Origin of the sequence: Pseudooceanicola atlanticus (assembly GCF_000768315.1) — a bacterium.
GTDB classification, from domain to species: domain Bacteria; phylum Pseudomonadota; class Alphaproteobacteria; order Rhodobacterales; family Rhodobacteraceae; genus Pseudooceanicola; species Pseudooceanicola atlanticus.
Map to the genome: position 1 here is coordinate 1 of NZ_AQQX01000019.1, position 48,112 is coordinate 48,112.

Annotated in this window: 36 protein-coding genes, 2 pseudogenes and 1 riboswitch; of the genes and pseudogenes, 24 read left to right on the top strand and 14 right to left on the bottom strand. The window is 61.4% G+C overall.

The features are described 5' to 3' along the window. Nucleotides 1-207: 207 nt before the first annotated feature. Nucleotides 208-399 (top strand): annotated as a pseudogene (locus ATO9_RS25085) (IS3 family transposase); the annotation flags it as partial. A 212-nt stretch (nucleotides 400-611) separates the two neighbouring features. Beyond that, nucleotides 612-1,499 (top strand): sulfotransferase domain-containing protein, encoded by an 888-nt coding sequence (locus ATO9_RS21135; protein WP_043754191.1) that lies wholly within the window; start codon nucleotides 612-614, stop codon nucleotides 1,497-1,499. Between the two features lie 48 nt (nucleotides 1,500-1,547). Here ATO9_RS21135 and ATO9_RS21140 read toward each other — a convergent pair whose 3' ends face one another. Continuing rightward, entirely contained in the window at nucleotides 1,548-3,071 is a 1,524-nt protein-coding gene (locus ATO9_RS21140) for a hypothetical protein (protein WP_043754195.1), read from the bottom strand. 345 nt (nucleotides 3,072-3,416) lie between these two features. Then, nucleotides 3,417-3,809, bottom strand: coding sequence for a hypothetical protein (locus tag ATO9_RS24515; RefSeq protein WP_162183088.1), 393 nt, complete (start codon nucleotides 3,807-3,809; stop codon nucleotides 3,417-3,419). A 124-nt stretch (nucleotides 3,810-3,933) separates the two neighbouring features. Between ATO9_RS24515 and ATO9_RS21150 the strand changes: the two genes are divergently transcribed. The 10 genes from ATO9_RS21150 (at nucleotide 3,934) to ATO9_RS21200 (ending at nucleotide 14,791) form a co-directional block, all read left to right on the top strand. Then, on the top strand, nucleotides 3,934-8,034 hold the full coding sequence (locus ATO9_RS21150) for a caspase family protein (protein ID WP_081979704.1): 4,101 nt from the start codon (nucleotides 3,934-3,936) through the stop codon (nucleotides 8,032-8,034). Continuing rightward, on the top strand, nucleotides 8,021-8,446 hold the full coding sequence (locus ATO9_RS21155; RefSeq protein ID WP_043754201.1) for a hypothetical protein: 426 nt from the start codon (nucleotides 8,021-8,023) through the stop codon (nucleotides 8,444-8,446). The genes ATO9_RS21150 and ATO9_RS21155 overlap by 14 nt, the downstream gene beginning before the upstream one ends. Further along, nucleotides 8,443-8,997, top strand: a complete 555-nt coding sequence (locus ATO9_RS21160; RefSeq protein ID WP_043754207.1) for a hypothetical protein — start codon at nucleotides 8,443-8,445, stop codon at nucleotides 8,995-8,997. Before ATO9_RS21155 ends, ATO9_RS21160 begins: the two co-directional genes overlap by 4 nt. 300 nt (nucleotides 8,998-9,297) lie before the next feature. Beyond that, nucleotides 9,298-9,419, top strand: a riboswitch (guanidine-I (ykkC/yxkD leader). A 93-nt stretch (nucleotides 9,420-9,512) separates the two neighbouring features. Then, nucleotides 9,513-10,580: a putative urea ABC transporter substrate-binding protein gene (locus ATO9_RS21170; RefSeq protein ID WP_043754214.1), complete on the top strand. Its 1,068-nt coding sequence runs from the start codon at nucleotides 9,513-9,515 to the stop codon at nucleotides 10,578-10,580. Between the two features lie 75 nt (nucleotides 10,581-10,655). Next, complete coding sequence (locus tag ATO9_RS21175) at nucleotides 10,656-11,468, top strand: ABC transporter permease (protein ID WP_043754217.1); 813 nt, start codon at nucleotides 10,656-10,658, stop codon at nucleotides 11,466-11,468. After that, nucleotides 11,465-12,256, top strand: a complete 792-nt coding sequence (locus ATO9_RS21180) for an ATP-binding cassette domain-containing protein (protein WP_043754220.1) — start codon at nucleotides 11,465-11,467, stop codon at nucleotides 12,254-12,256. Before ATO9_RS21175 ends, ATO9_RS21180 begins: the two co-directional genes overlap by 4 nt. Before the next feature lie 94 nt (nucleotides 12,257-12,350). Further along, entirely contained in the window at nucleotides 12,351-13,625 is a 1,275-nt protein-coding gene (locus ATO9_RS21185) for an agmatinase family protein (protein WP_052418508.1), read from the top strand. Nucleotides 13,626-13,628: 3 nt separating this feature from the next. Next, nucleotides 13,629-14,096 (top strand): hypothetical protein, encoded by a 468-nt coding sequence (locus ATO9_RS21190; protein WP_043754222.1) that lies wholly within the window; start codon nucleotides 13,629-13,631, stop codon nucleotides 14,094-14,096. Beyond that, entirely contained in the window at nucleotides 14,093-14,284 is a 192-nt protein-coding gene (locus tag ATO9_RS21195; RefSeq protein ID WP_043754225.1) for a hypothetical protein, read from the top strand. The genes ATO9_RS21190 and ATO9_RS21195 overlap by 4 nt, the downstream gene beginning before the upstream one ends. A gap of 150 nt (nucleotides 14,285-14,434) precedes the next feature. Continuing rightward, nucleotides 14,435-14,791, top strand: coding sequence for a YigZ family protein (locus ATO9_RS21200; RefSeq protein ID WP_043754228.1), 357 nt, complete (start codon nucleotides 14,435-14,437; stop codon nucleotides 14,789-14,791). Nucleotides 14,792-14,898: 107 nt separating this feature from the next. On the opposite strand, the gene ATO9_RS21205 is transcribed toward ATO9_RS21200, so the two are convergent. The 3 genes from ATO9_RS21205 to ATO9_RS21215 all read right to left on the bottom strand — a co-directional run bounded on the left by ATO9_RS21205 (nucleotide 14,899) and on the right by ATO9_RS21215 (nucleotide 17,563). Then, entirely contained in the window at nucleotides 14,899-16,116 is a 1,218-nt protein-coding gene (locus ATO9_RS21205; protein ID WP_052418509.1) for a class I SAM-dependent methyltransferase, read from the bottom strand. Between the two features lie 134 nt (nucleotides 16,117-16,250). Next, complete coding sequence (locus ATO9_RS21210; RefSeq protein ID WP_043754231.1) at nucleotides 16,251-17,117, bottom strand: VOC family protein; 867 nt, start codon at nucleotides 17,115-17,117, stop codon at nucleotides 16,251-16,253. After that, complete coding sequence (locus ATO9_RS21215; RefSeq protein WP_238318835.1) at nucleotides 17,117-17,563, bottom strand: DoxX family protein; 447 nt, start codon at nucleotides 17,561-17,563, stop codon at nucleotides 17,117-17,119. The genes ATO9_RS21210 and ATO9_RS21215 overlap by 1 nt, the downstream gene beginning before the upstream one ends. A gap of 622 nt (nucleotides 17,564-18,185) precedes the next feature. Here ATO9_RS21215 and ATO9_RS23685 point away from each other — a divergent pair. After that, entirely contained in the window at nucleotides 18,186-20,642 is a 2,457-nt protein-coding gene (locus ATO9_RS23685) for a calcium-binding protein (RefSeq protein ID WP_052418511.1), read from the top strand. A gap of 26 nt (nucleotides 20,643-20,668) precedes the next feature. Here the strand turns inward: ATO9_RS23685 and ATO9_RS21230 are convergent, their stop codons facing one another. The 6 genes from ATO9_RS21230 to ATO9_RS21255 all read right to left on the bottom strand — a co-directional run bounded on the left by ATO9_RS21230 (nucleotide 20,669) and on the right by ATO9_RS21255 (nucleotide 27,463). Then, nucleotides 20,669-21,583, bottom strand: a complete 915-nt coding sequence (locus tag ATO9_RS21230) for a 2-hydroxyacid dehydrogenase (protein WP_043754236.1) — start codon at nucleotides 21,581-21,583, stop codon at nucleotides 20,669-20,671. Further along, entirely contained in the window at nucleotides 21,580-23,187 is a 1,608-nt protein-coding gene (locus tag ATO9_RS21235; RefSeq protein ID WP_043754238.1) for an ABC transporter ATP-binding protein, read from the bottom strand. The genes ATO9_RS21230 and ATO9_RS21235 overlap by 4 nt, the downstream gene beginning before the upstream one ends. Beyond that, a complete protein-coding gene (locus ATO9_RS21240; RefSeq protein WP_043754241.1) occupies nucleotides 23,184-24,023 on the bottom strand; it encodes an ABC transporter permease in 840 nt (279 codons plus the stop codon). Before ATO9_RS21240 ends, ATO9_RS21235 begins: the two co-directional genes overlap by 4 nt. 10 nt (nucleotides 24,024-24,033) lie before the next feature. Continuing rightward, nucleotides 24,034-25,011, bottom strand: coding sequence for an ABC transporter permease (locus tag ATO9_RS21245; protein WP_043754244.1), 978 nt, complete (start codon nucleotides 25,009-25,011; stop codon nucleotides 24,034-24,036). 57 nt (nucleotides 25,012-25,068) lie between these two features. Continuing rightward, entirely contained in the window at nucleotides 25,069-26,613 is a 1,545-nt protein-coding gene (locus tag ATO9_RS21250) for an ABC transporter substrate-binding protein (protein ID WP_043754247.1), read from the bottom strand. A gap of 61 nt (nucleotides 26,614-26,674) precedes the next feature. Then, nucleotides 26,675-27,463 carry a class II aldolase/adducin family protein gene (locus tag ATO9_RS21255; protein ID WP_043754294.1) on the bottom strand — a complete coding sequence of 263 codons (789 nt, stop codon included), beginning with the start codon at nucleotides 27,461-27,463 and terminating at the stop codon, nucleotides 26,675-26,677. A 202-nt stretch (nucleotides 27,464-27,665) separates the two neighbouring features. Here ATO9_RS21255 and ATO9_RS21260 point away from each other — a divergent pair, with 202 nt between their 5' ends. Genes ATO9_RS21260 through ATO9_RS21270 form a run of 3 tightly spaced genes read left to right on the top strand, consistent with a single transcriptional unit; the run spans nucleotide 27,666 to nucleotide 30,811 of the window. Further along, nucleotides 27,666-28,355 carry a GntR family transcriptional regulator gene (locus ATO9_RS21260; protein WP_238318837.1) on the top strand — a complete coding sequence of 230 codons (690 nt, stop codon included), beginning with the start codon at nucleotides 27,666-27,668 and terminating at the stop codon, nucleotides 28,353-28,355. Continuing rightward, nucleotides 28,352-29,386: a histone deacetylase family protein gene (locus ATO9_RS21265; RefSeq protein WP_043754254.1), complete on the top strand. Its 1,035-nt coding sequence runs from the start codon at nucleotides 28,352-28,354 to the stop codon at nucleotides 29,384-29,386. Before ATO9_RS21260 ends, ATO9_RS21265 begins: the two co-directional genes overlap by 4 nt. A gap of 42 nt (nucleotides 29,387-29,428) precedes the next feature. Next, entirely contained in the window at nucleotides 29,429-30,811 is a 1,383-nt protein-coding gene (locus ATO9_RS21270) for an aspartate aminotransferase family protein (RefSeq protein WP_043754256.1), read from the top strand. Nucleotides 30,812-31,672: 861 nt separating this feature from the next. On the opposite strand, the gene ATO9_RS23690 is transcribed toward ATO9_RS21270, so the two are convergent. Further along, entirely contained in the window at nucleotides 31,673-33,037 is a 1,365-nt protein-coding gene (locus tag ATO9_RS23690; protein WP_052418512.1) for an ATP-binding protein, read from the bottom strand. Between the two features lie 427 nt (nucleotides 33,038-33,464). Between ATO9_RS23690 and ATO9_RS21280 the strand changes: the two genes are divergently transcribed. The 3 genes from ATO9_RS21280 (at nucleotide 33,465) to ATO9_RS21290 (ending at nucleotide 37,183) form a co-directional block, all read left to right on the top strand. Continuing rightward, nucleotides 33,465-33,725: a DUF3892 domain-containing protein gene (locus ATO9_RS21280; RefSeq protein WP_043754258.1), complete on the top strand. Its 261-nt coding sequence runs from the start codon at nucleotides 33,465-33,467 to the stop codon at nucleotides 33,723-33,725. A gap of 213 nt (nucleotides 33,726-33,938) precedes the next feature. After that, the gene (locus tag ATO9_RS21285) at nucleotides 33,939-35,165 is read left to right on the top strand and encodes an ATP-grasp domain-containing protein (protein ID WP_043754261.1); all 1,227 of its coding nucleotides are present in this window, start codon (nucleotides 33,939-33,941) and stop codon (nucleotides 35,163-35,165) included. Nucleotides 35,166-35,179: 14 nt separating this feature from the next. Then, nucleotides 35,180-37,183, top strand: coding sequence for a hypothetical protein (locus ATO9_RS21290; protein ID WP_238318838.1), 2,004 nt, complete (start codon nucleotides 35,180-35,182; stop codon nucleotides 37,181-37,183). Between the two features lie 23 nt (nucleotides 37,184-37,206). Here the strand turns inward: ATO9_RS21290 and ATO9_RS21295 are convergent, their stop codons facing one another. Continuing rightward, the gene (locus tag ATO9_RS21295) at nucleotides 37,207-38,133 is read right to left on the bottom strand and encodes a helix-turn-helix domain-containing protein (RefSeq protein WP_043754266.1); all 927 of its coding nucleotides are present in this window, start codon (nucleotides 38,131-38,133) and stop codon (nucleotides 37,207-37,209) included. A gap of 167 nt (nucleotides 38,134-38,300) precedes the next feature. Here ATO9_RS21295 and ATO9_RS21300 point away from each other — a divergent pair, with 167 nt between their 5' ends. From ATO9_RS21300 to ATO9_RS23695, 5 genes are all read left to right on the top strand, one after another. Further along, nucleotides 38,301-39,323, top strand: coding sequence for an NAD(P)H-dependent flavin oxidoreductase (locus tag ATO9_RS21300; RefSeq protein ID WP_043754270.1), 1,023 nt, complete (start codon nucleotides 38,301-38,303; stop codon nucleotides 39,321-39,323). A gap of 15 nt (nucleotides 39,324-39,338) precedes the next feature. Then, nucleotides 39,339-40,667 (top strand): amidase family protein, encoded by a 1,329-nt coding sequence (locus tag ATO9_RS21305; protein ID WP_052418513.1) that lies wholly within the window; start codon nucleotides 39,339-39,341, stop codon nucleotides 40,665-40,667. Continuing rightward, entirely contained in the window at nucleotides 40,664-41,443 is a 780-nt protein-coding gene (locus ATO9_RS21310) for an MOSC domain-containing protein (protein WP_043754273.1), read from the top strand. The genes ATO9_RS21305 and ATO9_RS21310 overlap by 4 nt, the downstream gene beginning before the upstream one ends. A 169-nt stretch (nucleotides 41,444-41,612) precedes the next feature. Further along, entirely contained in the window at nucleotides 41,613-42,884 is a 1,272-nt protein-coding gene (locus tag ATO9_RS21315) for an MFS transporter (protein ID WP_043754277.1), read from the top strand. A gap of 279 nt (nucleotides 42,885-43,163) precedes the next feature. After that, a complete protein-coding gene (locus tag ATO9_RS23695) occupies nucleotides 43,164-47,735 on the top strand; it encodes an Ig-like domain-containing protein (RefSeq protein WP_052418514.1) in 4,572 nt (1,523 codons plus the stop codon). Nucleotides 47,736-47,902: 167 nt separating this feature from the next. On the opposite strand, the pseudogene ATO9_RS24035 reads toward ATO9_RS23695, so the two are convergent. Continuing rightward, nucleotides 47,903-48,049, bottom strand: a pseudogene (locus tag ATO9_RS24035) (integrase core domain-containing protein); the annotation flags it as partial. Between the last annotated feature and the right edge of the window lie 63 nt (nucleotides 48,050-48,112).

The window sequence follows — 48,112 nt, forward strand, 5'->3', positions numbered from 1 at the left end:
CCAACCTGCAGACTCTCATTATGAACGAGGGACCAACAGGGGGCAGGTCACGCGTCATGAGCAATTAGATGACGTCACAGAGGGTCACGGATGACCTGATCATGACGCTCTAGCGTAGAGGTCGAGCGAAGGTTCTGCTGTATCATTGAGTTCAATCTGGTCTGCGCCAGCGGATCGAATGATCCGTTGGATCATTCAAAGGCGCAAGACGCTGCGATGGAAAGCATTTTGTCTTCTCTGAAAACCGAACGGATCAGGCGGAAAACCTACCGCGCCCGGAAACCGGCACGTGCAGTTATCTTCGATGAGATCGAACGCTTCTATACTCCAAAGCGTCGGTACTCGTCCGACGGGTATCTCAGCCCTATCTCGTTCGAGGAGCGAGCTATGAGAGCTTAATTTGCTGTCAACGAAACCGGCAGGAGGCCAGTTCGACTTGCAAAAACACGGGGGTATTTTCGAAGCGTTCAAGGCGATGGCCGACTTGCATTGAAATCTTGCCTGCCGTCAGTCCATCGGAGGTATGCAGGCCACCGACCGGCGCAAGGCTGTTTCGTCGCGATCCGGTATGCGCTTAACCTGTCCGGGCAGGGATGACCCGGAGGACGGACATGACGACCCGAAAGCTCTATCTCGGTCCGCTGACCGACAGCCGCCGCTGGGACCAGGTCAGCATCCGGCCCGATGACGTGATCGTCGTGACCCCGCCGAAATGCGGCACGACCTGGATGCAGACGATCATCGCTCTGCTCTTGTCTGGCGATCCCGAGGTCGAAACCGAGCTTTCGGTCAAGATGCCGTGGATCGACATCCGCGTCCGCGAGATGTCCGAGGTCGCCGAACGGCTGGAGGCGATGACCCATCGGCGCAGCGCCAAGAGCCACACGCCAATGGACGGGCTGCCGCTGGACGATCGGGCGCAATATATCTGCGTCTTCCGCCACCCGCTGGATGCGCATTTCTCCTACCGGAAACACGTGCGCAATATCCCGATGCCCTGGTTCGGCCTGTGGTATCCCGAGGATGACACCGACGGCACGACCTTTCGCCGGTTCCTCGATGGCGGGGCAGAGGGGTTCGATACGGATGCCATGCCGCTGGCGCATATCCTGCAGCATTACAAGGCGGCGCTCGCCGTGGCGGACCGGCCCAACGTGACCCTGTTCCACTACGCGGACATGACGCAGGACTTGCCTGGAACGATTGGCAACGTCTCTGACATCCTTGGTATGTCACACCCCGACGCCGTGATGGCGAAATTGGTTCAGGCGGCGACGTTCGACAACATGCGGGACAACGCCGAACGCTACGCGCCCTCTGGCGGCAAGGGGTTCTTCAAGTCCGACAGCGACTTCTTTCACAGCGGCAGCAGCGGCAAGTGGCAGGGCCAGCTGACCGAGGCAGAACTGGCCGCCTATGACGCCATCATGGCCGCGGAACTGGCGCCCGAAGACCGGGCCTGGCTGGAATATGGCTCTGCCGGTGCGCCGGCCCCCTGATCGGGGTCCATGCTGCGCCGGGTTGTGTGACCGGCGCCCTGCCGCGTCTCAAGGGTCGGTGGGCGGTTCGCCAAGGTCGGCTTCGGGCAGCGCCTCCCGGATGGCTTCACGGGTCTGCTCCCCTCTGAGGAACAGCGCATAAAGCTCCATCGGCGCGTCCATCTCCTGGACGATCGGGGTGAGGCGGGCAATCTCGGCCCGGTCATTCTCGAGCCGTGCGACGATCAGGCGGATCGCGGTCGCCCCGTTGCCCGTCCGTTTCGCGACATAGGCCTTGCCGGCCTTGATCGCCCGGTCGTCGTCCCCCAGCACGAGGGCGGAAATCACGATCGGCAGATGGATGAAGCTCTGTGGGTCGGCGCTCAGGCGGATGGCTACTTCTGCCGAGGCAATGGATGACGCAAATTTCTCCTGCGAGAGGTACAGATAGGACAGGACCGCATGGCCGGTGCTGTTTCCGGGGTTCAGCTCCACCGCCTGGCGCAGCGATATCTCGGCCTCCTGAAGCTGTCCCCGCGCATTCTGGACCGACCCGAGCAGCAGAAATGCGTCGGGTGAATGCGGAAAGCGTTCCGCGATGGATCGGGCGGCGTCGGCCACGGTGTCTTCCCGCCACAGCATGTCCGGCGACAGGGCCTCGGTCCGCATCAGGTTGAATTCGGGGACAGCGTGAAAGATCAGGGTGCCCCAACTGGTCAGCGCGATGGGATCGTCGCCGATATTGGGCAGGACCTGTTCGAAGCAGCGATAGGCACGGCGGAACGCTTCCGGATCGTAATCGTCGAAGAACCGGTCCTTCAGCACGATACAGCGGAACACGTCGCGGCCGACCCCGATGCGCGGCAGCAGAGAGGCCTGCGTCAGCTCTCCCTGCGTGTCTTCGGCATCCTCCTGCCGCATCATCGGCCCGCCTTGCCCGGCGATCTGGCCGGTGATGGTGCGCGATATCGCCCGGATCGTTTCGTAGTAATCCTGGCCGAAGACGGGTCCGCGAAACCGGTCGCCATAGACGAGCGTTTCGTCTGACGCGGTTTCCAGGCGGATCGACAGGTCCAACTCGTCGCCAAGCGCCAGCAGATTGCTGCGCAAGGTGTAATCCGCATCAAGGTCCAGGCTGTTGTCGGACATGATGAGAACGCGGAATTTTCCGAATTTCTGCAGGTCCGATCCCAGCTGGCGTTGCAGGCCGAACTGGAAGATATCCAGGCTTTCGTCCCCCGTCAGGTTCTGGACGGAGAATATCTTGATCACCGGATAGCCATCCTTGATCGGTCGCAGGAAATAGGAATAAGCGGCAATTCCGATCGCGATCGTTGCGAGGGCCGCAAGGAGCGAACCGCCAATAGCGGCCAGGGTTCGCGGATCCGAATGGCGCTTTTCCTCGATTTTAAGCTTCAGGTCATAGCTGCGCGGCGGGATGGTGACGCGGACAGGTCCGGGATGATCCGCGTAATAGGCCTCGAGCGCCTCGCGCAGGCGCCTAATGCGCACCCTTACGATCGGATCCACCTTGGGGTCGAAATCGGCGCCGCGGTCCAGCAGGTCCTGGGCGATCAGGTATTCCGTCGTCACCTCTCCCGGGGCGGCGATACTTCTTTCGTGCAAAAACGTCAGCAGATTGGAAAGGACACTGGATTTTGCGAACCGGTCGCTCGCCAGAAGCCTTGCGACTTCATCGGAAAGTTCATCAGCAGAGGCTGAGCGACGGAAAAACATCTAGGCAAGAACCAATTGGAGAAATCGAAATTCTTAATAGATGGTCTTCCGAATCTTGCAGCGAAGCAATCAGGTGATATCGCCTATTCAGCCAAGTATCTGAGCTGGTTTGAAATATTTGGCATGACTCTTGTTACAGCGGTATCTGAAACACCTGGTAACCCCCAGGTCACTTTTCCTGAGGCCTCTCGGACGCACATATCACAGCGAGGCAAACGAAAGGTCAAGACGATGCATGCTGGGCAGGATCGAAGCAATCGAAACAATTGCAGGGGCACTCACGGCCAGGGCGGTGAGGGGAACGACCGTGGTTGGGAACGCTCCTTTCCCGATGGCAGCGTGAAGGGGCTGTCCTGGATCCTTGACGTGCTCGACGATCTTGCCGCCTTTGCCGATCACCGCGGCGAAGCGGCCCTCAAGGCCGAGCTCGAGCAGGCACGGTCCCGGGCGAACGCTATTTTGACCAAAAGTGAGGGCAAGGTGCAGCAGCGCTGATGCTTGGCGGCTTTTGCCAAGTTGTTCGTTGATGACAGGCGGCCGCGCTGTAGTGCAGTCAATCTTACCTTGCCCTTGCATGCCTGCAAGAGCGTCCAATAGTCGCCGATTTCCTCGGGGCTATCGTCAGAATAATTCCGGGACCCAGCAATAGACGGAGTATTCCAAGCTTGATCGGTTGGACCGTTCTGGGAATGATATCGGAGATTGACGGGAGCTGCCGATGTTATTCCGAATTTTGGTCAGCCTATTGCTGTTACAGACATGGATTGCGCCGGCCAGCGCAGGGACATTCGACAAATGGTCGGTTCTGTCGGAATGGGACGGGCCGGCGGCCGAGGTCTGTTCGGACAAGTACGGACCATGCCTCAGACTGAGCTGTGCGAATGGCGAGCCTCTGAACCTTCGGGCGTTTTCCAATTCGGGCAAGCTGGATGGTATCCGGAGGGTCGATGTGACCGTGGATGGCGCTCCTCTTGCGCCGCTGCTGCTGAACGAACGCAACGCGTCTGTGCCGGCGATCTACGACAAGGGGCAATTGCAGGCCGCCGCGGCCGCGCTGTCCGCGGGGAACCGGGCGCAGATGCAGTTCGTCGGCGGCGACCGTTACGCCTTGACGCTGCGCGGCTCGGGCGCGGCGATCTCCAACGTGATGGACACCTGCTCCAGGCAGGGCGGAGCCCTCGCATCGGCCATCGACACGTTCCTCGGGCAGAGGGGCCGGTATTCCAGCGAGGCGGTGATGGCCTTTCCGCCGGAACCTCAGGAATTCCAATACAAGCGCTACCAGAACCTCGATGTTTACGGGGGCGATATCCGTTCGGCGCTGTCCGATGGCATGCTTCTGAACATGACGGTGAACCAGTGCGAGGCCTTGTGCGCGGTGACCCCGAACTGCCTGTTCTATACCGTGAATACCCGTGAAAACGCCTGTTTCCTGAAAAAGAGCGTGCCGCGCACCGTGACCTATGCCGGGGCCGTCAGTGCGCAGCTTGAGGGCAGGCGTGACAATCTCAGCCCGCCGGTTGCGGCCGGGCCAGGCACCATCGTTCTGCCTGAACTGGCGTGGCGGCCGGGTGACACGGTGGCTGCCTACCATGCGCGTCTGCGGTCCGCGGCGGCGCGGATGGCACCTGCCTGCGAGCGCGCTGGAGGGCTGGGCACTGATGTGGCGAAGCAGGTGCAGGTCGCGATTGACGACGGCGCCGTCTCGATCGGGTCGGAAATCGAGGTGACGTGGCAGAACGTTGACCTGTCGGAGCGCGCGCCAATGTGGATCCTTGTGACGGCGGATGCCCCCGCCCGGTTCACGGGGCGGGGGTTCGTGGCGCTTGGCCCGGACGCCCCCACGCCCTTCGGGATCGAGGCCGGCGCTGGACGGCATAGGGCCATGGTCGCCCTGTCCGCCCGGGGCGCGGCCCCTCAGGGCCGGATCATGGTCGAACCGCTGACCACGGGTCCCCTGGAGATCAAGGCAGAGCTTGTCCACTTCATGCCGGCCTGCGAGACCGAAAAACGCTTCGACCTGGCCCGGGCCCGCATCGACGTCGCGCCGGGGCCTGCGCGGCTGGTGCTGTCCAACGACCGGGGCAACCAGAGCTACACCCACCGGATCGAGATACCGGAAATGGGGCGCACGATCCTGCTGGATGAGCAGCGTTTCCTGCTGCTCGATACCGCCACGGGGACCGAGATCATCCAGCGCGGTGGCAAGATGGTGACGGTGTCCCCGACGAAGCGGTTCATCGCCGTCCAGCAAGGCGGCACCGACATCGTGGACCTGATCGACGGCCGCACCACGACATCGCTTGATTCCGGTGACCTCTACTGGGCGCTCGGCGACAGCGTCGTGATGACCACGCTGGCCCCCTGGGCCGAGGTCAACCTGGCCTCGACCTTTGGCGGTGCGCTTTGGTTGCGGGAACAGGTGACGGGGCCGTCCTGTTGTTTTGCCAACCCCGACGATACGCGCGTCGGGATCGATCTGGAAAACGCGGTCTTCTCGGTCTGGGGGCGGTTCGGGCATGCCATCGGGGCGCTGCAAAACAGCGATTATGTGCATCGGACGATTTCGTCGGGAGCGTATTCATCCGACAAGGCGGGCAGCCTTGCGCTTTATCAGCATATCTACAACTCGCTTGGGACGGTCGCGCCGGTTTCGATGCGTCTTGGCTTCGACGCGGCCGGTGGCTGGACCGCGGGGGCGGTGTTCGAGGACCGGCAATTGGAGCCGGGGCGCTACGACAGCCCCCGAAGAAGCGAGACCGAGGTGATCGCGTTCCGGCTGGAGCGGCTGGGCCTCAAGCTGGAACCGCTGGAGACGCGGGATGTCGACCTCGCGGATATCGACGCGGAAAACCAGCTGGAGAGGATCGGATTTTCGCTGGCGCCTCTTACGCGCGGGGAGATCCTGTTCAACGGGCCGAAACCCCAGCTGTCGCAGGCCGAGAAAGACAAGCTGCCGAAGGACAATCCTGTTGCGCCCGGACTGGAAGCGGCACTGGCGTTGCGCGACACGGCGCAGCCGATAGTCCAGGCGGCGGCAGACGCGGGATGGTCCTTCCAATGGTCTGATCAGTCGATGGACGTGTTGTATGTGAAGGATTGCCATCACATTCTCCTCACGGATGAGGACGAGCACGCCGGGCCCGTGGTCCTGCAAGGCGATTTCGACGTGCTGGGGCGGTTGGAGACCGGCGGCGCGCCATTGATGTTCACTCAGGCCAGGTGCACGGCGGGCGCGACGTTCGGCTCTCTGCGGCCCGCCAGCTCGATCCAGATCATGGATTTCGCCGGCCCGGTGCCACGCACCTCCGCCGATGTGTTCGCGGACTCGGCTATCTTCTATGAAAACAACCCGAAACCGCGTTGGTATTCGAACCCGTTCCAGATAAAGGGCGACGCGGAAACCGTGCTGTTCTATGCCCCGGCGGGCCGGATGACGATTTACGACAGGCGACAAAGGCGGGTGGTGCAGAGTTTCGAGGATCTGCCGGATGGCGGGCTGCTGACCGATGCCTTTCTGACTGCGGACAAGAGCCATGTGATCCAGGTGAACAGTGACGGCGCGATTTACCTGCACCGTGTTTCAGATCGTGCTGTCGTGCTGGCCGGCCGTATCGTCGAGGACGAGATTGCCGTCTGGACCGATGATTTCGCCTTCGACGCGACGGCAGAGGCCGCCGCGCTGATCGATCTGTCCTTTCCAGGCCTGACGGCAGAGTTCAGTCTTGACCGGTTCGCGCAGACCAGACGGGTGGATGGCCTGACCGAACTCGTCCTGGCCTCCGCAGCACCGTCGGACCTGCCGCGGACTCGTATTCCTCCGGGCATTGACGGGGAGATTTCGGTCGATGCCGGGCAGGTCGCCGTCCGGGTGGAGAACGAGGACGGGCGCGTGGTGTCCTACTCGGTCTTCCAGGATGGCGTGTTGACCGACACCATCGACGCCGAACCGGGCGCATCCGGCCAATCCTTCCGGCTGACGCGACTGGACGGGGCCCGCTGGGTGTCGGTTCTTGGCGTGGATTCCGAGGGCCTGGCCAGCCTGCCCATCAGTCGGGATCTGGGCCCGGACGGTGCCGGAGAGGGCACGCAGCGGGCCCTGGTCATCGCGGTTAACACTTACAGCGACGCGGATATCCCCTCTCTCAACTACGCGCTGAGGGATGGCGGTCGGTTTGCGGAAACACTGTCGTCGGGACTGGGCGAGGCGCCGGATTTCGACGACATCACCTATCTCAAGGACCGGCGCGCGACGCCCGATGCCATATTGGCCGCGACGCGGCAGATGCTGGACGGGCTTGGCCCCAGCGACCATGCGGTTCTGTTCTTTGCCGGCCACGGGCTGCGCAACGCCGAGGGCGCATTCCACTTTGCGACATCCGAAACCGCCCTGGGAGATATCACCGGCACAGCGATGCCCTTTGCCCGTCTGGCCGAACTGCTGGACAACACGGAGGCAAGGGTGACCGTGTTCCTCGATGCCTGCCATTCCGGTGCGGTCGGCAGCGGTGCCTTCGCCACCTCCGACGAGGCCGTCTCCGATCTGTCACGGCTGCAATCCAACATCACGATATTTGCGGCCTCGAAGGGGCGGGAATTCAGCCAGGAGGACCCGAATGCCGGCGGCGGGGTCTTTACCTATGCGCTTGAGAAGGTCTTGCAGACCGAACGGGACGTCCATGATACAAATGGCAATGGGCGGCTGGAAGCGGACGAGGTGGCGCGGGGCGTCAAGGCCATCGTCACGCGGGACAGCCCGGTGAAACAGACCCCTTGGGTGGTGCAAAGCAGGATGGTGGGGACCTATGCACTTTTCTGACCTGTCGAAATGGATCGGTGTCCTGGGCATCGTGGTACTGCCGGGCACTGCTGTGAATGCGACCTGTTTCGTCTGCGACGAGGTGGTCGAATTCGATGCGCTGCGGGCGGCTTGTTTCATGCAGGAGGCCGAAGATTACATGACCAAGGCGGGCCAGGACGGCCGTGTCGAGATCGACCTGACCGTCTGCACCGGCGCAGAGGCTGGCGGATCGCGGGGGCTGGATGCCTTCCCGTTCTTTCCGGGCAATGACGGGCCGGGCGGTGATGGGGATGTCCGAAGCGATCCCAAGCTGCGCACCGTCTACATCCTTGATACGGAGGGGGTGAACTGCCTGCATGACATACTGTCGGCCTGGGATGGACCGATCGACCCGACGCTGACGGTGGACCTGCTGGCGGAATGTGAATGAGCAGGCCGGACGAGAACCAGCGCCTTCTTTGGACGCCGCTATGGGTCTGGCAGGGGCTGAGCAATATCGTCACGACCTTGGGCGTCCTGGGATTGCTGTTCGCCGGGGTCCAGTATTGGCAGGCCCGGGAAGAAGGCCGCGCCGCCGAGACGCTGAACCTGATCGATATCTGGGAAACCCGCGGATACGATGACGATTTCGCCAAGCTGCGTGCCGCCGTGACCGAATTCATGGCCGCGGTGCCGGAAGCGGACATGGCCGCGGTCGCGGCGAATGCCCGCGCCGCAGAGAACCTGCGCACCAAGATGTATCGCCAGGTCCTGGGGCAGCCAGAGCTTGAGGCCGCTTTCGAACGGGTCGTCTATTTCTACAACCGGCTGGGTCTGTGCGTTCAGGCGAACCTCTGCTCGACAAGGACAGCGCGTATTTTCTTTGCCGAACCCTTTGCCGCGTTCCGATCCAACTTTGCCTCCCGCATAGAGTCGGACAGCGCGGCCTTGCCCGGTTACGCCAACGGCCTGGACCTGCTGGCGGAGCGCATACTCGACTGAGCCCTATGTGTCGCCGCAGGCTGGCCTGACAGTACAATGTCCTGCGAAGCGCCCGGGAACCGGGGTTTGGCCAGCTTTCCCAAGCACGCCGTTTCGCGGTTGCCCGGGAAAAGCGCGCTCATCAGACAGCATGGCGGCTGCGGGATTCGGAGCGAATTCCAGGCGCGGATACATGTTTTGCGCCCAAGGATCGCGCAGGAGGCAGGAATTTCTGCCCAGAATTCGGGCGAAATCATTAATGCTGCAGATGCGTCCATGGTCGCCCTTGCTGGAATGGGCCGCCTTGGGACTACGCTGAAGGTGCAGGGCGTTTAGGGTTCCACTGGCAAAACCGCATCATTGCGGGTCAGGTTCGGTCCGAGAAATGCCACCCGGCGGGCCAATTCCCGCGGGGCACACGGCGGGGCAAAATCCCGGGAGGATCACTGCGCAAAGGTTCGTCCCGCGCTTAGTCATCGTTCCGCACCCGGGCCCGAACCTTCCTCAAACGCGCGGAACGCACAACGGGGAAGACAATGACCAGAGCCAAGTTCCTGTCCGCGACAGCCCTCTCGCTGGGTCTCGTCGCAGCGACGCTCGCGCCTGCCGCAGCGCAGGAGAAATCCGAATTCAAGGTCGCGTGGTCGATCTATGTCGGCTGGATGCCGTGGGGCTATCTCGAAGACAGCGGCATCATGGACAAGTGGGCCGACAAGTACGACATCGACGTCGAGATCGTTCAGATCAACGACTACGTCGAGTCGATCAACCAGTACACCGCCGGTGCCTTCGACGGTGTGTCCGCGACCAACATGGACACCTTGTCCATTCCCGCCGGCAGTGGCGTGGATACCACCGCGCTGATCATCGGCGATTATTCCAATGGCAACGATGCGCTCATCGCCAAGGGCGACATGACGCTGGAGGACATGGCCGGAACCAGCGTGAACCTGGTGGAGCTGTCGGTGTCGCATTACCTGCTGGCCCGCGCGCTGGACAGCGTCGGGCTGGAAGAGCGCGACCTGGACGGCGTGGTCAACACCTCGGACGCGGACATGATCGCGGCGTTCTCCACCCAGGACGTGACCTCGGTCGTGACCTGGAACCCGCTCGTGTCGGAAATCACAAGTTCCAACCCGGATGCGACGGTGCTGTTCGACAGCTCGCAAATCCCGGGCGAGATCCTCGACCTGATGGTGGTCAACACCCAGACGCTGGCGGACAACCCCGATTTCGGCAAGGCGCTGGTTGGTGCCTGGTACGAGCTGATGGGTCTGATGGCCGCGGGTGACGAAGAGGCGCTGACGGCGATGGCCGAGGCCTCGGGAACCGACCTGGCCGGCTACAAGGCGCAGCTGGACGCGACACAGATGTTCTATGACCCGGCAGAGGCCGTGGCACAGGCGTCGTCCGAGGAACTGCCCGCCACCATGACCGAGATCGCGGAGTTCCTGTTCGACAAGGGTATCCTGGGCGAAGGCGCCCCGTCGGCCGATTTCGTCGGTGTGGAATATCCCGACGGAACGATCTCCGGCTCCGAGGCGAATGTCATGTTCCGCTTCGATGCCAGCTACATGCAGATGGCAGCCGACGGAGAGCTGTGATCCGACCGGCCCCGGCCAAAGCGCCGGGGCCGCGTCCCTCACCACGCCTTTTTCCAAACCGGTAGCGGTGTCCAGATGCGATTGATCAACAGAAAGCCCTCCCGCCCGCTGGCGGTGTTCCTCGCGGCGCTGCCTTTCGTGATCGTCCTGATCGCCTATGCGGCAGGGTCGGAGATACGATTGGCGGCGAACCCGGCGGACAAGCTTCTGCCGGCCCTGTCGACGATCCAGGATACAGCGGTGCGTTTGTTCACCGAGGGCGACAGGCGGTCGGGTGACATCCTTCTGTGGAAGGATACCTGGGCCTCGCTTTCGCGGTTGCTGGGTGGCTTGGCGATTGCAGCGACGCTGTCGCTGCTGATCGGCATGGTGGTCGGGTTGCTGCCGCTGTTCCGCTCCACCCTGTCAGGTTTCGTCGCGGTGCTGTCGATGGTGCCGCCGCTGGCGCTGCTGCCGATCCTGTTCATCGTCTTCGGGCTGGGCGAGACATCGAAGGTCGTTCTGATCGTCATCGGCATCACGCCGTTCATGACCCGCGACCTGGCGCAACGCGTGCTGGATATCCCGCACGAACAGATCGTGAAGGCACAGACGCTGGGGGCCTCGTCGCTGGTGATCGCGCTGCGGGTGGCCTTGCCGCAGGTCCTGCCGCGGCTGATCGCCAATGTCCGGCTATCGCTGGGGTCGGCCTGGCTGTTCCTGATCGCGGCAGAGGCCGTCGCGGCAGATGTGGGGCTGGGTTACCGCATCTTCCTGGTGCGCCGATACCTCGCGATGGATGTGATCCTGACCTATGTCGTGTGGATCACGATCCTCGCCTTCGTGCTGGACTGGGCGCTCAAGCAACTGACGCGGAAGGCCTTTCCGTGGATGGAGGCGGGGCTATGAGTTTTGTCGAAGTGCGCGACATATGGCAGGCCTATGACGGGCGGTCGATCATCGAACGGGTCAACCTGGACGTTGCCGAAGGCGAGTTCGTCTCGATCGTCGGCGCCTCGGGCTGTGGCAAGTCGACCTTCCTGCGCCTTCTTCTGGCCGATGAGCGCCCGGTGCGTGGCAAGATCACCGTCGATGGCGGCGAGGTCGCGGTTGAACCCGTCCGGGAACGCGGCGTCGTCTTCCAGCGCTATTCCGTCTTCCCGCACCTGACCGTGCGCGAGAACCTGATCGCGGGGGAGGGGTTTTCGACCCGTTTCGGGTGGCTGGGCGGCGCGGCGCGCAAGGCCGCGGCAGAGCGCGCGGACGAGATGCTGTCGCGGATCGGGCTGAACCATGTGGCCGGTCAGTATCCGGCCAGCCTGTCGGGCGGCATGCAGCAGCGACTGGCCATCGGCCAGGCCCTGACCGCGCGGCCCCGTGTCCTTTTGCTGGACGAACCCTTCGGCGCGCTTGATCCCGGGACACGCGTCCAGATGCACGAATTCCTGTCCGAGTTGCGCGCCGAGACCAAGATGACAGTCTTCATGGTTTCCCACGACCTGGAAGAGGCGTTCAAGCTGGGTGACCGGGTTCTTGTCTTCGACAAACCCCGCTGGGACCCGCAGGATCCGGGCCTCTACGGGGCCACGGTGACCTATGATTTCGACGCCCGCGACGGGGGCATGCCGTTCCAGAGCATCCTGGACCGCTACCCCTCGCTCGCGGACACGCCAAAGGCGGAGCCCATCCCCGCCTGACACGAACACCCACGCGCGCCGCCGGGCTCCGCGCGTGGGACAGCCAAGGCCCGGAACTGACGCCCATTCTTGGGATACCGATTGGGAGACAGACATGTTTTCTGACCTTCACCGTGCGGAGGCGCGCGGGCGCGACCCGCGCAGCCTGCGCCAACGCCACGCCTCGCGTGAGCAGCGCCATCACCATCCGGACCTGACAAAGCTCGCGGGCTGGAAGGCCATGCGCAAGGAAGCCGAGCTGCCCGAAGGCCGCTGGGCCGAGGAACGTGCCTGGGCCCTGCGCATGGGGCTGACCGGGGCCGACAGCATCGAGGACAAGTCAATCCCGACCTTCGCCCGCGGGGAGCTGCCCCATTACGCGGGGATCAACACCTTCCTCAAGGCGCCCTATACCGAGGATGTCCTGGAGGTGGCGAATTACGACGCGACCGTGCTGGGCATCCCCTTCGATGGGGGCACGACCTATCGCCCCGGCACCCGGTTCGGGCCGCAGGGGGTGCGCAAGATCTCGGCTCTTTATACGCCTTACAACTACGAGACAGGGGTCGACCTACGGGAACAGATGACGCTGTGCGATGCCGGGGACGTTTTTACCATCCCCGCCAATATCGAGAAAAGCTTCGACCAGATCAGCCGGGCGGTCAGCCATGTCTTTTCGTCCGGCTCCCTGCCCGTGATGATCGGCGGCGACCATTCCATCGGGTTTCCCTGCGTGCGCGGGATTGCCGAATGCACCTCCAAGAAGATCGGGATCGTGCATTTCGACCGTCACGCCGACATCCAGGAAAAGGACCTGGACGAACGGATGCACACCACGCCCTGGTTCCATTCCACCAACCTGCCGAACGTACCGGCCAAGAACCTCGTTCAGATCGGCATCGGGGGCTGGCAGGTCCCGCGCGAGGCGGTGAAGGTCGCCCGCGAGCGTGAAACCAACATCATCACCATGGGCGACATGGAGAAGATGGGCATCGACAAGACGATCGAGATGGCGCTGGAAATGGCCTGGGACGGGGTCGACATGGTCTACATGTCCTTCGACATCGACAGCATCGATTGCGGTTTCGTGCCCGGCACCGGCTGGCCCGAACCGGGCGGGTTCCTTCCGCGCGAGGCACTGGCGCTGGCCGCAGGCGTCGCCGCCGAAGGCATCTGCGGGCTGGAACTGGTCGAGGTGTCGCCGCCCTATGACACGTCGGACATCACGGCCCTGATGGGGACGCGGGTGATCGTCGACGTGCTGGGCAGCCTCGTGGCGCATGGCAAGATGGGTGCGCACAAGAAGCATATCGACAAGCCCGTCTCGCTTCCGCATGGCGAGTTCGAGGGCAAGCGCTGGTCGAACTCCGAACCGCACAAGGTGGGCTGAGCCATGCCGCACGATCATCACCACCACCATGATCATGGGCATCACGCCCATGACCATGCCCATCCCCCGCATGACCACAACCATTCGCATGACGCGGATCACCTGCACAGCCACATGCATCACCACGATGAGGCGGCCGACCTTCAGGTCCTGGCGCAGCAATTCATCGACGGGTTCGTGCAGGCGAAGGACAAGACGTCCTACCTCAAGCTGGCGGGGGTTCCGTTCGAACGGGCCGGGGCAGGCGGTGCCAAGGCGCTCAAGCTCGTGGATATCGAACTGACGACCGATTGGCAGGTGGGCACGGCGTCGCCCTCCTTCGGGTCGCGGGAGTTGAGCTATCTTCCCTTCCCGGGGGAAATGGTCCGGGAAAGGACCAACATGCACTTCGTCTACGTCTCCATGGACGAGAAATCGACGATGGACCTGCGGGATTTCCTCGCGCAACGCAAAAAGGATATCGACACATGAAACGCTTGCTTGTCATTGCCGCGGCTTCTCTGGCCGCCGGCCCCGCCCTCGCGCATTCCGCCGCCATGCCGCATGCCCACGGGGAGAGCGGGTTGGTCTTTGCCGTTGCCGCGCTGGTGGCCGCCGGCACCGCGATCTTCGGCCTGCGCCGCGAGCGTCAGCGCGTTCGCAGCACGGCTGTCCGCTAAAGCGGTCAGGCGGTACGTCGCGCCCCCCTGGGCCCGTGACCCGAGCCGAGAGCCGAGCCCCGCAGCCCATGCTGCGGGGTTTTTCGTTGCGGCACGCCAGCCACCCGATACCGCCTTGTCGACCGGCCAGACGGGGATTATCCCGACCGCATGCGCATCCTGGAAAATGTCATCAGCGACCGCGGGTCGAAATACGCGGTGTCGGGCGGGCCCTGTCGGTCGGACGCAGAAGCCAAGGCTTTCATCAAGGAATTGTGCCGGAAGAAGAAGTTCGCCAAGGCCACGCATAACACATGGGCCGTGCTGACCTCGGACGCACCGCTCAAGAACGATGACGGAGAGGCCGGGGCTGGCATGGTCATCCTGCGGATGCTGGAGCGCGAAGACCTGCGTGACCACATCATCGTGGTGACCCGCTGGTTCGGCGGAAAGCACCTGGGCGGAGATCGCTTCCGCCATGTCCAGGACGCGGTGCGTTATTACCTGGATGATCTGCGCAGCCGGTAGTTCGATAGCGCGGATGCATCTGCCGGGGAAGGGGCCCGGTAATTCATCAATCCGGCAAAGTTTCGGTCCGGCAGGCCCCAGCCGCCCTGGCGGCTGAGGCGATCGGGTCAGTGGTAGGGGGCTTCCGGCATCGGCCCGACCGGCGCGTGATGCGTCAGAGGGACGAAATCCTCGGCCATTTCGATGTCCGACACGTCATCAAGGTCGGTCCAGATCGAACTATCCTCCGTCACGGCGTGATCATCGTGCAGCGTCAGGGTCAGTTGCGACGTGTCGTGCTGTGCCGTGACCTGCAAATGCGTGCCGGGACGCGCGCGGGCCGGCTGATCGGACAGAAAGACGGTCCGGCCCCAATGGCCTTCGGACAGCAGGTTGTTCGTCAGTTGCAGCCCGGGGGCGAGGTCCATTTCGAAATAGACCATGACCGCGTGGATCGTCCCCCAGGTGGAGCTGGACAACACCTGTGTCGCGCGCGCCGAGCGCGTGTCCGGACGGGCGAAATCGAAGTCGAACAGTTCGACCGGGCGACCGAGGGGCCGTAGGCCGAGGCTGGCCAGGTCGTTCGGGGTGACATGCGCGACAGACGCGAAATCGTGGAATGGCGCAACGTCGAACCCTTCGGGCCGACGCGGGCGCCACAAGTGCCACAGCCGGTCGCTTTCGACCAGTTGCGCGAACAGGCGGCCGCGTTCGGGGATGGCACGCGCGTCCGGTTTCGCCAGCAGGTGCATGGCGTGGGTCAGCGTGGCCAGGGCGCCTTCTCCCAGCAGAACGTTGTCGACGATTTCCGAAACGACGACATCCGCAGGTTCCGGCACGTCCTGGCCGATGACCAGGTTATGGGACATCTTGGGGATCACTGTGATCCGGTCGGACAGGCCGTTCGCCGCGATCACCTGTTTCGCGGCCTCCGCGATCAGTGGTTGCTGTTCGCATGTATAGACATGCTTGGCCCCGGCGCGCGCCGCCAGCATGGCGGTCAGCCCGGCACCACAGCCGATATCCAGCACGATGTCGCCCGGCCGCACCTTGGCCGCGATCGCCTCTGCATAGGTTCGATTGCGGACCTCGTCGCCGAGCATCGGAAAATGCCAGCGCGGGACCATCACCTGATAGAGCCTTTCGCGCAGCAATTGCGCGTGGTGGTTCGCCGGATCGAGTTCAAGGGCATCCGACAGGAACCTGGCAGTGCGCAGACCACCATCGGTCAGGGGTTCGAGCTTGGCCAGTTGGACGAGGTAATCGGCATCCTGCGCCTCTTCGGTCGGAAGGGCGTGAACATACGGACGGTCTTGATCGAAATTCTGCACATGGTCTTTTGCCATGGGTGAACATTCCCCTTTCTAGGACATCTGCGATCAAGGCTTAGCGCGGGCCATCTAAGATTACGTAAATGGCTGAAAAAGGAATGCTTCAGGCATGTACTCTGGCATACCTGAAGCTATTCAAATCATGTCATCTAGCTCAGCCGGATGGTCGTGCCCCAATCGTCCTCGAAAGTGGTGGGGGTGCCACCATCCCTGCGGATCAGTTGCACGAAATCCAGCCCGGTTTCGCGTTCCGACCGGCGGCCGGCCCCGGCGCTCATCCACTCGTTGACCGCGACATGGTGATGGTAGCCGCCAGTCGACAGGAAGACCGCATCGTCTCGGCTGCTGACCGCGTCGAAACCCAGCGTATCCTGCCACCAGGCTCCTGCGCGCGTGGCATCGCCGACCTTCATGTGCACATGGCCGATGCTGGTGCCGACAGGCGCGCCACGCCACGATGGCGGCAACAATCCGAGCGTTTCCAGGATACCATCGACATCGAGCTGGTAAGTCCCCATCTGCACTTCACCGTCGACCCATTGCCAATTGTCCTGCGGACGGTCGGCATAGACCTCGACCCCGTTGCCTTCGGGATCGGTCAGGTAGATCGCCTCGCTCACCCTGTGGTCGGCGGTGCCGGTGACCGGCACCTGCCGATCGATGGCCATCAGGATCCAGTTGGCCAGGTCGCGCCGGGTGGGCAGCAGGAAGGCGGTATGAAACAGGCCCGCCTCTCCGCGCCCCGCGAGGCTCAGCCCCGCCTGTTCGGTCAGGGCCAGCAAGGGCGTGCCCGCCGCGCCCAGCCAGATCGTCGCCTCCTCGCGCCGGATTTCCTCCAGCCCGAGCGCGGCACTGTACCAGCCGGCCAACGCTTCAGCGTCGCGCACGCGCAGGCCCACCTGGCCGACATGGATCGGCGCCTGCAGCGGCAGGCTGTTCGACGCGGCAGCCGGCATCGGCAGTGTGGAGGCGAGCGCCGCAGCGCCCGCTCCTTTCAACAGGGATCGTCTGTGCATCACAGCTCCTTTCCGATCAGCCGGTCGACGGAATAGCGACCGCCGCCGCGGGCCAGGAAGACCAGGGTCACGGCCGACCAGATCAGCGACAGTTCGGAGCCGCTGTAGCCCTGGCCCAGAATGACCCAGTGGAAGTAGACGGTCACCAGCAGAATGACGGTCGTGCCGCCGGCTGCCAGCCGCGTCAGCAGGCCGATCGCCAGCAGCAGACCGCCGGTGAATTCCGTCACGGATAGCAGGATCGACCAGAGCCAGCCGGGATTGAACCCCATGCCCGCCACCATTTCGGCAGCGCCGGTCGGGTTCGTGATCTTGGGCCAGCCGTGCACCATCAGGGCAATGCCGCTGATGACACGCAGCCAGAGCAGGGTCAGAGGTGCCGCGGCATCATAGACGGGGGACAGCGCGGGCAGGACAGGTTGCGGATTTTCAGTGTTCGACGTCATTGTCAGATATCTCCATTAGAGTGCGATCGCCCGGTTGGGCGCGCAGGGATACGAGCCGTACGGCCCGCGATGAGGGGTGGAGATCAGGCCCGCGGTGGCCTGTGTCTTGGGACGACGGCAATCCCGGAAAGGTCCGCGACCGACAAGGTCGCCCGGGCCACGACGTCACCCTCCGGCGCGGGCGGCGCCGCGTTCTGTTTTGGCATCGTGCAGGTCAGGCAAGGTTTCTTCGCAAGCGTCCGGGCCGGTGCAGCTGCGCCGGGTGCCACGCAGATCTCCTGAAACGCGGGCGCGCTGGAACATCCGCTGCTCCGTTCGGCCTGGGCAGGAGCGAGCGAGGTGAGCAGCAGGATCGAAAGCGTCGCGAAAAGGGTCAAGTAACGCAGCATGCGGGGTCCGGAAAATTGCCTTTCCACGTGCACTTGGCCCGCCTCGCCAGACACCGCAAGCTAGGACTCTAAAGCTCACGCAGTCGTGACGATGGGCCAGCAAAAACGTCCGCGGTATCAGAGCATCTTGCAGGTCAGGCGGAACTCTGAAGTTGAGATTTACCCAACGTAATTGACTCGCGGCATGTAGAGCGCAATAATTTTGCCATTAATGCCAGCCTTGGGGGAACGGCATGGTCGCCAGCATTGGTCCTAATTTCAAAGTCAGTACATTCTTTTCGTCCAAGTCCGATGTCGACATCCTGTCACTGGGTGCTGGAGAATACGTGGCGGTATGGCGCTCCGCGAACCAGGATGGGTCTGGCTTTGGTATTTTTGGTCAGCAATTCGATCAGGAGGGGAACCTTCTGGGCGGTGAATTCCAAGTGAATAGCTTTACAGCACAGGGGCAGGAGGCGCCTAGTCTGGCGCTCGCGCCTGGCGCCTTCTCGGGTCCTCTGGAACCGCCGACTGAGAATGGTTTCATGGTTACTTGGGAGAGTTTCCAACAGGACGGCAACGAATGGGGCATTTACGCCCAGCGGTTCGACGCGTCGGGAGGCAAAGTCGGCGCTGAATTTCAGGTGAATACAGAAACTTTTGCGCCGCAACGTGATCCTCAGATCGCCGCCTTATCAGCCGATACTAGCACAGCCTCGTCCGCAACTTCCCTGATTGTCTGGGAGTCCAATGTGCAAGATGGCAGCGGTTTCGGGGTCTTCGGACAGCGATATTCTGCGGCACTGTCTCCGGATGGTAACGAATTCCAGATCAACACCGAAGTCAATCTGGACCAAATGAACCCTTCAGTTGCGACGTTGGCTGACGGGAAGGTTGTCGTTACATGGCAATCTTTCAACCAGGATGGAGATAGTTGGGGAATATATGGTCAGAAGTTCGACGTCGCCGGTGAAAGGGACGGGATCGAATTCCGAGTCAATCAGACCATAGCGAGCGCGCAAACCGATCCGCAGGTCATCGCACTTGGGCTAGGCCGCTTTCTGGTCACCTGGCAGCAGCTAGACGGTGACGGTACTGGTGTATTCGGCCGGATCTATTCCGAAGACGGACAGCCTGCGACTGACGAATTCCAGATAAATACAACGGTTATCGGCAGCCAAGTAAATGCGCGCGCCGCATATTTCGGTGCCAAAGGTTTCCTCGTTGCTTGGTATACGCCGGGAGGAATCGCAGTACAGCAATTCAACGAGTCGGGAGAGAAGCTCGGCCAGGAAACCATTGTGAGTACGTCGCGGGTTGGCAACGCCTCAATTCCGGGTATCGATGGAAATATCGTAATATGGACTGACCTCAGCGAGGTGTTTGCACAACAGATCGCGCTGCCGCGCTATGGAACGGAATTCGCCGATCAAATCGTGGTCGCGGCCGGGGATATTGTCTTCGGTTTGGAAGGAAATGACACGATCTCCACCTTGAGTTCGTTCGGCGGCGCGCAGATGGAGGGACAAGGCGGCAATGACCTGCTCCTGAGCGGGGGCGCAGGGGATACTCTAGACGGTGGCGCGGACACGGATACGGCAGGTTATCAACCTGCAGGCGCCGGTGTCGTTGCTTCGCTTTCGGTGCCGGCCAGTAACACAGGTGCGGCCGCAGGCGACGTCTATGTATCCATCGAGAACCTTAGCGGGTCGAATTTCGATGACGTCCTTTCTGGTGACGGTAGCGCCAATGTGCTTTCCGGTGAGATTGGTTCGGATGAATTGCATGGATTGGGGGGTATCGACACGCTTTCCGGCGGTTTCGGTGACGACACGCTGGACGGGGGCGCGGGTGGCGATCTGCTGATGGGCGGGCCGGGGTCGGATCGGATCATCGTGGACGACCCGGGTGACCGGGTTGCCGAAAGCCGCAACTGGGCAGGGCACGACACGGTTATTTCCTCAGTCGATTTCCGCATGGGGCGCAAACACATAGAGGACCTCGACCTGACCGGAACGGCTCGGCTGGGCGCGGGCAACGGGTTGCAGAACAGGATCACCGGCAATGCCTCCGACAACGTTCTGGATGGCGGCAAGAACAACGACACTCTGATCGGCGGGATGGGAGACGACCGGTACCTGATCCGATCTCCGGGAGACATGGCTGTTGAGAGCGCGGGGGGCGGCATCGACGAGGTACTGGCGTTCCGCAGTTACGCAATGGAGGCGCATGTCGAAAAGCTCTTCATGCAGACCGTCTACACGAAGGACGGCGCCCCCGCGATTTTCAATGGGATCGGCAACGGGCTCGACAATACGATCGTCGGGACGCCGTTTGCCAACTTCCTGATTGGTCGCGAGGGGCGCGATACGCTGAAGGGGCAGGCGGGTGCGGATACTTTCGTCTTCGACCGCGCGCTCGGCGCGTCGAATGTCGACCGGATCATCGATTTCAACGTCAACACGGTGAATGAGGGCGACAGATTATTGCTGAAAGGCAGCGTGTTTGGTGGCATGACGGCCGGAGCGCTCTCGACTGCAGATTTCGTGACAGGCACGACGGCTGGCGACACGTCTGACCGGATTATTTTCGATCAGTCCTCGGGAAGGATGTGGTACGACAGCGACGGCACCGGCGCAGCAACCCAAGTCCTGGTCGCGACCTTCGAGCAGAACGCGATCGTGACTGCCGGGGATATCGAGGTTTTCTGACCTGATAATGACGTCAGAGTGCCGGACTAACGTGCGCGGTTGCTCTGTAGCGATGCCAGTCCGCGTGTCACGTTCTCAACCACCGCCCGGTGCGTCGGTGTGCTGGCGACATGAGGTGTCAGGAAGAGAGCGGGATGGGACCAGAGCGGGCTGCTTGGCGGAAGCGGCTCTTCCTCGAACACGTCGAGCGAAGCACCTGAAAGCCGACCGCTATCCAGCGCGGCGATCAGGTCGTCCTCGATCAGTTGCCGGCCCCGCCCGATCTGGATCAGCGCGGCACCGTGGGGCAGCTTGGAGAAGGTTTCGGCGTTCAGAAGCCCTTCGGTCTGCGGGGTCAGGGGCAGTACATTGACCAGAATGTCGGTGCGGCCCAGCACGGTGACGAGCGTGTCAACGACCTGGTGGTCCGCGCCGGTCAGCGGTTCGGCAGGCATCGAGCGCGACACCACCGTAATGGGATAACCAAGCGCGATCAGCGCCTTGGCAATGGCGCGTCCCATCATGCCGAAGCCAAGAACGGTGACGCGGCGCAGGGTCGGGCTTTGATCACCAACGCGGCGGTCCCATTCCGCGCGGGCCTGCGCCGCCAGGAAATCGCCCATGCGCCGATGATGCCAGATGACGTGGAACGCCGCGAAGCCGGCCATTTGCAGCGCCTGGTCCGGGTCCTCGACCCGGAAGACCGGAATGTCGGGCAGCGAGGGGCATTCCATGATCGCGTCGATCCCGGCGCCGACGGAAAACACCGCCCGCAGGTTGGGGTAGGGGAGGAATGCGTCATCCGCCGGCTTGAACGTCACCACGAAATCGACGGCGGCCGGGTCCGTGACCTGGTCCGGGGTCAGCAGTGTGATGTCGGGCGCATATTCCGCGAAAGGGCCGGCAAAGAAATGCATCATGTCGAGCACCGAACAGGTGGCGACGCCGATGGGGCCATTCATTCCGCGGCCTGCCCCCAACCGCCACCTGGCACGGCCGCCAGCAGGGCCTGGGTATAGCTGTGCTGCGGGTTCAGGAAGACCTCGGACACCGGACCGATCTCGACCAGCTTGCCCTTCTGCATCACCGCGATCCGGTCGCACAGCTGGGCCGCGACGCGCAGGTCATGGGTGATGAACAGGATCGAGAGATCGAACCGGGTCCTGAGGTCACGCAGCAGGTCCAGCACCTGCGCCTGGATCGATACGTCGAGCGCGGATACGGCCTCGTCCGCGATGATCAGTTCCGGGTCCATGGCCAGAGCACGGGCGATGCCGATCCGCTGACGCTGCCCGCCCGAGAATTCATGCGGGAACCGGTCGACGGCATCGGCACCCAGACCCACCGTTTCCATCAATTCGCGGGCCCGGGCGCGGGCCTTGTCCTTGGGCACGCCCTTGGCGATCGGCCCGTCAGTCAACGCCCGCATCACGCGGTGGCGGGGGTTGAGCGACGCATAGGGGTCCTGGAAGACCATCTGCACCTTGTGCCGCGCTGCACGCAGTTCACTGTCGGACAGTGCGGCCAGATCGGTGCCGCCGACGATCACCTCGCCCGCATCGGGGGCGACCAGCCGCACGACGGCGCGGCCCAGCGTGGATTTGCCCGACCCGGATTCACCGACAAGGCCCAGCACCTCACCGCGCGAGATGGTCAGCGACACGTTGTCGATGGCGCGGACGTCGCGGCGTTCGCGGAACAGGCCGCCGCCGGTCTTGTAGGTCTTTTCGAGGTTGCGGATCTCCAGCGCCGGGGCTTTCGCGACCTCGGTGGATTGCCCGACAAGGCCCGACGGGATCGCCGCCAGCAGCCGCTTGGTGTAGTCGTGCTGCGGGTTCTCCAGAACCTCCGTGGCGTTGCCACGTTCCACGATCTCGCCGTAGCGCATGACGATCACGCGGTCGGCGATCTCGGCCACGACGCCGAAGTCGTGGGTGATGAACATCACCGCCATGCCGCGCTTTTCGCGCAGGTCGAGGATCAGTTTCAGGATCTGCGCCTGCGTCGTCACGTCCAGCGCGGTGGTCGGTTCGTCGGCGATCAGCAGTTCGGGCTCCAGCGCCAGGGCCATGGCGATCATCGCCCGCTGACGCTGCCCGCCCGACAGTTGGAACGGATAGGCACGGATGATCTTTTCCGGGTCGGGCAGTTGCACTTCGCGGATGAGCGCCAGCGCCTTTTCGCGCCGTTCGGCGGGGCGGTGGCGATTATGGGCCTCGAACACCTCGGCGATTTGGTCACCGATCCGCATCAGCGGGTTCAGCGCCGTCATCGGTTCCTGGAAGATCATCGCGATACGGTCGCCGCGCAGCGCGCGTTGTTCCGCCTCGGACACGGTCAGGATGTCCTTGCCGCCGAACTCGGCCTTGCCCTTGGCGACGCTCACGCCTTCGGGAAGCAGGCCCATCACGGCATTGGCCGTCATCGACTTGCCAGAGCCGGATTCGCCCACGACGCAGAGGATTTCACCTGCCGCGATGTCATAGGAGCAGTCCTGCACGGCAAATTCCCGGTCCGCCCCGCGGGGCAGGGCGATCGACAGGTCGGAGATGGAAATGACGCTCATGACCGGCCCTTCCGTGCGAGATGGGGGTTCAGGGCGTCATTCAACCCTTCGCCGATCAGGTTCAGCGCCAGAACGGTCAGGACGATCGCCACGCCGGGGAAGAAGGACAGCCACCAGGCCGACCGGATCACGGTTCGTGCCGCGCCGATCTGGAACCCCCAGGACATGATGTTGGGATCGCCCAGCCCGAGGAAGGACAGCGAGCTTTCCAGCAGGATCGCCGTCGCCACCATGAGCGAGGCCATGACGATGATCGGCGAGACCGTGTTGGGCAGGACCTGGCGGATCAGGATGTGCATGTTCGACAGACCGGCCAGACGGGCAGCGTCGACATATTCGCGCTTGGTGACCGACATGACCTCGGCCCGCACCAGTCGGGCGACCGGTGGCCAGGACACAATCGCGATGGCGATGGTAATCGATGTCAGCGTCGGCTCCAGGATGGCGACGAGGACAATGGCGAGCGCGAAGTTCGGGATGGTCTGGAAGAACTCGGTGAAGCGCATGGCGCCTTCGTCGACCCACTTGCCGTAGAACCCGGCCAGCGCGCCCAGTGGCACACCGATCAGCAGGGCCATCACGGTCGAGACGAGCCCGACCAGCAACGACACCCGGGCGCCGTAGACTAGCCCAGCCAGCACGTCACGGCCCAGCGTGTCCGTGCCAAGCGGCAGGCCGTCGGTGGTGAAGGGGACCAGGAACGGGCGTTGAACCATTGCCCAGGGACCGCGCGGATACAGGACCGGGGCCAGCAGGGCGACGAGGATCACCGCGATCAGGATCGCCAGCCCCAGCAGGGCGCCGCGATTGGTGATGAAGCGTTTCCAGAGGGTCATGTCCGGCTCCTCATGCCTTGTGTCCGATACGCGGGTCGATCAGGCGATAGACCAGGTCGGTGAGGATGTTGAACACGATCACCATGGCGGCAGAGACGAGGAAGACCCCGAGGATCGTGTTGTAGTCGCGGGCGGCCAGGCTTTCGAACATCAGGCGTCCGATGCCGGGCCAGGCAAAGACGGTTTCGGTCAGGACGGCGCCGCCGACCAGTTGGCCGGCCTGAAGGCCTGCCAGGGTCACCACGGGCAGCAGCGCGTTGCGCAGGATGTGGCGGCGACGGATCAGCGAGGGCATCAGGCCCTTGGCGCGGGCGGTCTTGACGAAATCCTGCTGCGCGACCTCTAGCATGGAGGCACGGGTCATGCGCATGTAGACCGCCATGAAGAACAGCCCAAGCGTCAGCGCCGGCAGGATCAGGTGTTTCAGGATGTCCAGCGCCCGTTCGAAGCCGGAATAGCCGCTGCCCACCGTCTCGTAGCCGAAACCGGGCAGCCAGCCCAGCTGGACGGAGAAGACAAGCACGGCCATCAGCGCGGCCCAGTAGAGCGGCGTGGCGTAGAACAGAAGCGCGGTCCCGGTGATCAAGGTGTCGGTGAACTTGCCGACGCGGGCCGAGGCTGCGACGCCAAGGGCCACACCGGCCAGCAGTGAAATCCAGAAGGCGCTGAGCGTCAGGATCAGCGTGGCGGGCAATCGATCCAGGATCAGGTCCAGCACGGGCTGGCCCTGCCGGAAGGAATATCCCAGGTCCAGCGTCACGATATTGCCCACGTAGCGGGCAAGCTGGACGTACAAGGGCTGATCCAGCCCGAACCGGGCGCGGAGATCGGCAATCATCTGTTCATCCGCGGCCCCGGCTTCACCGGCCAGGACCGTTGCGGGGTCACCCGGCGCGGCATGGACGAGGAAGAAGTTGAGGATTGCGATGGCAAGAAGGGTGATCGCCGCCTTTATCAGACGCGACAGGATCGCTCCGGCAATGGCCATGGTCTATTCCCTGTTGGTGGGCGGGAGAGGCAGGATCGCCCCTCCCGCAGCCTTTTCTCAGTCTTCGATCCAGGCGTCGCGCAGCCCGTCATTCAGCCCGATACCGGTAGTGATCAGGTTCTTGACGTTGCAGCGGTAGATCGTCGGGAATTCGATCTCGAGCAGCCAGGCCACCGGGACGTCTTCGACGATCTGCTGTTGGATCTCCGTGTACATCTCCTGACGCTTTTCATTGTCAGGCTCGATCGCCGCGGCTTCCCACAGCTCGTCGAGTTCCGGGTTCACGTAGCCCTCGACGTTGTTCCAGGGGCTGCCCTTCTTGATCTGGCTCTCGACGTAGTTCCGGGCCACACCAAGCGCGGGATCGCCGTACTGGTAGAGATAGGTGAAGGCCATGTCGTAGTCCCAGTTGGCCGTCTTCTCGTTCCAGCCTGCGACGTCGGCGCTGTCGATGTCGACGGTGATGCCGACCTCTTCGAGGTTCTGCTTGATGGCCTCGGCCCAACGTTGCCAGGTCTCGCCATAGGGCAGGGGCAGCAGGCGAACCGCTTCGCCGTCATAGCCCATCTCGTCCAGCAGTTCCTTGGCCTTTTCCGGGTCGTGCGGATACTGCGGCACGTCGTCGGTGTAGAAGTTCGTCTTGGACGAAACCGGGCCGGTCGGAACCGTACCATAGCCGTTCCAGACGACGTCCTTCACGAATTCACGGTCCATCGCGTACATGACCGCCTGGCGGAACAGCTTGTTCGAGGTCGGACCTTCGCGGTTGTTCAGCCACATCCATGCGTGCGGTGCGAAGAATTCCCAGCCATCGGAGGTGGAGCAGACATTGTCCATCTCGGTCAGGCGGGCGACATCCCAGTTCTCGACCGAACCGCCGGGCAGCACGTCGACTTCGCCGGTTTCGAAGGCCACGGCACGGGAGGCCGCATCGGGCACCACGCGATAATACAGGTCATCGATATGCGGCAGACCGTCGAGGTAGTAATCCTCGTTTTTGGTCAGGTGGATGTAGGACCCCTTTTCCCATTCCACGAACTTGTATGGGCCGGTGCCGATCGGCGTGGCGTTCATCTCGTTCGTGGCATAGTCGGTGCCTTCGTAGATATGCTTGGGCACGATCGGCATGGAGCCCGCTTCGAAGGCGTTGATGAAGGGGCCATAGGGTTCCTTCATGGTGATGACGATGGTGCTGTCATCCGGTGCCTCGACGCTTTCCACGTGGCTGAACGCGCCACGGAAACGGGCGTGGTTGTCCTGCAGGAACTTGGTGGTGAAGATCACGTCCTCGGCCGAGAAGGGCTCGCCGTCATGCCAGGTGACGCCTTCCTGCAGCTTGAAGGTATAGGTCATCCCGTCTTCCGAGATGCTCCATTCCTTGGCCAGCGAGGGTTGCGGCTCAAGATCGCCGTTGTAGCGCAGCAGGCTTTCGTAGATCTGGCCGGCGACCATTTGGGTCGGGCCGTTCTGCACCAGGCCGAGCATCAGCCCCGGCGGTTCGGGCTGCACGATCAGGTCAAGGCGACCGCCGTCCTGCTGTGCAACCGCGCCGGTCGCCATGGAGGCGGCGACGAGGAATGTCGTAAGCTTCAGAAGTTTCATTGTTATCTTCCCTGTTGGTTGGGGTTGAAGACGGACCCGTTGGCCGGGTCTCGGGTTGATCTCAGTTTTTGTATCCGGGCGAGGCCCGGTCGACCTGGCGCAGGATGGCGTCCCATTCCGGGTCGCTGTCCGAGGCCTCGGTCTTGTCATAGGCGCGGGCATATTGCCCGGCCGTATGAGCGGCGATGTCGTCGGGCAGCGGATCGGGTGTCAGCCCCATCGACAGCGCCGCGACCTGCGCCTTGCACGACCGTTCCAGGTTCAGCGCCAGCTTGACTGCCTCCGCGACCGACCGGCCGCAGACCAGCGTGCCATGATTGCGCAGCATCAGCACGTTCAGCGCGCCAAGGTCGGCGATGATGCGTTCACGCTCTTCCAGGTCCAGCGCGATGCCCTCGTAATCATGATAGGCGATGGCGCCATGGAATTGCGCGGACCACTGGTTGAGCGACAGCAGCCCCTCTTTCACCGAACTCACCGCCACGCCTGCCACGGTATGGGTGTGCAGCACGCAGGCCGCATCATGGCGGGCCATGTGGACGGCGGAATGGATGGTGAAGCCGGCGGCGTTCACGCCATAGCCATGCGGATCGTCGAGGATCGCACCGCTTTCGTCCACCGTGACCAGGTTGCCGGCGGTGACCTCGTCAAATGACATCCCGAACGGGTTCAGCAGGAACCGCTTCTGGCCGGAAGGGCCGTCGGGCAGGCGGGCGGAGATATGGGTGTAGATGCCATCGTCCATCCCCTTCATCGCGATCACGCGATAGGCGGCGGCAAGGTCGCGACGGATTTCGGCTTCGCTCTGGGCGCTGCGCGGCCCGGTGGCCTCGTGGCCGCCGAGCGACATGGCCTCTTCGGGTTTGGGCGCTGTATGCGACGTCATGTGTGGCTCTGCCTTTCGGATCGTCATTTGGGCGTCGGTTGCCCTGAAAGAGATTGTCTGAGGGCGCTCGAGTCAAGAAGATTGTCGACAAACGACAAATCTACAGATAATCAGATCTGCAAGATGATGGAGTTTTGGACGCCGCATGAACCGGGAGACCCCCGCCTTGTCTGAAGGTTATCCGTTCCTGCCGCTCAGCCGGGACGGGCTGGTGGACCGCGTCGCTCATTCCCTCGTTTCGGCCATCCTGTCGGGTGCGATCGCCCCCGGTGACCGGCTGGCCGAATCTCAGATCGCCCGCCAGATGGACCTGTCCCGCGCCCCCGTTCGCGAGGCGCTGAGGCTCCTGGAAAGCTCCGGACTGGTCGAATACCGCACAAATCGCGGCTTTTTCGTCCGGGTGATCTCGGCCAGTTCGATCTCCGACCTCTACGAGCTGCGCATCATCATCGAAACCGCCGCGGTCCGCCGCCTGACCGAGTTCAATCCCGACGCACTGTCTTCCCTGCGGGCCCAGCTGGCGGAATTGCACAGGCTGGCGGATGAAGGGGCCGACATGATGTCTCATGTCTCGGCGGACATGCAGTTTCACCGGCTGATCTGCGAAGGTTCCGGCAACCAGCGGTTCCTTCAGGTCTTCGACCAGATCTCGAACGAGACGAAGCTGGGCTTGCTGGTGATCGGCCGCCTGTACGACGATCCGCACCGCATGGCCGAAACACACGAGCCGATCCTAGACGCGATCGCCGCCGGTGATGCCGATGCGGCCGAAGCGGCGATCGATTATCATATCCGCGTCGCCAAGGACATGGTGACGGAACATATCTTGAAGCAGCAGGAGGCAGCCGGGACATGAAGTGCTATTACGCGAAGGGGACCGAAGCCCACGATCCGGTCTTTCGCCTGTCCCTCGGGCGCATCGCCCGCAATGCCGAACAGGCCGAACGTGCAAGGCTGTTGCTGGCCGGGCTGGATCGCCTGGACATGCCGGTGACCGAACCCGGGCCGATCCCGCGCGAGGTTCTGGAAAAGGTCCACACGACCGAACTTCTGACCTTCCTCGAAACCGGCTGGGCCGAATGGCAGAAACTGCCCGAGGCCGGGCCCGAGGTCGTGCCGAACGTGCACGCGCTGAATTCGGAAAAGACCTACCCGAAACACATCATCGGCAAGGCCGGCTGGCATATGGGCGACACCTCTGCCCCGCTCGCGAAGAACAGCTGGGACGCAACGCTGGGCGCCGCCGCCGCCGCCCACGATGCCGCAAAGGCCGTGCAGCAGGGCGATGACGTGGCCTACGCGCTGTGCCGTCCGCCGGGGCATCACAGCTCTGCCGATGTGGTGGCAGGTCATTGCATGATCAACTGCGCGGCTGTCGCCGTCGAAACGCTCAAGGAAACCCATTCGCGGATCGCCGTGCTGGATATCGACGTGCATCACGGCAACGGCACTCAGGACCTGTTCTATGAACGGGACGACGTGCTTTTCGTATCGATCCACGCCACGCCCGAGACCTATTACCCGTTCTTCGTCGGCTATGCCCATGAAACCGGGCGCGGTGCGGGCGAGGGCTACAATCTGAACATCCCCCTGCCGCAAAGCACCGGCGACGATGGCTGGTGCAAGGCCGTCGCTTCGGGCCTTGACCGCGTGCAAGAGTTCAAGCCTGATGCGCTTGTCGTCAGCCTGGGGCTGGATGCACATGAAAACGATCCCCTGAAGGGACTGCAGGTCACGTTCGACGGGTTCCGGCGCGCGGGCGAGATGATCGCCGCAGCCGGCCTGCCCACCGTTCTGGTCCAGGAGGGCGGCTATCTGTCGCCCGACCTGACGACCTCTCTGGTGGCCTACCTTGCCGGGTATACCGGACGGGATATTGAGCTTTGAAATAGGCGCTTCGCCGCCGCCCTTACATTCGGGAGTCACGAGATGAACACGCGATCCAATTCGCTGCACGAAACCGACATTGCCTACCAGGTGCACCCCTACACCAATGCCCGCGCGCATGAGGAGCAGGGCCCCATGATCATCACCAAGGGTGATGGCTGCTATGTCTATGACAGCGAAGGCAAGAAATACCTCGAAGGTCTGGCCGGCCTGTGGTCCGTTGCCGTCGGCTTTTCCCAGCCCCGCCTGGTCGAGGCCGCCGCCAAGCAGATGTCGGAACTGCCCTACATCCAGAACTTTGCCCACAAGGCGCATGCGCCGGGCATCCTGCTGGCCGAAAAGCTGGTCGAGATGACGCCGGAGCACCTGACCAAGGTCTTCTACACCAACTCCGGGTCCGAGGCGAACGACACGGTCGTCAAGTTTGTCTGGTTCATGAACAACATGCTGGGCCGCCCGGAGAAAAAGAAATTCCTGGCCCGCAACAAGGGCTATCACGGCATCACCGTGGCGTCCGGTTCGCTGACCGGCCTGCCGGGGAACCAGAAGGGCTTTGACCTGCCCGCCATCCCCGTCGTCCACCTGACCTGCCCGCATCACTACCGCTGGGCCGAAGAGGGCGAATCCGAGGCCGATTTCACCGCCCGCCTGCTCAAGGAAGCCGAAGAGACGATCCTGTCCGAAGGTCCCGAAACCATCGCCGCCTTCATCGGCGAGCCGGTCATGGGCGCCGGTGGCGTGATGACCCCGCCCGAAGGCTATTGGCCGGGGATCGAAGCCCTGTGCCGCAAGTACGACATCCTGCTGATCTCCGACGAGGTCATCAACGGGTTCGGCCGCACGGGCCAGCCTTTCGGCTGCCAGACCTACGGTTTCACGCCCGACATCATGGTGACGTCGAAACAGCTGACCTCGTCCTACATGCCGCTGGCGGCCATCATGATGAGCGATGCGGTCTACCAGATCATCGCCGATTACACCGAACAGCTGGGTACGCTGGGCCATGGCTTCACCGCCGGCGGCAACCCCGTCGCCTGCGCCGTGGGCCTGGAAAACCTCGCGATCATCGAAGAGCAGGATCTGATGGGCAATGCCGCGCGCCTCGCGGATCGTCTGCAATCCGGCCTGCGCCAGTTCTCCGACCACGAGCTGGTGGGCGAAGTGCGCGGTGTCGGCCTGATCGCCGGGGTCGAGCTGGTCGCGGACAAGGCAACGAAGAAAAGCTTTGAGCCGGGCGGCAAGATCGCCGCGGTCGCGGCCAAGATGGCCGCCGAAGAAGGCCTGATCGTCCGCAACATCTATGAAACCATCGGCATCTGCCCGCCGCTGATCATCACAGAAGCCCAGGTTGACGAACTGCTCGAGAAACTGGGCCGCGCCCTGGACCGGACGCTGGAATGGGCCAAGGCCGAAGGCCTGAAATGATGCGATTGCCCGCACCCTGATGGGGTGCGGGCGCTTTGCTGATCGGCACTCGAAGCCGTCTCAAGCAGGATTTGAAACGGTAATAGCCACCGTGCCGCCCGTTGGTGGGAAAAGTTTGGCTGCACTCTGAAGCTGAGTTACCAAATCCCATTGTTGGGACCGGCACTCGTCTGAAAAGATGCCAGTGCAGACTCCATCACAGGAATCGTGAGTAAGCGGCGCTGAGGGTTTGTCATTTCTTTCGTAAAGAAAAGACTACGCCGCCGAACCGGTGGTCGAGGTGAAGTGGGACCGTTGCACAGCTGAAACGGCGAAAGCCCGATGATTGGCTCTTCCTGACGATCAAGATCGATCCTCTCGGAGAATCCGAACTCTGTTCCCAGAAGCGCCGTCCTGATTTGCCTGCGCCAAGCGAATGCCTTAAGTGGGAGTGTTCATGATTTCGGGCGGTTCGCCCGAGATGTAGTTTGACCCGTTGTCTGAGAGCAGGCGCGGCCTGTTAAGGACCGTTGCCTGGTCACAAGCCGAAGCCTGTAGTGCCAAGTCCAGCATAGCGGTTAGACAATGCTGACGAGGTCGAGGCTGAGGGCTTGGCCTTGAGCCAATACTGCAGCTTCTAAGTTCGGGCGGCATGGCGCAGTATAACTTCTGTCGTCTGGACAGTGGACAGCTGATAGTCGACCCGCAAATGGACCTGATCGGTACCAACACGTCGCGTGTCATGGCCCGGCTGCGGGCGGTCGATCGCTACGTTGCTTTTCCCGGTATGACCCCCCGGGCGAGGCCGATGGCAGCCATTGGTTCGTCCGAGTTCAGGACCTGGCCACTGACCCGGGCGCCGAATTGCTCGACCGGGTTGGGTCACTGGTGGAGCATCGTGACGCTCCGAAGCGGGCGCTCGACATCCTGATCGACGGCGTTTGAAGACCGGCCGGCACATTCGGGGCAGGGAATATAGAGCTGCACCCGGGTCCCGGAGGATGAGGTGCCGATCATCATGCCGCCGCCGGATGGCTGTGTGAACCCCTCGACCATCGACAGACCCAGGCCCGAGCCTTCGCCAATGCCCTTTGTGGTGAAGAAGGGTTCAGTCACCCGGGTCAGAATGTCTTTCGGGATGCCCGGCCCGTCATCCTCGATGATCAGGCAAACGTAATGCCCGGGGCGCAACATCGCGCCGCTGAGCATCGGTATCGGCTCTTGCACCTCGCAGGCCTCGGCGTGAATTTCCAGAAGACCAGTTCCGTTCATCGCGTCGCGGGCATTGACGATGAGGTTGATCATCGCCGTGATCAGCTGGTTCTGATCGACCTTGATGCGCATCCCTTCGGGCGCCGGATGCAGGTTCATCTGGATCGAACTTGGCAGCAATCGCCGTGCGAGTATGCGGACCTGATCGAAGATGTCACCGACGACGTATTCGGAAACCGTCAACGTGGATTTTCGGGAATAGGCCAGGAGCAGGCTGACGAGGCCGGCAGCGCGAACCGCGGCGAGGTGGGCCTCGCGCACGAACTGGTCGCGTTCGTTCTTGTCCTCGACCTCTTCGTACAGTTCGAGATTACCGGTGATCGCGGTCAGGATGTTGTTGAAATCATGCGCCACGCCACCGGCCAGCTGGCCCACGGCCTCCATTTTCTGTGCCTGAACAGACCGGATCGACGCGGCTTCGGCCTCGATCCGGCGTCGGCGGTGGTCGAGGATGGTCTTGGCGAAATATGCGATAAGCGCGATCCCCGAAAAGGCCATCACGATCTTTGCGCCAAAGACAGAGACATCCGGTATCCTGGCAAGAATGACAGCGCTGACCGCGCCGGCCACGACCAGGATTTCCCCCCATACCATCCATTTCAGCGTGTCCGCCCGGTAGATCAGGAAGATGAGCAAGGCGCCCGTGCCGGCGGTCCCCGATATGCGCAGCGCTATGTCATCCGAAGCGATCAGCGAGGCGGGAAACCAGATGAAGGCAAGCAACATGACGAGAAACAGCATGCCGCATTTGATCGCGTCGTAGATCGTGCAGACGTCCGGCCGCCTCCGGAGGACCGTGAAATAGACCGCATGCGTCAGGGCGAACCCCGAATACCAGAACAGCGCAAGGCTCGATTCGGTGTAATTATAGTGCACGTAGGCGCCGATGCCTGTCGCGGCCAGTCGAAACGCCAGCTCAGGCACGTCGCCGTACTCGATCTCGTAGAGTCGGTCGAGTTCTTTCCTGTAATCCAATTTATCGTCCCATGCGCAGCAACCAGGGATGGGATGCGGTTGCCTGATACCTGTATGCAAGTACGCCTATGCAGTAATTAGGCGCAAAGTTGGGCAGATGTCTCCTATCCTTTCGAGAGGGAGATATTTTCGAGTGGAATCAACGACAAAATATACTGACGCCCGGTGATTGCTCCTGTCCTGGAAACAGCATCCTTGTGAAGTGTCGCCGTCAGGGCGAACGGAGCCCGTGCTGGGCTGGGGCCGCCCCAGCACATTGACCAGACCATGTGCCCGCGTTGCCAGATTTTTCGAGGATTTGACCCGCGATAAGCCTTTTCATGCTGCACATGCGAAAACTTTTGCTTTGGAATCAGGGAGCAACAAAATCCTTAATTCACATCAATCGGTCTTGGGTTATGTTAACCAATGAAAGGTGGTGACCCAAATGGCCGCATCGGCTCAAGTGACATGGGCAAAGACAGCTGAGAACGGATCAGAGATCGTCGCAATCGGCGGTGTTCGCAAATCTTTCTTTGGCAAGACGGAATGGCGCCTGTCCGCGGAAGAGGCGATTGCCATGATCGAACAGGACGAGTGGCGGTTCTTCATCGAGATAGACGATGAAAAGGAGTGGCTCGACATTTCCGAAGCTCCTGACGGCACGAAAGCGATCAGCACCAACGGACCCGTCAAGACCCTCCTTTGACAGCGCGTTTGACTTGATTTTCGGGTCGTGGCGCGATGCCCGTCCCGGCCTGTGCGGTTGAAAGGCATCGCTCTTGGGCTAGTGTGTTCAGGCGAAACCGACGTAGACCCACCTCGCCGGGATCGCATTTCCCCTTCTTAGGATTTTGCGTGGCGGCGAGCGCCAAGGGCGCCGCCGCGCGCCCATGGGTCCGTCCGACAAGAAGGATAAGACATGACCGACAAGAACCCGGACAAGGGGTTTGTAGCCCTGCTCGGCTGGAGCCTTAATGCAATCGATGCCGTGGACCGTTTTGACCGGCGCTACGTGGTCGTCGCGCCACCATGGGCCGAGGATTATTGCAAGCAGAATGACATTCCCTTTGTCCCGTGGGATTTCGACCGTCTGAACGAGCGCTCGCACGAGTTGGCACACCAACTCGACGACATGGGCGTGGACGTGGCGATCCCGATCTTCGAGGAAACTGTGGAATGGGCCGGCGCAGTGAATGCGGTCTTGCTGAAGAACCCGCGTCTTCTCGGCCAGGCCATGCTGTTCCGTGACAAGTCACTGATGAAACGCCGCGCACAACTAGGCGGCATTCGCGTTGGTGTTTTCGAGGAAGCGCATGACCGCGGCGACGTCATTCGCTTTCTCAAGCGCGTGAATCAGACGCTGCTCAAGTTGGACGGCGACCCGAACGACCCGATCCACTTCAAGGCCTTCGACAAGTCCGGCACCGCCGGCCACCGCGTGATCCGTACCCCAGAGGACGTCGACAACATCCCGGACGAAGAGTTTCCGGCCCTGCTGGAAAGTCATCTGGACGGCTGGGAATTCGCGGTCGAGGCTTGGATCAAGAACGGCAAGATCGAGTTCCTGAATATCTCGGAATACGTGACGCTTGGCTATTCGGTTTTCGTTCCAGCCACGCCGGAGCTTGAAGCACATCGCGAGCGGATCACCGAGGAGATCGAGAAGCTGATCGAGGTTTTCGACATCGAGTTCGGCTTCATTCACCCGGAATATTTCCTGACCAGCGACAACAAGCTCTACTTCGGCGAGGTCGCCTATCGTCCGCCGGGCTTCAACGCGCTGGAACTGATCGAACGGGCCTACGGCTTCAATGGCTACCAAGGGTTGGTTCTGGCCTTCGACCCGAAGACCACGCAGGAGGAACTCGATGCGTTCTTCCCGAAGGAGATCGAGGACGCGAAAGGCCATGCGGGCTGTTTCGGCGTTTATCCTCGCCGCCGGGTCGTCAGCCGGCTGGAGGTGCCCGAGCAAACGGCCAACCACCCCTATTTCGAGTTCCACGAGCTTTCGGACCCACGGGAACAGAAGGTGGCCAAGCGGTCGGCGTTCGGCACCCATTGGGGGCTGGCCTATTTCTTCGGTGACAATCCGCACAAGTTGCGGGACCTTCTGAAAGAGCAGGAAGAGTTGGATTACTACGTCTGATGAATGTGAAGGACATGTCCGCCCCGGACGACCAAAGCGACGGACAAGAAGCAGAAGCCGTCCTGGCGCGGCTGTCAGTGACGCTTGATGTGGCGATAGAGCGGCTTGAACGGGCTCGGCCATTCGCCAAGGGGCGATACCAGGGGCCGGTGCTGGACGTCGTTGGCCGTATCATCGCGCAGCCAGGTGGGCTGGGTGTGGTCCGGCAGAGGGCCACCCGGGTGGACGCCGCTGGGCTTTTCTCCGGCTCCGACTGGGACCGGCCCGAAGCCCTGCTGCCCCAACTGGTCGGCGGTACGCTGACCTCGGAGGATCCGGCTTTCCGGGCGTTGGAGGTATGCAGCCTGGCCCGCTTTCTGGCCGTCGCAGATGGCGATGCGCGGCACGACAACCTGCACCAGGACGGGGCGAGGCACTTCCTGACCCAGGTACTGGCCCTGAACCTGAAGGACCTTTTCGGTGTGCCGGACGAGGCCGCCCGTGCCCTGGGTGCGCGGTACGATCTGAAGAAACGCGTCCTGAACCATATCGCCGATCATGTCGGATTGGACGATGTACTGAGCGTTCTTGTCTCCGAAATATGGCGCCTGCTTGAACAGAGGTCGGTCCAGGTGGGCATGGTCAAGGACATGATCGCGCAAATCGCCATCGCCCTGAACGAAAAGGGCACCGCGCCAGGCAGCACGCGGCTTGGCGCCGAACGGCTCGTGAGCGCTTTGTTCGGGCCGACGACCGCATCGCGCGACGATCCGGGGTTGGACATCTATCTGGAACGACTGGCGGTAGCGGATGAAAGCGGGCTGTCGCGCGAGGCCATGGGCTTTGCCCGGGCTATGCACGACACCGGGTTGGTGTCCGACTACCACGCGGCGTTTCTGACCTGGGCGCTCGACTATGCGGACCGGCCCCTGATCCCCGAGGCGCTCGGTCTCGGCGGCACGGGCCTGGATTGCTGGCGTCATTACCGTGGCCTGATCGAAAAGCTGGTACGCAACGCCGTGACCCCGGCGACGCCGCAGGCGGCTTATGGCCTTGCCATGCTCCTGGATCGTGGCGTCCTGCATCATGCGCCCATGGTTCCTGCTCTGGAACGGCAGATCTCGTTGCGGATTGGCGGGGCGGCGCGGGACCGCATCGCGCTTGGCTTCGGCGAGGCTGTCCCACCCGAGACGCATCTGCTTGCCGGGGTTCTGCGCGTTCTTGGACAACCGCTCGGCGTCGGGCAGGGCGCCAACCCGACCTGCCAGTCGGCCCGGGCCATCGCGCTCTGGGCGCTCAACGACCCGGACTACCTGTTGCACCTGATCACGCAGGTTGCAGAGTTCGACACTCTCCAGATGCAGTTCGAGGGCGCGCCGATCAATTCGGCTGACCTTCCCGTCGGTCTGGCGGGCGCGGGGCCTATCGATGCCGACCCGGTGTCGGTCCTGCTGGTCGTGCACCTTGACCGGATATATGCCGAAATGGGTCGGCTTTGCGCCGGGCGCCCGGGGGATCCTCATACCTGGATCAACCCGCAATTCCATGGCTGGTGGGTGTCGCGGGATTGTGCGGTGGCCGTGGACGTGGCGACCGGGAAGTTATCGTCCTATGACGACTTCCTGCGTCGGTTCTTTGCCGCCTATCATCCCGCGTATAACGGAGGACGCCCACTGGGACATCCTCAACCGGCCGGGATTGCCGTGACTGACGCGCATGAGAATTTCATCGGCTGGCATGCGATCGCCATCCTCAGGGTTGCCGAGGACCAGTCGGGGCGGATGCGGGTCTATTTCTACAATCCGAACAATGACAGCGGTCAGGACTGGGGCAACGGTGTCATCGTCTCGACTTCGGGGCATGGCGAACGGTACGGAGAGGGGTCGCTGGAGTTCGAGGCTTTCCTGTCCCGCGTCTACCTGTTCCATGACGAACCGTTGCGTAATCCGCCCGGTGACGAGATCCCCGATAATGCAATCCGGCAGGTCAGTGATCAGGCGCTGTCCAGTTGGGCTGCGACCAGACAGCCTGAGGGATGAGGCGGAGCGGTCGGGCGGCCGATTTAATGGTTTTGTCCAACGGCAAGGCTCGGCGCCGTTCCATAGGCCGTCTTGTATGCATTGCTGAAATGGCTGGCTGACCTGAACCCGCAATCATGCGCCAATTGCGATACCGGGCAGCCTTCTCCGGCAAGGATCCGGTCATGGGCCGCGGCCAGTCGCGTTGCCAGAAGATGCTTGCCGAACGTGGTACCGGTCCGGGCAAACAACCTGTGAATATAGCGGCGTGATATGCCGAACTGACGGGCCGTGCTTTCGACGCCAAAGTCTGGATCAGCCAGGTGGCGCTTCATATGGGACAGGATCAGCGCAAGGTGATCGTCGGACAGGCGGTGATCGGGCGTGGCGCCGTAAATCTCTTCCAACAACGCGATCAGAGCGGTCAGCTCTATCGGCCCGGACGCGGTGGCCATCCGGACCAAAGTTCCGGCGCCGGGATCGTCGCGTCGCAGGATACGTCCGGCGGAATTGGTGATGTCCTGTCTCTTGCTCGACAAACCCTCCAGCGGCAGATGGAGGCAAAGTTGGCGGAAGGGGGCATCGAACTGCATCGAGAACGGGCGCCGCGCATCCAGCAGCATCACCGATCCGGGCCTTTGCAACGTGTCCATCCCGGCTTGGCTGACCTTGCAGCTGCCGGCGATCTGAATGTTCACGAAGATCGACTCGCTCGGGCACGACCGGATGTCGCCGCGCCGGCGGCGCACATCCTGCGGCATCGCGGTAATCTGCGATAGCGTGGTGGCTTGTGCCAGATGCCGTTCCGCAATCGATCCGGCAAAACGCGGCAGATCATCCCGGCTGCGCGACTGGCGCACGGTCAGCGCCGTATAGGACTGCGCGACGTGATCCGCCCATTGCCCGAAATCCGGGATGGGGCCGGAACTGCGCCACGTGGTGTCGGTCGCCTGTGTCGGTGTCTGATCCATACCGAAATACTGTCCGTCCCTCGTCATCGGGGCAAGGGTTCGGGCAGGTCGCGATCCGGAACGCTTACAGAGTGCACTCTCACGCATGGCCCACGGGCATTTCGCAGTCGCGAGCCGACCGCGCTTCGCTAGGCTTTCCCGAAAACCAGACAGGGAAAGGGAAGACGATGACTGCGATCAAGACGAAGTTCACGGAAAAATACGGGCTGGACACGCCGATCGCCCAGGCTGGGATGGCCTTTGCCGGGATGACGCCCGACCTTGGGATCGCCGTCTCCAATGCCGGGGCCATGGGGGCGATTGCCGGCGTGGGGATCCTGCCGCCCGAAGCGGTACGGATGCTGGTCGCGGGGACCCAGGCCGGGACCGACAAGCCGTTCCACGTCAACTTCATCACGATCTACTGCACCGACGCCCATATCGACCTGATGTGCGAAATTAAGCCGCGGGCCGTGTCCTTTCACTGGGGCGATCCCGGCCAGAACTGGATCGATCGCCTGCATGACGCAGGTATCGATGTGTGGGAACAGGTCGGCAGTGCAGAGGCCGCGGCGCGGGCGGCGGATCAGGGTGTGGACGTCATCATCGCCCAAGGGGCCGAGGCAGGAGGTCACAATTTCGGCGACGCTGGAACGATCGTTTCTGTGCCAGCTGTTCGCGACGCGGTTGGGGACAGGGCGCTTGTGCTCGCTTCGGGGGGGATCGTGGATGGGCGCGGCATCGCGGCAGCACTGATGCTGGGGGCAGACGGGGTGTGGATGGGCACCCGCTTCGTCGCGTCGGCCGAAGCTGCCGCCGCCGATGAATACAAGCAGCGCATCCTGGCAACCGGGCCGGGCGGCACCACATTGACTCATGTCTTCGGCCGTAACGACCCACGGTTCAACCCGATGCGGGTCATCGCCAACCCCGTTTCTGACGCCTGGGAGGACCGCATCGCGGACATCCCGGCGGACACCTCTGACCAGCCGCCATTAGGACGAATGGAGATGCTGGGACAGGAAACGCCGCTATTCCCCTTTACCAGCCTGGTTCCGATGACAGGCGCGACCGGTGACCTTGAACAACTGCCGATGCTGGCGGGGCAGGGGGCGGCACTGATCGACGAGGTCCGGGGCGCGGCTGATCTGGTCGCCGAACTGACCAAGGAGGCGCGCGCCTGTCTCGGGCAGGCCGGCCAGATGCTGTGAGCCGGGGGCAGGGACATGACACACAACGTGACAGAACGGATCCAACACGCGCTTGATCAGCTGGAACAGGTCAGTGGTCTGAATGCGCTGACCCATCCGATGAAGGGCGAAGCCTTGGGCCGGGCGGAAATGCTGGATGAGACGGGCCCTCAAGATGGGCAGGCCCTTTTTGGCGTACCGGTCGTGATCAAGGGCAATATCGCCGCCGAGGGTCAGCCGTTCGACGGAGGATCCCCCGCCCTAGAGGGGTGTATCGCCTCCGAAGACGCCTCTGCCGTGGCCCGCCTGCGGCAGGCCGGGGCTGTCGTGGTGGGGATCACCAATCTGCATGAACTGGCCTTCGGCATAACAAGCGCCAATGCGCATTTCGGTCCAGTCGCCAGCCCCGCCGATCCAACGCGCATGGCCGGCGGGTCCAGTGGCGGCACGGCTGCGGCCGTGGCGGCGGGCTGTGTTCCCGCGGGGCTGGGCACGGATACCGGGGGGTCGGGTCGGCTTCCTGCCGCGATGTGCGGCTGTGTCGGGTTGCGCCCGAGCACGGGGCGCTACCCCGGCGATGGCGTGCTGACCCTGTCCGACACCGTCGACACGATCGCGCCGTTCGGGGCTGACGTGGAACAGGTTGCCCTGCTGGACGCGGTCATTTCCGGGGAAACAGACGGACAGTTTCCTGACGATCCGTCGCAGCTGCGCCTCGGCGTGGTTGGCGATCCGTATTGGACAGGTCTTTCGCAACAGATGGAAGCGACGGGGCGCGACGTTCTGCGCCAACTGGAAGCGTCAGGGATTATCCTGGTCCCGCTCGAGGCCCCCGAGATCGGAGAGATGACGGCGCAGTCGGGCTTTCCGGTCGTGTTGCACGAAACCCGCGCCAACTGGATCGCCTTCGCCCAAAACATGATGGGCCAGTCGCTGGCCGAGTTTGCCGGCAACATCGCGAGCCCAGATGTACGCGGCCTGTTCGAGGCCTTGTCGAGAGGAGAGCTGCCTGGGCCCGAGGTCTACGTGGCCGCGACGACGGCGGTCCTGCCCGCTCTGCGCGACAGAATGAAGTCGTTGTTCGAGGGAAACAGGCTCGACGCACTGATTTCTCCGACCCTCGTCGCAACCGCGCCAAAGCTGGGCGATACCGAGGAAATCACGATCGACGGCGAGACCAAGCCGCTGTTCGATGCGATGACCGCGCGATCCCTGATTGCCAGCATGGCAGGGCTGCCTGCGGTTTCGATGCCCTTTGGCCCGGGGCCGGATGGCATGCCGTTTTCCGTTGAACTTGTCGGTGCCGCAGGCGCTGACCGCCACCTTCTGGCCGTGGCTCGTATTCTCGAAGGATTGACAAGATGAGTGATGATGCAACCATTCGGGCGCTCTACTGCTACCCGATCAAGGGCCTGTCGGCGCAGCCATTGGAGGGGGTCGACCTGATCCCGGGACAAGGGTTTCCCAACGACCGCATGTTCGGCTTTGCCCGTGCCGATAGCGGCTTCGATCCCGAAGCCCCGAAACCGCTGCCCAAGCACAAGTTCCTGGTGCTGGCGCAGGAAGCCGCGTTGGCCCGGCTGAACACCACCTTCGACCCTGACACCCGGCAGATGTCGGTCACATATGACGGGGTCGCGCACAGCTTTGATCTGACCGATGCCGATGGTCGGGCGGGCGCGGTCGCCTACATGGCGCGCCACCTGGACCTCGCGGAGGACAAGACACCTGAATTCGTCCATGCCGCGCCGCACAGGTTCACCGATGTCTCGGTCGTGTCCGACAAGATGATGAACGCGATTTCGATCCTGAACCTGGACAGCCTGCGCGACCTGGAGCGCAAGGCCGGGGTGCAGCTGGACCCGGCCAGGTTTCGCGCGAACCTTGTCCTCGACGGCTGGCCCGGATTTTCCGAACTGGACATGATGGACCGCGAAATCCGCATTGGCGACACACGCCTGAGAGTGATCTTCGAGACCCGACGCTGCGCCGCGACCGAGGTAAACCCCGAAACGGCAGAGCGCGACCTGAAGGTCCCGCAACTGCTGCACAACAATTTCGGTCACATGAACATGGGGGTCTACGCCGAGGTCCTGGACCCGGGTCATATCGCTCCGGGCGACAGGGTGACGCTGATCTGACGGGGCGCGGTTAGAACTGCCTTCTGGCTGAACGTCGGCCGGTACGATCATTGGATTTGTAAGCGACATTCGGGGGCAAGCTCCAAGCCGTTATTGACAGGGCCGACTGCCGCATGCGCTTCTGAGATCGTTCGCTTGGTGGTCGTGATCCCATGGGAAGGAGCGCATCTTGATCAAGGTATTGTCAGGGGTCTGGGCACTTCTGCTCGGTATCGTACTGATCATGCTGGGCAACGGTATGCATTTCACTCTGATCGGCCTGCGCGGCGGAATCGAAGGGTTTTCGGCGAGCGAGTTGGCGATCGTCACTTCAGGGTATTTCGCGGGCTTCCTAGCTGGCGCGCGCGTTAGTCCCATCATGATCCGGCGGGTGGGGCATGTGCGGGTCTTTGCCGCGCTTGGCAGCTTCATGTCGGCAGGACTTATCGCCTTTCCGCTGCTGACGGATCCGTGGTCTTGGACGATCCTGCGGCTTCTGATTGGGTTTTGCATGTCAGGCATCTATGTTACCGCGGAAAGCTGGCTTAACGATGCTTCGACGAATGAAAACCGGGGCAAGGTCCTGGCTGCCTATATGATCGCACAGACGCTCGGCATAATCGGTGCGCAGGCACTGCTGAACCTTGGTGATGCCGCATCCTCAGCGCTATTCATCGGCGCTTCGATCTGCGTATCTATCTCTTTCGCACCGATCCTGCTGGCCGTTTCACCTGTGCCCGCGGCAGAAGTCGCGCGGCCAATGGCCCTACGAGAACTGTTTGACGCGTCTCCTCTCGGCACGATCGGGATCTTCTTCCTTGGCGGGGTTTATGCCACACAGTCGGGCATGGCCGCGGTCTTTGGATCGCTCATTGGGATGAGTGCAGCGCAAATTTCTTTATTTGTTGCGATGCTTTTTGCCGGTGCGCTGGTCCTGCAATACCCGATCGGCTGGTTGTCGGACCGGATGGACCGGAGGTTGCTGATATTCGGCTCTGCGGCATTGGGGCTGCTGTGCTGCGGCCTAGCATGGGCAGCCGGAGATCTGTTGTGGGCGCTGATGGCCGCGGCCTTTTTTGCAGGCGGGGTGACTACGCCGCTTTATGCGCTTTTCCTTGCCTACACGAACGACTCCCTGTCCAGCGATACGATGCCGGCGGCCTCCGGCGGGCTGGTGTTGACCTTCGGGATCGGGGCCATCCTGGGGCCACTCGTTACTGGTTCGGCCATGCAGTGGTTCGGGCCCTACGCTTTCTGGCTGGCTCTGGGTGGAACATTTGCCATCATCGCCCTCTACGCACTGTATCGCATGACGCAGCGCGCGGCCGCACCCGTTGAGGAAACAGATAGCTACCTCGGCATCGTGCCGACTGCCTCGCCTGTCGCCGTGGAAGCGGCAGGCGCCTGGGCAGCAGAACAGGCCGAGGCCGAACGGACTGCGGATAACGGTTCCGATCAGTAGTTTGCAAAACGACGCAATCGAACCAAGTAGTGGGATCGCGTGCAGCCAATCCGCACGTCGTGTCCGTATTTCTGCGGTCGGCAAGGTGGAAGATGATAATCTGTAGGCAGAACTGGATAGGCTAAGGCACTTCCAAGAGAGCGACTGCACATCAAGTCCAGCTCACGCAACCTGTGGGCGGCCCGAAAGGAATGGCGGGCGACAATTCGTATTTGGAAGACCTGGATCAGGTGCTATGCTTCGAGCAATTTTCTCAGTTTTTCATCTCAGGCATTTGTCATGTCCCTCACCCACTACCTGCTTATCGACGGCTATCCTGCGTCCGAACTTACGTCTGGACTTTCTGACGGGGAGCACGAGCTTCTCGATTATTTTTTCCTGATTTCAAAGAATGATCCGCTTCGACCAGCAGAGGCTTCAGAGGTTGTTGTCAGTCTTGAGACCAACATTGCCGCACCGCTATTCCTTCAGGATATGTTGCAGAACCGCCGGATAGAGTCGGTTCAGGTCGTTTCGATACAGCCAAGCGCAGGTGCTTTGGAGATCGTCCGCGAGGTCAGCTTCGGTGAAGTCCAAATTACCGGCTATACTCAGGACAGTGGCTCGCCAGATACATTGAAGTTCGTTTTCCAAACGCTGTCCAGTTCCTACTCGCCTGACGCTTTCAGAACGGAAGTGACCGAATGGGACTTTATTCAGGACGCACCTGGAGCCAACATTTCTGAGCCGAATGTAGACGCCACGGCGGAAATGACGCCTGAGCAAGAACTATATTTTCTTGCGATCGAAGGCGTCGCTGGGACCTCCACCTTCCAAGGTTACGAAGGAATGTTTGAAGTCGCCGGACATCAACTGAGCGTGTTGTCGAACCTTGTCTCGGGCCAACTAGCCCGCGAGGACGCGATAGAATGGACTCCGCTTACTTTCCAAATAGAGGGGCATCCCTTTCTTCCGGCGATTTTGGAGGAATTTTACACAATGCCGGCGGGAAAGGCCGTAAACCTGTACAAACTCGCTTCGGAAGATAGCGGGGCTATGCAACTTGTCCAAACTATTAGGCTGGGCGAGGCAGTGTTGGCAGGAATTACGTTCACGGAAAATCTGACATCGGTTGCATTCGACTTCGCTCAGATCGAACTCTTGTCAGCAGCCGGCGTCGGTACCGGCCAGGACGAAACTTCATTTGCGTATGATAGGGCTGGAGGCTCACCAACAAGTGTTCCCGAGGCGACGGCTGGTTCAAACGAATCGAGGGTGCAGCCGGACGCCTACTACGTGATATTCGATGAATTCGAGGGGCCGGTGGAGACTCTGGAGTTCTCAGGCGCTTTCGAACTGTCATCATTCAAGATTGATATCGATAGTGTGAATGATTCCGACCGGAGAGGGGGGTTCGTTTTCAAGGACATAGAACTTTTTCTGGACCTCGACGCGATTAGCCCTTTCCTCATTGAAGATTTTCAAACCCGCGCAATTCATGAGGGTTTCCGAATTGTAGGCTACAAGTTTGGTGACAACCAGATTGTGACGGAAGCTCGCTTCGGGCAGACGATGGTTACGGGTTTCGAACTACAAGAAGCGGAACCCGACAAAATCACATTCAATTACCGGCAAATGGATATCCGCACGCCTCTGGTGGAGCTTGGCGGCTTGACGGCTGGAGAGAACACTTTTCAGTATGATGTTCCTTCAGCGGGGGCAGGCTCCTCTGTTACGGCTTTCGACTCTAGCACTGCGCTAGATGCCACGGGCGAATCCCACATTCTTTTTGCCATAGAGGGCATTTCCGGTCCGTCCCAAGTTTTTTCGCACGAAGGTTCCTTCGAGATTCAGGACTTCCAAATCAATGCAGCGACAGAAACAAGTGTTGGGACGGCTAGGGTGCCCACGCCGACTTACGAGAGTGTCGAGGTCACGCTTGGTGCCTTCAACCTTGGAAATCTCGAACTGCTATCCCACCTGCTAGTTGGCCAGGTTTTGCCCTTGGCCAGTCTGATCGAAGTCTTCGATGAAGGTCTCGCGACTTGGGATAGGCAGACTATTTCTTTTGATACTCTCAAGCTGTCAAATTGGAAAATGAACGCCAGAGAAGGCGTAATTTTAACTTTTGATTTTGATGCAATCGAGATTTCGTCTCAACGACGGAACGAGTTGGGGCAATTGCTTGGTGAGGCCAGCGGATCGGTTGATACGTCGACTTCATCCATTGGAGTGGGTGTGCCGAAGGCAATCCCTGCAGGGCAAGTCGACTACAGGGGCTTCAATAACTACCTGCTGGTGATTGAGGGCCTGAGCGGATCATTCCAGCCTAACCAGTTTCGTGGGGACCTGAGTGGCTTTGCTCTGGAAGGATTCGATTTTGAAATTGGCCAAAGCGGCACGATTCCGGAAATGAATCTATTTTTTGAAGCGGATAGGATTCTGCCAATACTGACGGAGCACCTCCTTAATTCGGATGTTTTGCCTGCTGCACGTTTGGTGGGGCATGATGACTCAGGCAATATTGGCATGGAGATGCGTCTGGGAGATGCTGTGTTATCTGAAATGCGTTTGCATGCGGGGGGAGCTGATAAAATTAAATTACAGATAGGTTCAATTGAGGTTGAGCACTTTATTGAAGGGCCGCGTGCTGGAGAGACCATCGGCAGCGATGTCCTTCAATGGAACTTCAGTTCGAATCAAGCAGGCGTCGGTATTGGGCAGGCTACCGCAGATTTCAGAGAGGATCATACTGAAGATCCGATATTTCTGATGCAGCTTGAAGATTATGAGGGGGACGTAACGCGCAGTGGCTTCGAAGGGGCCTTCGAACTCGAAGGTTTCAGCTTGCGCACTAGCGCAGGCCAGGACGCCGGGACAAGAGATGGGCGACCATCTTTCGAACCGATCGTTCTAAAGCTGCATGAACAGGACTTTGCAAACCCAATTTTTCAGGACCTGTTGCTCCGGGGCACGATCCTGCCCAACGTTCGCCTTCTTCAGGTTGGGCAATACAACGTAGATGGCATTTTAGTAGCAGATACAATTGTAGACCTAACTAACGCATTCTTCGTAAAGGTCGCCGACAGAATTTCCGGGCATTCAGAGTACCACCTTTCTTTTGAAGCAATAGAAATCACCTCATTCATCCTGGATGGTACTGGGAGCGTCGCCGAAGAATCCTCTTACTTCTGGAATGTGTCACAAGGACAGGGTGAGCCGGTAGTTCCTATCGCAGGTGCCGTTGATGATACCTATGAAGTAGAAGCCTTTGGCACCGTTGCGGGAATAGTCACTACGAACGACGAGTACGAATCCGAAGCGCCCTTCGCTTTGTCGGTGGTTTCGGGGCCAAGCGGTGGTAATCTGACCATCACTTCTGACGGCAGCTTTGTGTATCGCAACCTCTCAGGTGTTATTGGTCACGACAGCTTCGTCTACATGGTCGATGATGGCTCACAAACTTTTACTGCGACGGCGACTATTAAAATCGACTCAGCCGCGACGGCTGTCCGAGGAACAAAGGTTGCCGATCTTCTGAATGGTACATCTTTGACGGAAGAAATATTTGGCGGCGCAGGAAATGATACTGTTAGGCCGAATGGAGGGAATGATACCCTTCATGGAGGAACGGGGCGTGACAGGATCGATCTGTCCGAGAGTTCGGACTACGCCGGTCGTGAAGTGAAGACAGCGCTATACGATGTGGTTGTTCCTCAAAATTATGTGCGTCGTAGTGACGGTATGGAGTGGATCACACTCGATTCGATTGAAGAGGTTGTGGGTTCTCGGTTTTTCGATCGGATGCAGGGCGGTGCTTCGGATGACACCTTCTGGGGACTGGATGGAGACGACTTAATTCTGGCCAACGCTGGCGCAGACGTACTCTATGGCGGCCGCGGCGAGGATGATATTTCTGGTGGCTCCGGAGACGATGAGTTGATTGGTGGCGATGATGACGATGTTCTGAATGGATTCTTCGGGGATGATAATATTAATGGTGGAACAGGCGCTGACTTGATGATCGGAGGCCCCGGGTCCGACAATTTCTATGTCGACAACAAGGGTGATCGGATTTCGGAAAGTCGGAAATGGGCTGGGCTCGACACTGTTTATTCCAATGTTGACTTCCGGATGGGTAATCGTCACATCGAAGACTTGCACCTTGAAGGAAAAGCGCAGGTTGGAGCAGGAAACGGCCTCATGAACCGCATTTGGGGGAATGAAGTCGATAATATCCTTGACGGTGGGAAGAACAACGACACTATGTTTGGTGGGCTGGGGAACGATACCTATCTTATACGTGCTCCGGGTGATACGGTAATTGAGCATTCGGGGCAAGGCATCGACGTAGTTCGCGCTTTCCGCTCCTACGCTTTAGAAGCAAATGTGGAGCAGCTCCACATGCAAAATCTATTCACCAAGTCCGGATTGCCTGCAAACCTGAACGGTATTGGTAATGCACTTGATAATACGATCATCGGAACGCCATACGCGAATACTATCATCGGGCGAGAAGGTCGCGATACGCTAAAGGGGCAGTTGGGGGCAGATACATTTGTCTTCGATCGCGCTCTTGGTCCCGACAATGTTGATCGGATCATTGACTTCAATACGAACACAAAGCTAGAGGGCGATATCCTGCAAATCAAAGTTTCGATCCTGGGCGTGAAGATCTTGGCCGGTACACTGGACCCGAAGCACTTTGTTTCTGGAACAAATGCTTTGGATGCAGACGATTACTTCGTCTTCGACCATCTTGGCGGGACGTTGTATTTTGATGCCGATGGTAGCGGAAAAGCAGCGCAACAGGCATTGGCGACATTCGAGCAGGGTGCCGTCGTGACAGCGGCTGACATACTTGTTTTCTGATCCCAACCTCACGGCCTTTGTGATGGCCGGGTCTTTCGTATTGTGTAATCGTTCGGGTCCAATGTAATCGGCGCTCGGAATCGCATGCTCGCCTTGTGGCACGCTGCGCCCCAACCGTGGACCGCCGGAAGCCGGATTTTTCTGACTTTCTCATGATTGCGGGCTGCCTACGACATCGAGACGATGTATCCGGTCGAGCTACGGGGGCGGTCTTCGTTGTAGTGTCTACGCCACTCTTCCAACTTTTCTCGGGCATCAGCAGGTCTCATGAACCAGTGGGCGTTCAGGCATTCGGACCGAAGCTTGCTGTTGAATGTGAGGAGGGATTGACCTGCCCCCTGTTGGTCCCTCGTTCATAATGAGAGTCTGCAGGTTGG

What these genes read in the sequence shown, in the direction of transcription:
- ATO9_RS21135 (WP_043754191.1), top strand. Translation starts at nt 612, where the DNA reads ATGACGACCCGAAAGCTCTATCTCGGTCCGCTGACCGACAGCCGCCGC.
- ATO9_RS21150 (WP_081979704.1), top strand. Translation starts at nt 3,934, where the DNA reads ATGTTATTCCGAATTTTGGTCAGCCTATTGCTGTTACAGACATGGATT.
- ATO9_RS21155 (WP_043754201.1), top strand. Translation starts at nt 8,021, where the DNA reads ATGCACTTTTCTGACCTGTCGAAATGGATCGGTGTCCTGGGCATCGTG.
- ATO9_RS21160 (WP_043754207.1), top strand. Translation starts at nt 8,443, where the DNA reads ATGAGCAGGCCGGACGAGAACCAGCGCCTTCTTTGGACGCCGCTATGG.
- ATO9_RS21170 (WP_043754214.1), top strand. Translation starts at nt 9,513, where the DNA reads ATGACCAGAGCCAAGTTCCTGTCCGCGACAGCCCTCTCGCTGGGTCTC.
- ATO9_RS21175 (WP_043754217.1), top strand. Translation starts at nt 10,656, where the DNA reads ATGCGATTGATCAACAGAAAGCCCTCCCGCCCGCTGGCGGTGTTCCTC.
- ATO9_RS21180 (WP_043754220.1), top strand. Translation starts at nt 11,465, where the DNA reads ATGAGTTTTGTCGAAGTGCGCGACATATGGCAGGCCTATGACGGGCGG.
- ATO9_RS21185 (WP_052418508.1), top strand. Translation starts at nt 12,351, where the DNA reads ATGTTTTCTGACCTTCACCGTGCGGAGGCGCGCGGGCGCGACCCGCGC.
- ATO9_RS21190 (WP_043754222.1), top strand. Translation starts at nt 13,629, where the DNA reads ATGCCGCACGATCATCACCACCACCATGATCATGGGCATCACGCCCAT.
- ATO9_RS21195 (WP_043754225.1), top strand. Translation starts at nt 14,093, where the DNA reads ATGAAACGCTTGCTTGTCATTGCCGCGGCTTCTCTGGCCGCCGGCCCC.
- ATO9_RS21200 (WP_043754228.1), top strand. Translation starts at nt 14,435, where the DNA reads ATGCGCATCCTGGAAAATGTCATCAGCGACCGCGGGTCGAAATACGCG.
- ATO9_RS21205 (WP_052418509.1), bottom strand. Translation starts at nt 16,116, where the DNA reads ATGGCAAAAGACCATGTGCAGAATTTCGATCAAGACCGTCCGTATGTT.
- ATO9_RS21210 (WP_043754231.1), bottom strand. Translation starts at nt 17,117, where the DNA reads ATGCACAGACGATCCCTGTTGAAAGGAGCGGGCGCTGCGGCGCTCGCC.
- ATO9_RS21215 (WP_238318835.1), bottom strand. Translation starts at nt 17,563, where the DNA reads ATGACGTCGAACACTGAAAATCCGCAACCTGTCCTGCCCGCGCTGTCC.
- ATO9_RS23685 (WP_052418511.1), top strand. Translation starts at nt 18,186, where the DNA reads ATGGTCGCCAGCATTGGTCCTAATTTCAAAGTCAGTACATTCTTTTCG.
- ATO9_RS21230 (WP_043754236.1), bottom strand. Translation starts at nt 21,583, where the DNA reads ATGAATGGCCCCATCGGCGTCGCCACCTGTTCGGTGCTCGACATGATG.
- ATO9_RS21235 (WP_043754238.1), bottom strand. Translation starts at nt 23,187, where the DNA reads ATGAGCGTCATTTCCATCTCCGACCTGTCGATCGCCCTGCCCCGCGGG.
- ATO9_RS21240 (WP_043754241.1), bottom strand. Translation starts at nt 24,023, where the DNA reads ATGACCCTCTGGAAACGCTTCATCACCAATCGCGGCGCCCTGCTGGGG.
- ATO9_RS21245 (WP_043754244.1), bottom strand. Translation starts at nt 25,011, where the DNA reads ATGGCCATTGCCGGAGCGATCCTGTCGCGTCTGATAAAGGCGGCGATC.
- ATO9_RS21250 (WP_043754247.1), bottom strand. Translation starts at nt 26,613, where the DNA reads ATGAAACTTCTGAAGCTTACGACATTCCTCGTCGCCGCCTCCATGGCG.
- ATO9_RS21255 (WP_043754294.1), bottom strand. Translation starts at nt 27,463, where the DNA reads ATGTCGCTCGGCGGCCACGAGGCCACCGGGCCGCGCAGCGCCCAGAGC.
- ATO9_RS21265 (WP_043754254.1), top strand. Translation starts at nt 28,352, where the DNA reads ATGAAGTGCTATTACGCGAAGGGGACCGAAGCCCACGATCCGGTCTTT.
- ATO9_RS21270 (WP_043754256.1), top strand. Translation starts at nt 29,429, where the DNA reads ATGAACACGCGATCCAATTCGCTGCACGAAACCGACATTGCCTACCAG.
- ATO9_RS21280 (WP_043754258.1), top strand. Translation starts at nt 33,465, where the DNA reads ATGGCCGCATCGGCTCAAGTGACATGGGCAAAGACAGCTGAGAACGGA.
- ATO9_RS21285 (WP_043754261.1), top strand. Translation starts at nt 33,939, where the DNA reads ATGACCGACAAGAACCCGGACAAGGGGTTTGTAGCCCTGCTCGGCTGG.
- ATO9_RS21290 (WP_238318838.1), top strand. Translation starts at nt 35,180, where the DNA reads ATGTCCGCCCCGGACGACCAAAGCGACGGACAAGAAGCAGAAGCCGTC.
- ATO9_RS21295 (WP_043754266.1), bottom strand. Translation starts at nt 38,133, where the DNA reads ATGGATCAGACACCGACACAGGCGACCGACACCACGTGGCGCAGTTCC.
- ATO9_RS21300 (WP_043754270.1), top strand. Translation starts at nt 38,301, where the DNA reads ATGACTGCGATCAAGACGAAGTTCACGGAAAAATACGGGCTGGACACG.
- ATO9_RS21305 (WP_052418513.1), top strand. Translation starts at nt 39,339, where the DNA reads ATGACACACAACGTGACAGAACGGATCCAACACGCGCTTGATCAGCTG.
- ATO9_RS21310 (WP_043754273.1), top strand. Translation starts at nt 40,664, where the DNA reads ATGAGTGATGATGCAACCATTCGGGCGCTCTACTGCTACCCGATCAAG.
- ATO9_RS23695 (WP_052418514.1), top strand. Translation starts at nt 43,164, where the DNA reads ATGTCCCTCACCCACTACCTGCTTATCGACGGCTATCCTGCGTCCGAA.